Consider the following 57671-nt stretch of genomic DNA (forward strand, 5'->3'; position numbering starts at 1 on the left):
TCTTAACTGATCGGCATTACGCCTCGTGCGGTCTTTTTTGTATCTGGATTCTTACCTATATTTTCAAACACGCTAACCTTCTGAACCAACGTCACTTTCTATACATTACCCCGTGCGCATTCATATGCAACTTATGGCTATTCATTGAAATCACTTCTACACTTAAGTGGTTAATAAATAAGCCGCTAATTCATAGAGAATACCAATCACAGTAAGTAAATGATCAGAAATAGCGCAGGAAAAAGGTTCGAGAACAAGGCAGATTTTTTGGTAAGTAGTTATTCTACAATCAAAAATTCTAACGCAGTTATCGAGCGTTTTAACCAGCTAGGATGATTAGTTGTTTACTACGATTGGGGTAATAAAGTGGCAAGACTCAATACGTCAGAAGGCTACTATATGGATATACTCGCCCGTTCGCGCTATCTCATCATTGATGACAGCAGTGTGATTCAAAGTGCAACACGCGCACTGCTTATCAAGTTAGGCGTACCAAATAACAATGTAATTAGTGCTTCCAATGCACAAAATGCGATTGGGGCTTGCCGCACACATCGGTTCGATATCTTATTGATTGACCACGATTTAGGCTCAGGAAGTAATGGCTTACAACTGCTTGAGTTTTTGCAGCAAAAAGAATTGATCAAGCCACAAACGATTGTCTTTATCGTCACTGGTAATGACAGCCAAGATACCTTCTTTGGTTATGCTAACTTCGAGCCTGATGGTTACTTGATTAAACCAATACGTGCCGATGACATAATAAAAAGAGTTACGTCGGCACTCTCTCGACAACAATACTTTTCAACATTAGAGCAGGCCTATCTCAAGAACGGACTCAACGCGGTAAAGCCACTCTTTGGACAAGCCCCTGACTCGTCGACATTGAAAGATGCCATCATCTATATGGCGAACATTCTGATAAAAAACCAACACCTCGATGAAGCACAAGCCATGTTGAATGGACTGCTGCAGCTTCATGATTACCAGCCTGCAAAGATCAAGCTCGTTGAAATCCATATCGCCAAACAGCATTATCACGACGCCCTCAGTCAAATAGATGGCTTGATTGAAGACAACCCTCGCAATATCAAGCTACAACAGCTTAAGGTTAAGATCTGCTTAAATACCAGTGACTTCGAGTCAGCTAACACTCTCATTGAGCAAGTGCTCACCGTCAATGGCAGCAACATCGAACTGACCAACACCATGGTTTGGCTTCAATTGCTCGATAACAATGTCGAACAAGCGACTCTGTACCTCAAATCGCTAGCCCAACTAGTCCCGCATTCGATTTGGGACTCAGCAGGTAAGCGAGCACTTATCTTGTGGGTAGACAGTTTAACCCTCTCTCAAAAAGAGTTAGTAAACTGGAAGCCAGAAGCCGCTTGGCAAAGGCTCTCTCACTCCGAAAAATCGAATGCGCTTAGTAAACCACTATTGAAGCTTTGCCGTACCTTGCAGCTCATTCAACTTGATCAGCAAGAGGTTGCGAAAGAGCGTATTGAGAGCATTTCAATGAATGAGTTCTCAGACAATGATGTCGAAGCCTTCTTCTTGTTGGCATTGTGTTATCAAGCCTTGGGTCGACAAGACAAGATCGATCAAGTAAAGCGCCAAATTGAGATCCACCTAAAAGCAGACCACACCAGCCTCGCCCTTTTGCAGCGTATGGCATTACAGCGAGCAGACAATTTTGCATTACCCACACTAACCAAAAAGCCTTTGGCCGCCGTTAGTTGAGCACACCGTCAAACCCAAATGAATACGTAAACGACAGGATGTCTTTATGCAGAACAATGCTACAAAAACGAAAACGGGGTGTGTCGCCTTTCTATTGAGTTGCCTTACGGTATTCATGTGGCCACTGCAGAGCCTTGCTGAAAGCACACCTTTAGAAAACTCGTCGAATAACCAAGTTGTATTACGTGTCGGCCTGCCTTCTTACAACATGGTTCCTTATAGCTATCAACATCAAACTCCCTCTGGGAACAGAGTTTCAGAAGGGCTACTTATCAGCATGTTGGATGAGGTATCGGCAAACGCAGGCTTCAAATATCAGATTGAGCTGTACCCAACATTTAGCGGCGTACTCAGTGCATTTGAAAAGGGTGAATTAGATTTGTTGGTCGGCGTCTCTTCGACCAAAGAGCGCCAAGAATACATGACCTTTAGTGAACCCATGTTCTCGATTCGACGAGCGGTCATTACTCAAAATCTGAAAATAAACGACTTGAGTGAACTGGCAACCGCAAACTTAGCGCTAGAGAAAGGGTTTGCGCTCAATGACCTTCTTCCGAGCTTGCTTCCAGAGAGTCGAATTACCACCTTGGACAGCACACAAGCGGCCTTCACTGCGATTGAAGATAATCGTGTCGACGCTTACATTGGGGATGCGCTTGCCCTTTCTGCGCTGCTACGTGAACAGCCTAAAGACTCACTCACACTATCCGTCCTTCCTGATCTGCCAGCTGACCACTTGCACTTCGCCGTCAAAAAAGGAAAACATAAACTACTCAGCCGAATCAACTTTGCTTTAGAGGACATCAAGCAAGGTTCGCTGCAATCGATTTACAATCAATGGCTTGCCCCATCTCAACACTCGATGTTGCTGGACTACGGAGCACTGAACTTAACCCAAGACGAAAAGAACTGGCTCGATAGAAATCCTAGCATCCCAGTAGGAACACACGCCAATTGGTACCCTTACGATTTTACTAACGAGCAACAGCAACACTCAGGCTTATCTGCTGACGTCTTAAATCTAATAAGTAATGTGCTCGGCGTGTCATTTGAAAGTACCACTTACCTAACTCCAGAAGCAGCCGAGGTCGCGTTCAATAATGGTGAGACAATGGTGCTAACCAACATCACGCCAACCACAGATAAAGCGCGATACATGGACTTCACTCAAGCCTACAGTTTTGAACCATGGGTGTTATTGAGTCGCTCTGATCGCTTAGGCAACTTTGCGCCAAGTGGCAACGAAGCGATTGGTGTGATTGAAGATTCTGGAGGCACAACAGTTCTACCTTCTCTCTGCCTGACTTGCCAAGCCGTCCCTTACATCAATCACGTGAGCACTTTCCAAGCATTACAGAAAGACGAGATCAGTTTCGCGCTCGCTTCACTTCATCATGCTGCACCTTTATTGCATCAAGACTATGTTGGGCAATTTAAAATCACTGGCACCATTAATGAGCAAAACAGCGCTCCTTTAGCTCTCGCGGTCAACTTCCGCCATCCCATGCTACTGAGTATTATCAACAAAGCCATTAGCGCATTGCCTGCCAATGAACTTGAGCGCTTGGAAAATAAATGGCTGACCTATGAATACCAAGAAGGCTTGTCGCCACGTGAAGTGGCTAAATGGTCGGTGATCATCGGGCTTGGGATCTTTATAGTCATCTTCGTGATCGTATTCTGGAATCGCAAGATGGCAGCGGAAATCGAGCAGCGAAAAGTCGCAGAACAACGGGCCAAAGCAGCGGAAGCCCATTTACAAACCCTGGCCGACAACATTGATGGGGTTGTGCTTAAACATATTCAAACAAACCTCGGGCAGCCTTTGAATATCCAGTTTAGCTTCGTCAGTGCCGGTGTAACCGATATGTTCGGCTTATCTGTTGATAGCGTAAAAGAGCATCCTCAACGTCTTTTTGAGCTTATCTCGAAAGATGGCTTGCCACAGTTTAAAACCAGCATGCTCGATGCCATTGAATCCGGGCATTGGGAAAATGAACAGCAAGTGCAGTTAGAATCAGGTGAAGCGAAATGGGTGAAATTTAATAGCCAAGTATCGAGCGGCCAAGCCATTGAGTGGAACACGGTGATAACAGATATCACCCTGCTGAAAAAACAGCAACAGGCTTTAGACAATGCTCGCCAGAAAGCAGAAAGTGCCACCGCCGCTAAGTCTCAGTTCCTAGCAACTATCAGTCATGAGGTTCGCACCCCAATCAGTGGGATCTTAGGGCTATTAGAGTTAATGCAGGAACATCAGCTGAGTGAAGAGTTGCTGAACTTACACGGTGGATTGAATCAGTCTGCTCGTAACTTACTGCACATCGTTAATGACGTACTCGATTACTCCAAGATTGAAGCGGGAAAACTAGAACTTAACCCTACCGAGATTGAATTAGGCAAAGTATTAGCGCGCATCGTACAACCGCAATCCATTCATGCACAACAAAAAGGCTTGGCCTTCCACTATTGGCAAGACCCAAACCTCGCTCAGTGGTTGTTTGCAGACGACATACGACTCCACCAGATTCTGAATAACTTCCTCAATAATGCGATTAAGTTCACCGAGCATGGGACAATATCGTTACATGTTGATGTGATTGGACAGAACGAACATCAGCAGAAAATTAGCCTCACTGTCTCAGATACAGGTATTGGTATCCCGAAAGACAGACAACAAAGTTTATTCCAGCCTTTTGAACAAGCCGACAAAACCACCAGCCGCCGTTTTGGGGGCACAGGGCTTGGGCTGTCTATCGCTTTGAAGTTGATTGAACAGATGAATGGCACCATAGAGTTGTCGAGTGAAGAAGGAAAAGGCAGCCACTTTACGGTTACCGTTACCCTCCCAACTTGTACTCCTGAACAGGCAGTCAACAACGCTTTGGCTCTGCCACAAACTTTACTCTGCACTTCGGATGTTGAAAATACTATTGAACTAGGTGTGGGCAATCACTCTCACGAGGTGTATGTGGTTGGTTACGTTCTGCAACAAGAAGAGCTGTGCCGATATCTGAAACACTTCGGCCTTGAACCAAAGGTTCTGCATATTAATCAAAAGCACCTGCTCAAAGAGATGGTCGTCAAACATCAGCCAAAACACATCTTTGTTACGATGTCTGTATGGCAGCAACTGGCGATTACCGATGCATGGATTCAACAACATACAAGCTCAACACGCTTCACGGTGATCAACCAAAATCCAATGCTCTCGCCTGAGCCTTTAGGCAACTCTTGGTGCTTGTCGGTCAATCCGCTGCTACCCGATAACCTTGTGCATGTTCTAACGAAACCCGTCAGTCACGACAATCTAATCTCACCAGTGGATAGCGAAGCTAAAGCGCCTATCGCTGAAGAGACTCGCGAACAAGCTGAGAACAATGGTAGGCTGATTCTGGTCGCGGAAGATCACCCTATCAACCAGCAAGTCATCGCTAAGCAACTTGAAAATATTGGTGTCCATGCCGACATAGTTGATAACGGAGTTCTGGCTCTGAACGCCTTGAAAGATAAACGCTATGGGTTGCTTCTCACCGATTGCCACATGCCGGAAATGGATGGATACACGCTTGCTTCAAGCATTCGTCAGGTAGAACAACGCAGCGAAGAACTTGCTCAAGAAACTCGAAGGTTGCCTATCGTCGCATTAACAGCAAATGCCGTACAAGGTGAGGATGCTAACTGTTATGCTCACGGCATGGATGACTTCTTGGTCAAACCCGTTTCTATTAAACAGATGAGATTAACCATTGAGAAGTGGCTGCCCGCAATCGACGATTCCAACCCGGTTCGTGAAACTGATGTTTACGATGCAAAGGAATTAAAGGCACAGAATCAGGAAGTCAGTGCTTCATCAAACTCCTCACCTAAAGACGAAGAAGCCAATGAATTTTCGATGCTGTTCCAAGATATTGAACAGAGCTTTGCGGAAGTGGAGATCAGTAACCCATCAGAGCCTAGCCAAGAGGTTACTCCTGCTAGCCCTCAAGACTCATTCAATCTTACTAACAATCAAGTTATCGACTACGCCGCGCTCTACGACCTATTTGAAGATCACGATGTCGTAATGACCTTACTCGATGAGTTTGCCGCAAGCTTTATTGAAGATAATGAACGGATAAAAACATATTGGGCGAGCAAGGAATACAAGGAACTAAAAACCACAGCGCACCGACTTAAAGGCGCAGCGAAAATGGTCGCATGTGACAGGATTGCTTCTCCGCTCGCAATCATTGAGGCACGAGCAAACGACCTGGTAACCGAAGACACGGACTTAGAGCAAGTCGAATCAAAAATTGAAGCGTCAATCGAGGAAGTGAATTCCACATTTGAACGATTTACTGAGGAAATAAACCAACTACGTCAGACAAAAGAAAAGGCTTACTCTTATGAGTAAGCCTTAGAAGTCATTGCGCCAATACAGACAACTCTCGCTGAATTACGCAGCGGGAGCATTACTCACTAGAATTTCGCGAATAGACTTAAGCGTTGCTTCCGTTGAATGGTAATCCAATTCAACTTCACTAAAGATGCCGTTCACTTCAAGCATTAAAGTCGGATAAGAGAATACTCCCATCGCTTCTTTAAAGCCTAACTGGTCATCTAACTCACTTTCCAATAACTTGCTAGAAAGGTCATTTTCAAACTGTTGAACATTCATACCTAGCTCTTCAGCCAACTGCAGATGCGTTTCTTGGCTATGTGGCAACATCGCACGAAGATAATAAGCATGTTGAATCGCTTCAAGCATCGCTTCGTAGTGGTCTTGAAAACCAGCGGCAATCACAGCACGGCATGCAGGGTAAGTACTACGAACAGGTTGGCACTCAGTCCAAAATTCATGGTTAAACTCAGTCCCTAGTTTAGCTTCGATTTGCTTCCAAATCGCTTGCAGCTTGCCTTTCATCTCTTCTGACATTGGCTCATCAGAATCCGGGGCCAAACCACCCACTACATAGTTAAACTCAATGCTCGCAGGCAATTGTTGTTTCAATAACTCAAGTGTTGGCTTGTAACCCCAACACCAGCTGCACATTGGATCATGCACATAATGAAGTTTTACGTTCATTGTTCATTCCTTATCGAGTCAATGATTCGATCAATTCAAACAAAAAAGGAGCCTAATTAAGGCCCCTCATTTTAACTATTCAGCGCAAAGGCTAGAACTTATTCAGCGTCATCGCCAGCAACTTTAGCCGCTGCTTCTTTGATGATTGGCTGAAGTTCGCCTTTTTGGAACATCTCAAGAATGATGTCACAACCACCGATTAGCTCACCTTCAACCCAAAGTTGTGGGAAAGTTGGCCATTGTGCGTAAGCTGGAAGCTCTGCACGGATATCAGGGTTTTGTAGAATATCTACGTAAGCAAATTTCTCGCCACATGCCATTAGAGCTTGAGAGGCTTGAGAAGAGAAACCACAGCTAGGTAGCTTAGGAGAACCTTTCATGTACAGTAGAATAGTGTTTTCTTCAATTTGCTGTTTGATTTTATCGATAGTTTCCATTGCTTCCTCGTTAATGGATTACGGCTTTTATTGCCTTTATTCTACCCCAAACCAAAAGAATAAAAACCATATAAAAAAAGCGGTTAACAAGCTAAGCTAACAATTCACACAAAAGTGATGAAATAAGCTTTTAATAAAGTAAAAACTTGCTAAACTATATCGCAAGTCAGCAAATTGACCATGGTTGGCAGTATAACGAGCCATGAATAATAATATCACTGGAAGCAATCGAAAGAGTTAACTCTTTCATATCAATGGAGAATTGAGCAATGGCATTTGAACTACCGGCTCTTCCTTACGCGAAAGACGCGCTAGAACCACACATCTCAGCAGAAACGCTAGATTTCCACCACGGTAAGCACCACAACACTTACGTTGTTAAGCTAAACGGTCTTATCCCAGGTACTGAGTTTGAAGGCAAAACACTAGAAGAGATCGTTAAGACTTCTACTGGTGGTGTTTTCAATAACGCTGCTCAAATCTGGAACCACACGTTCTACTGGCACTGTCTTGCTCCTAAAGCAGGCGGCGAACCAACTGGCGCTGTTGCAGAAGCTATCAACGCTGCATTCGGTTCTTTCGAAGAATTCAAAGCGAAGTTCACTGATTCAGCAATCAACAACTTCGGTTCTTCTTGGACTTGGTTAGTTAAGAAAGCTGACGGTTCTCTAGACATCGTTAACACTTCTAACGCTGCTACTCCTCTAACAGAAGAAGGTGTTACTCCACTTCTAACTGTTGACCTATGGGAACACGCTTACTACATCGATTTCCGCAATGTTCGCCCTGACTACATGGCTGCATTCTGGAACCTAGTAAACTGGTCTTTCGTAGAAGAGAACCTAGCTAAGTAATTATTACTTACGCTGCGCTGTTTTTAGCGAGTTATCTATTGAAAGCTCATGCTTCGGCGTGAGCTTTTTTGTATCTGTCGTATTCCACAAAATCTCGACATTTCGTAATCAACTTGCCAATAGAGATTACTTCTCGACCTATTGATAGCGTTCTTCCCCCCGCTGTATAAATTCTCTATTTGCCTGTCATTAAACACTAAAGTTTGCCGACTCCATGCCGTTAAAGGTGTATCCAATGAGAGGCGACATGCAAATACATACTTTAGACAAAGCAGGAATCATCAACGAACTGAAGTTCGGCATCGGGATCAGCCAAGCGGTTGAGCAAGGTCGCCGTGCAGATTTCGCGTTGCTGTTATCTATGTTTTCTAATGATGTTCGTGATTGCACGCCGATTGACACCATTGAAATCACAGAGACCAATGAAGATCGCCTCCGTAAACAATTCGGCGTAGCAGAACCTCAACAACTGCGTTCAAACCAGTCGTCGTATGAAATTTCAGCTCAACAATCTAATCATTTTCATCAAGCCAGCCTTGCCAGCGCCAAGCTCAGCCATTACTTAAAGCCTGAAGCGCTTGCCTTCATGCCTGAAGATACGGGCGACTTACCCGAAGAGGTTTATCAAAATCTTTCTGGTCATGACCGACGCAAACTAGCAAGCAAGGATTCACCTGATTTGCCACATGCCACGCTCTACAATGATCTAACTACCGCGCAACGTCAGTATCAAATTCAAGCTCAAGTATAGCGGTCACCTAGCTTTCCCTTTTTCGCTGTCTATCCACCGCTCTTCTTGAATTAACTCGCGCACATTAAAGCATTCATGCGAGTGATATGAACCACTAGCCTTAGGCAAGCTAAAAACACTAGATGTCGGTTACCGCTTGAAGTTACTACAAAATGTGACGTGCCACTAAGTTCATAAAAACTTATTAATGGGTACAGCTTAGTTTGAACCAATTCACACCCATTGTATGAAATTTAACCCATCCTTGTTCGACATGGACGATTTGTTTAGGCACTGGGATGAAAATAAAAAGCTCAATCATATTGGTGACATCTGCTGGCTCGCGGCTGGGAGGGACGATTGCGAACCACTTTGTTAACCTTGGAGCCACAGTCATCCTTTGTGATAAGGACTCAGAAGCACTTCAGGCAACTTATTTACAATGTGCCCGATTTTCTGACTCTGTTTACCATTACCCGCTCAAAGGCAATGACAACCAAGCGATTATCAGCGTATATGATTTTATTCAATCGACCTTCAACACTACACCTGATGTGCTGGTCAACAATTGGATAAGCTCCCCAATGCCAAGCCTAATTGGTGATCAGCCTGTCAGCAGCTTTATTAATGATCTCTCATCGATGGCATCGACCCTTTTCGCATTTGGGCAAATTAGTGCCGAGAGGTTGCGAGAGGAAGACAAGGAAGGCGTGATTGTGAATGTGATATCTCATGATGACTTTCACGATATGTCCGGTTTAGAGAGCGCAAACTCTATGATCACTGGCTTTACCCATAGTTGGGCTAAAGAACTGACTCCATATGGTATTCGAGTCGGGGGTGTTGTCCCCGCTGTTCATAACTCTGATGGCAAACTCAACCGATGCCATTGGGCGCAGCTGCAAGATGAACTTACTAGAACAACCGAATACATTGTCTCGAACGACTACTTCAGTGGGCGAGTTGTGGCGGCAGAGGTTTAACCCGTTCCCGACTCCAAAATATATAGTGACGAACACAGCTCATATTGAGTACAAGAGCTATCGCCTTTCAATCTGTTTATAAACGAACCAAACATAAAAAAAGCCCCAGTCTCTCGACTGGGGCTTTCATCTTTTCCCGATAGATAAGTATCGTGCTAGCGAAAACTTATCTCAAAACTAATGCTTACTTATTATGCGTTAGCTTTTTCTTTTTTAGCTTTTGGCGCTTTCGCTTCAGCTGGCTTTTGGTCTGCTTTCTTAAGGATAACTGTAGTACCTTCGAAAGTTTCGCCTTCAACGTATGGTTGGCCGAAGTAAGAAGTTGTTAGCACTTCTTTTAGCTCAGTGATTAGAGGGTAACGTGGGTTAGCACCTGTACACTGGTCATCGAACGCTTCAACAGCTAGCTCGTCTAGTTTAGCGATGAAGTCAGACTCGTTAACACCCGCAGCTTGGATAGATAGTGGGATGTCTAGGTCTTTCTTAAGCTCTTCTAACCAAGTCAGTAGACGTTCAATCTTCTGAGCAGTACGGTCACCAGCTTGGCTTAGGCCTAGGTGGTCAGCAACTTCAGCGTAACGACGACGTGCTTGTGGACGGTCGTACTGAGAGAATGCAGTCTGCTTAGTTGGGTTATCGTTCGCGTTGTAACGTACAACGTTTGAGATAAGTAGTGCGTTAGCAAGACCGTGTGGTAGGTGGAACTCAGCACCAATTTTGTGAGCCATTGAGTGACACACACCTAGGAATGCGTTCGCAAATGCTACACCAGCGATAGTTGCTGCGTTGTGTACTTTCTCACGAGCGATTGGGTCAGCCGCACCATTTTTGTAGCTTGATGGTAGGTATTCTTTAAGCATCTTAAGAGCTTGAAGAGCTTGACCGTCTGAGTATTCGTTCGCTAGAACAGATACGTAAGCTTCAAGAGCGTGAGTTACTGCATCGTAACCACCGAACGCTGTTAGAGACTTAGGCATGTTCATTACTAGGTTCGCATCAACGATAGCCATGTTTGGCGTGATTTCGTAGTCAGCTAGTGGGTACTTAGCACCAGTCTTGTCGTCTGTAACAACAGCGAATGGAGTAACCTCTGAACCCGTACCTGAAGTAGTAGTAATACATACTAGCTCAGCTTTTTGACCCATTTTAGGGAACTTGTAGATACGTTTACGGATATCCATAAAGCGCATTGCTAGTTCTTCGAAGTGAGTTTCTGGGTGCTCGTACATAACCCACATGATCTTAGCAGCATCCATTGGAGAACCGCCACCTAGAGCTAGGATTACGTCAGGTTGGAAGCTCTTCATTGCTTCAGCACCTTTCTCAACAACAGATAGCGTTGGATCTGCTTCTACGTCGAAGAAAGTTTGAACTTCGATGCCTTGTGCTTTAAGCAGGCTAACTACGTCATCAGCGTAACCGTTGTTGAATAGGAAACGGTCAGTTACTAGGAATGCGCGTTTCTTACCTTCTAGGTCGCTCATTGCGATTGGAAGGCTACCACGACGGAAGTAGATAGACTTAGGTAGTTTGTGCCACAACATGTTTTCAGCTCGCTTCGCTACAGTTTTCTTGTTGATAAGGTGCTTAGGACCTACGTTCTCAGAGATAGAGTTACCACCCCATGAACCACAACCTAGAGTTAGAGAAGGTGCAACGTTGAAGTTGTACAGGTCACCGATACCACCGTGAGTAGTAGGGATGTTGATTAGGATACGAGCAGTCTTCATCTTGTCACCGAAGTAACGGATGCGGTCTGCGTTAGTATCTTGGTTAGTGTAAAGACCAGATGTGTGACCGATACCACCGATTTCAACCATAGTTACCGCTTGAGCAACAGCGTCTTCGAAGTCGTCTGCGCGGAATAGACCTAGAGTTGGAGATAGTTTCTCGTGAGCGAATTCGTCATCGTAAGAAACTTTACCAAGACCTTCACCTACAAGTACTTTTGTATCAGCAGGAACTTTAACACCAGCCATTTCAGCGATTGCTGGAGCAGGTTGACCTACGATTTTAGCGTTTAAGTTGCCGTCGATAAGAAGCACTTTACGTACTTTATCAGCGTCAGCTTTAGATAGAACGTGAGCTTTGTGAGAAGCGAAACGCTCTTTAACTTCGTCATATACTTCACCAACAACGATTGCTGCTTGCTCAGAAGCACATACAACGCCGTTATCGAATGTTTTAGACATTAGGATAGATGCTACAGCACGTTTGATGTCAGCTGTTTCATCGATAACTACAGGAACGTTACCAGCACCAACACCGATTGCAGGCTTACCAGAAGAGTATGCTGCTTTAACCATGCCTGGACCACCAGTAGCAAGGATAAGTGCGATACCGTCGTGCTTCATAAGCGCGTTAGAAAGCTCTACAGATGGTTGGTCGATCCAACCGATGATGTCTTTTGGAGCACCAGCTGCAACAGCTGCGTCTAGAACCAGTTTCGCTGCGTCGTTAGTTGAGTTCTTTGCACGTGGGTGTGGCGAGAAGATGATGCCGTTACGTGTCTTAAGAGAGATTAGAGATTTGAAGATTGCTGTAGAAGTTGGGTTCGTTGTTGGAACGATACCACAGATGATACCTACAGGCTCGGCGATAGTCATTGTGCCTAGGTTGTCATCTTCTTCTAAGATGCCACATGTTTTTTCGTCTTTGTATTTGTTGTAGATAAATTCAGATGCAAAGTGGTTTTTGATAACCTTATCTTCAACAATACCCATTCCAGATTCAGCAACTGCTTGTTGTGCTAGTGGAATACGAGCGTGGTTAGCAGCAAGAGAAGCTGCACGGAAGATTGCGTCTACTTTCTCTTGAGAGAATGTTGCAAACTCTTCTTGTGCTGCTTTAACGCGAGCTACTAGAGCATCAAGTTCCGCTAAGTTAGTTACAGGCATGGTGGATCTCCTAAAATAATAAATATTAAAAACTTTTTATTAATTTCGCTGCTTGCTTTTAACCTCAAACAACAACGTTCTTAGTAAATTGCTTTCAGGACTGAGTATATTATTTCACTGTATGAAAAAAATTGACCCAGATCAGTTACCCAAAAAGAATTAACCAAAAAGTAGTAAGGCAATCGCAAAAATGAACCTAAGATGCTGATTTAAATAGATTAAAATCACATTTTCCATCAGAACAAAAAACAAGCAAACAGACGGCTTTTTTCTACATTGCGTCATAAACTGTAAAAAAGTTTCATTTTTAGTCCGTTAAATTACATGTATACAGCTATATTCGTGCTACTGAGAGTATATCCATACCGTTGCAACGAGCTAGAAACTGTCATAATTTTTATTAAAAGCGTGCGTGAGATAACATTTAGTTCAAATTGCGTTACAGCACGAAACACGAGAAAACAATTTGTAACACTGACATTACACATCTCACACTCAATTAGTTTTTCTAAAAAATAGCCCCTTCTTCAAGTTAGTTTTTTTCATTCGCTCTCATTGAATTTGTCCCTTACATTACGCACTCTGACAAAGGTCAGATCAAACCCACTATCCTACTTAACGTTACTGGAGATCGCTCTCATGCAAGGTTTAGAACTCGCAATCTTTATGCAATTCTTCCTTGGGCTTGTTGCAGCCGTAAACCCAATCGGCATCATGCCTGTTTTTGTTTCTCTAACTGCTCATATGCCACCAGAAGAGCGAAACAGGACAGCCTTACAAGCCAACATTGCTGTTGCCGTTATCTTGATTGTGTCGCTTGTTGCGGGGCAAATGCTGCTTGATATGTTTAGCATCTCGTTAGATTCATTCCGCGTTGCAGGTGGCTTACTGTTATTAAGCATCGCATTTTCGATGATGAGCGGTAAGCTCGGTGAAGATAAGCAGAACAAACAAGAAAAATCGGAATACATCAGTAAAGAGCAGATCGGCGTTGTTCCGCTGGCTATGCCGCTAATGGCAGGTCCGGGAGCAATCAGCTCGACCATTGTTTACGGTTCTCGCTACCCTGCTGCTATTGATACGGTAGGCATCGGCATTAGCATTATTGCCTTCGCAACTTGCTCTTGGCTTTTGTTCCGTTCAGCGCCAGTTATCGTTCGTTTCCTTGGTCAAACCGGTATCAACGTTATTACACGTATCATGGGCTTGATTCTTGGCGCATTGGGCATCGAGTTCATCGCCAATGGCTTACGTAATTTGTTCCCAGGTTTGGCATGACGTTTAACGGCATTTCGGTTGCTCTATAAAGGGCAGCAATATTGAAATATAGATGAGGCGAGTAAAGCAATTGGGCTTTCACTCGCCTCGTTATTATGAAGCTAGTATAATGACTGTTAATGCATTTAACAGAAGATGAATCTCTCCTTATGTCACGTAAGCCACTTAAGCATCATTTGTACGTCATTATCTTTGGCACTCACACTCCAGCCGGACGCGCATTTGATATTTCACTGATCGTTGCAATCTTGGCTTCGCTGTTGGTGCTTATCTTAGAGTCGATCCCTAATGTGATGACCGAGTGGTCACAGCAGTTGCGTTACATTGAATACAGCTTTACTGCCCTCTTTACGCTTGAGTATCTGTTGAGGCTCTATTGCTCTCCAAAACCAAAATCTTATGCCACCAGCTTTTACGGTGTCGTTGACCTATTAGCGATTCTTCCAACCTACTTAGCGATCATCTTCCCTGGTGCTTCGTTTATGGGTGTGGTGAGGCTGCTTCGTGTGATGCGTATCTTCCGAATCCTAAAACTGGTTCGCTACCTGCAAGATTCCAATATTCTGTTGCGCTCACTGTTAATGGCAAGACGAAAGATACTTATCTTCTTCAGCACAGTTGGGATCTTAGTCGTTATCTTTGGTGCTCTGATCTTTGTTATTGAAGGCCCAGAAAATGGCTTCACCAGTATTCCTCACAGCATCTATTGGGCAATCGTAACTATCACGACAGTGGGGTATGGTGACATGGTGCCGCAGACCGCGCTTGGCAAAGCCATAGCATCACTGACCATGCTATTGGGTTACTCAATTTTGGCGGTGCCGACAGGAATTATTACTGCGGAACTCAGTAATGAAATGAACTCACACAAAGAGTTGGTTAAGTGTCCTAACTGCAACCGAGCGGGTCATGATTCTGACGCCATATATTGCAAACACTGTGCAAGCGAATTGGCAGATCCAGACAAGCGTGTCGTCACTGAAGAGAAATAAAAGCAGATGCGAGATTCGGGTAGCGAGATACGAAAAAGATTTAATAGCAGTTTCGTGATTTGAGTATGTGACACAAAAATACTAAAAGGGTGGCGTTTATCGTCACCTTTTTTGATGTTGGTTCACTGAGCCAAAACGAGATTCCCGACTACGCTCCTTCGTCGCTATCGGGAATGACGCAATTTAAGTTAGGAGAAAAACGTCATCCTCAAGAGTGAGGAACGAACGAGTTGGGGATCTCTTCCTTGTCCCATTCCAATGAGAAGATTTAAGTGAAGTCTCGAGTGAAATTAATCAACCTTCCGCGAACAAAAAAGCCGATGTATTAACACCGGCCTTTGTATCTCACGAAGCTAAGCATTCACAAAGAGTGGCGCCTGCTTTAACTTCTGAATAGAAAGAGCTTTCGATTACGCCTTCTCAGCTAAGATAATGCGTAAAGTACGACGTAGTGGTTCTGCAGCACCCCAAAGCAGTTGGTCACCAACAGTGAATGCGTTTAGGAAGTCGTTACCCATCGACATCTTACGCAGACGACCGACTGGTACAGACATAGTGCCTGTTACTTTCGCTGGTGTTAGCTCCTGTGCTGTGATGTCGCGGTCATTAGGAATCACTTTAACCCAATCATTGTGTGTCGCGATGATCTCTTCGATTTCGTCCATTGGAACGTCTTGCTTAAGCTTAATCGTTAGCGCTTGAGCGTGACAACGCATTGCACCGATACGTACACAAGTACCATCGATAGGGATTGGCTGACCATCTAGGCCAAGAATCTTGTTCGCTTCAACGCCCGCTTTCCATTCTTCTTTGCTTTGGCCGTTTTCACGCTTCACATCGATCCAAGGAATCAATGAGCCAGCAAGAGGAGCACCAAATTGGTCTGTTGGGAATGAAGATGAACGAATCGTATCCGCAACCTTCTTATCAATATCAAGAATCGAGCTTGAAGGATTTGCTAACTCAGAGCTTACGCTGTCGTTGATCACACCCATTTGTGAGATCAGCTCACGCATATTCTTAGCGCCAGCACCCGATGCCGCTTGGTAAGTCATCGCACTCATCCACTCGACCATGCCTTTTTCATATAGGCCGCCTAGTGCCATAAGCATCAAGCTCACAGTACAGTTACCGCCAACGAAAGTGTTGGTGCCGCTGTGAATGCCTTGCTGGATTTGAGCCAAGTTAACAGGATCAAGAGTGATGATTGAATCAGCATCCATACGTAAGGTAGAAGCCGCATCAATCCAGTAACCTTTCCAACCAGCTTGACGCAGCGCTGGGTATACTTTTGATGTGTAATCGCCACCTTGACAGGTAATCACAGCATCAAGCTGTTTTAGGCTATCAATATCAAAAGCGTCTTGAAGTAGACCCGCATCTTTGCCGCCTAGAACAGGGGCAGGAATACCAATCTGAGATGTGCTGTAATAAACAGGCTCAATCAAGTCGAAGTCTTTCTCTTCAACCATACGTTGCATCAGTACAGAACCAACCATACCACGCCAACCAACTAGACCTACTCTCATCGCTCACTCTCCATGTATAAATTAAAAATTGCTCTCCCCCATCTATAAGTTTTTCAGAAACAGAACTCAAGTGCTTTTTGTCAAAAAGTGTAACTTTTTCGTTTCTTTTAAGTGAACGTAATGAATCGTGCAGTTATCTCTGTATCGGCATTCCATCTCCACCTCATTGATTAAGCGCTCATTATCGACAAATTCAAACATTTACAACGCCAAAACCGATTGAGTCGACGCCCATCACAAACAGTAAATCCCTCTTTCAAACCAAGGTTAATCAGAGTTTTATTTTACAAAACGAAAACAACGTGCGACAGATTTCAACATGTAACAATCATGAATTTAACAATATTTCAGATTATGAAACCACAACTGATTGGTTTAATAGTCAAATATCACAACTTGGGCGTATTTTTTCGATATAATAAACTAATTACTGTAGTGTCCGTTCTGCACCACACACTATAACGAAGCACTATAAATGCTCGAAATCACAAGAGGCTTTTATGAAGCAGAGTAAAACTCGCCTACCGAACCTATTACAGGTATTCATCGCGTTAGGACTATTTCTATCCCTTGCTTTTTCCTTTACTGCAAAGCTTGACCTTCCAATTCAACTTGCCTTGTATATTGGCTGGTTCATTATCATGGTTCTTGGTATTCGTCTTGGACACCAATACAAAGACTTAGAAAAAGCAGCACTCAAAGGAATATCCAATGGCTTAGGCGCGGTTTTAATACTTTTAGCCGTTGGCGCTCTTGTTGGTACTTGGATCTCAGGCGGAATCGTACCTACTATCATTTACTATGGTCTGAAAGCTATCCACCCTTCTATCTTCCTTTTAGCGACCATGATTATCTGTTCTCTAACCGCATTGGCGACCGGTACTTCTTGGGGAGCTGCGGGTACAGCAGGTATCGCGATGATGGGTATCGGCCAAGGCCTAGGTGTTCCAGCACCGATTACTGCAGGTGCAGTGCTGTCAGGTTGTTACTTCGGTGACAAGATGTCTCCGCTTTCTGATTCAGTGATTCTGGCTTCTTCAATGTCTGGTGTTGAAGTAGTTGAACACATCAAGGGCATGCTTCCAGTTGCATTAATCAGCTACGTGATTACAGGCATCATGTTTACTGCGTTTGGTTTCCACTATGCGGGTAACGTGGACATGAGCCAAGTAGACTCTGTAATCAAAGCAATGGAAGTTCAGTTCTACATCACGCCTTACTCATTCGTTCCGGTACTGATCGTGCTTGGTCTGTTGGCTTTCCGTATGCCTTCATTCCCGGTAATCAGCTTTGGTTCTCTGCTGGGTATTATCTGGGCGGTCATGATCCAAGATATCGACTTCCTAACGGCATTCAATACGGCTTGGGCACCGTTCTCAATCTCATCTGGCGTAGAGTTTATTGATTCGATTCTTAACCGTGGCGGCATGTCTTCAATGCTGGGTTCAGTTGCGGTTATCGTATTTGGTCTAGGTTTCGGTGGCTTACTGGATAAAGTGGGCGTACTAGAGACAATCGCTAAGGTGTTTGAGCGCCGCGTAAACAGCGCAGGCTCACTAGCGACTAGCACAATTGGTACGGCCTTCATGGGTAACGTGTTCGGTTCTGCAATGTACGTATCGTTAATCCTTACGCCAAAAATCTGTGCGAAAAACTACGACCGTTTAGGCTACAAGCGTAAGAATCTATCTCGTAATGCTGAGTTTGGTGGCACGCTAACGTCGGGTATGGTTCCGTGGAGTGATAACGGTATCTACATGGCGAGCATTCTTGGTGTTGCGACGCTGTCTTACGCACCGTTCATGTGGTTAAGCTTCATCTGTATCATCGTGACTATCGTGACATCTTACATGGGTTGGTTCGTTGATAAGTGTGAACCAACAGCACCAGCGTTTGAAGCTGAAGAAGCAACAGAGTTAAGCAAGCAACAAGCTTAAGTTCAGGAGCTAACGCTTTCGAACGTAACTCAAAACGTTAATGGTTAAATGCAAAAAGAGCGCCCTAGAGCGCTCTTTTTTGATCTGCTGATTTACTTATCTATCTATTTATCTATTTATTGGCGGTTCGTTTACCCAACCAGTAACCGATACCTAACGGAGCAAAGAACACCACTAAGATAAACAGGATGAAGTAGATAATCACACCTTTTATTAACTCCATCAGTTTATCAATCGCAAGTACCACCACCTCTTGAGAGACGCGATCAAGGTCTTGTGTGAACAGTTCTCTCTCTGAAGTCACAATACCCGCAATCTCGATGCGCTCTTTGGCTATCATCTCAACCAGGGCTTCTCTCTCACGTGTCACCATCTTTTCCAGTGCCACACGTTCATCGCTCAACATCGCCAGTTTTTGGTCTGTTTTGTCACTAAGATCATTGAGCAATGGCTGCATTTCTGTCGACATAATAGAGGCTAGCGTTTGCATGTATTCTGGGTTGTTCTCAATAAAGTCTTGCATGCTTGCTGATGTTTGACGAAGGCTCTCTAGCGTCATCGATAGGTCTTCACCCGTTAGCGAGCTATTCAATGCAACCAACTCGGCTTTCCACGTCATCAGTTTCGGGGTCTGGTCAGCCATTAAGCTTAAGCGGTCTGATGCATCGCTCATTGCTTCTGGCATGGTGCCTAAGCTCTGGACGATTTGCGACTCGTCTTTACCAAGGTAACTTAGCCATTCACGGTAAGCAGGCGTGCTTCTGAATGTGAGGTCTTTAAATGGGTGGCTAGCGGCAAACTGAGCAACGAACGCTTTGCTTTTTTTGAAATCACTGGAGCTCAATACACCCTTTGCCAGTTTCTCTGCTTCTTGGTCAAGAAAACGAGCAGTCTCTATCGCATCATCCGTCGCGAACAGGTCCGCGCCATCGCCTTGGCTATAAAACTGATTCATTTGGGCAGTGAAAACCCACGAGTCAATTAACGCAGACATTGGGGAAGTTTGGTAAGCCGCTTGTTGTAATCCCTGCTCTGCATGGATCTTCCAAAGCAACACATAAGATTGATGTAAAGTGTCATCGGCAGGATAAGATTGCGCGATTAAATCAGCCGAGTCTTCTACTCGTGTAAAAAACATCTTGGCATATTCACGCGTCATGATCCGAGCATTTAACTCTTGTTGAGTGAGAGGCGTCGTTTGACTATCTAACTTAACTTCTAAGAGAGAACAACCACTTAGCACAATGCTAAGCACCAACACCATCCAACTTCGACTCGAAACTCGTAACATATAAACCTCTGACAAAGACTAAGGGCGCGGATTGTATGAGCGCTTCGTCAGAGTATTGTCAAAATTCCTGTAAAAGTTAACGCTGACTGTCTAAATATTCATGAGCAGAATCCACAGAGGCTTTTATTGCCTGCTCTAGTTCTTCTAAGTCGTGTTCGCTGATGGCTCTGGACTGCTTCATTGTCATTTCAATACTCGCGGCAATAATCGCCAACCGAGACGCTTTGATACTGCCAGCCACACCTTTTAAGCTATGTACAATGCGAGCGGCAGAGGTTTCATCTTTGGTCAGCAAAGATTTAAACTTCTCGTAGTCACCGGCATGATCTTGTACAAACACACCAAGCAACAGTTCGACAGATTCAGCATCACCATCGAGTGTTTCTAACATGTCTTCGATATCAATTGCAGGCTTTGAATCTGTCACACTAGCAATGTGCTTTTCTTCTACTGGCGTCGGTTCAAGGCCTTGCTCTACAGAGTGTTGCTGAACATGCCTTGAGACGCTAACACTCTGCGGAGGTTGAGGGTCGGAATACTGGTTCGTTGACGTGTTCTCGGGCACATAAGCGTCATTATCTGCTTGTTTCACGGCTGAGGAAACCACGTCGCTTGAAGAAGCCTTTTCTTTACTGGAATCAATTTCAGGCTCAGAACTGAGTTCGTGACCGGCTTCTGTAATCGTTTTTTTGGATCTAACGCCCCACAACACTATCCCGCTCATTGCCACTAAGCTTAGACCTAGCATCACCAACAATAAGTTGAACTGACGATCGTGGAACTCAGCTTCGAGTTTAATGATCTGTTCATTCACTGAGTTTTTCTTAATCTTATCGACCAAATAGTTAAGCTGAGCATAATCACTCAACAATGCTGACGCATCAGCCAGTAGTTGTTGGAGTGCATCTTGTTCTTCGGTTTCTAATGAATAAGATTTTTCTAGAATGGAATCAAAGGATCGATAAGTCGCTGACGAACTTTGATTGTCAGAGTACATTGCTTCAAATACCACAACTCCGAATTCATTTAGTAGTGGCTTTAGCTTAGGGGAAAGCTCTTTATCAGCACGCAACATCTTAATGTTATCAACAATGTCTTGAACTTGGCTTTCGATCGGAATGAACTCATCGAACTTTTCTAGGAACTGATCGGCTACGTACAACAGTTGGTTCACATCAGGACGAAACAAGGCGTGTTGGAAATCAGATTCAATCTGCAGTCGGATCGAATAAACCAACTGAGCGTCGAGTGCGAGATCATTGATACGAGAGACTCGAAGCGGTTCTGAGAAATAGAGCGATTGCCTCAATTCGTTGACTCGAATACCGAGCTCTTCGATTTGAGCAAGAGAATTGGTGTAGGAACGGCTTAGATTAAGAAGAGCCAATGAAGGAAGTAGCCACAGAGCCAAGAGCACAACCAAGAAGGTCGCTGGTTTTTTAAAGCGTTTGGGCTTTGCTACTGATTGTTCCATCTATATTCCTTGTGCGTGTTAACTTGAAGCCATGACACTTACTAAAAGATTGAGCACAAAATAAGCGACAACATCCTGCTGCCGCTTTTATCCGTTAACTTCGGACTATGACTTATTGCGAGTCAGTTGGTCACGTAAGTTCGGTGGAGTGCCTTTAATCGTAAGCGTGTCTGTCTCCGGATCGTAAAAGATACGTTCGCCTAGAAGCAGACTATCAAAACTAACATTCAAACCGCCACCAGCACCAACAAATTTTGTTAGTTTACGCATAGTTGCGCGATCGGCTGGGAAGCTGTCTTCTAGCTCGTAGCCTTGCTCACTAGTATAGTCAAAGAAGCTGGTACCATCTGTGCTTGCTGGCAATTCTCCAGAAAGTTCACGCACTTGTACTTCATCACCGGCTTTAAGCTGCTCGTTACAGTAATCCGCAACCTGCTTTTTGTAGCTGATCGCTTCTTCTTTTTCCAATTTAGAGTCAGAAACGAAGTCTTCTACCGCTTGCATCAGTACTTGGTTTTGTTGTTTTGCATCCAAACCGACTTCAGCTTGTAAGAAATCTAAGAAGAAATCCGCGACTTTACGGCCAACACGTCCTTTAATGTAAGTTAAGTAACGGTTTGACTCTTTGTCAGTCTCATAAGTAGAAAGGTCTAGGCGAGCCGCGATATCCATTTTTGAGATATCAAGGTAGTCAGTCGCACTAATATCAAGCCCTTCAGTTACCTTTAGGCTTTGGTTTGAAGGCAATAAACCAATGAAAAGGTAATCTGTTGCAAGTGACTGATATTCGGCCATTACCAAGATACCTTCGTCAGCGAATGGGTACTTTGATAGTTCGTCTTTTAGACGTTGCGCACTCTTTTGAGAAAAATCGTAAAAGTTTGTCTCACCAGCACGAAGTTGATGCAACCACTGCTGGAATTCGCTGTCAGATTTGAAAGAACCAAACCCTTTGCCTGCTTTTGAATTAAAAACACGGTGAAGTTCAGCAACTAGGCTTTCAGATGAAGCATCGTTTTCTAGAGATTCAGCACGATAGTTAACAATCAGCTCATCCTGATCGTTCTTACTCAGCTGGTGTAAAATTACGTTGGAAAGGTGAAGGCTCATAGTGAAAATATTACCGTTCAGGTTTCAGTTGTCGTGCATAGTAGGTTATCATAAGCCGCTTTTACTATCATTATTAGAGTCCTTATGCCGATTATATCTAAATACACAGATGATCAAGTTGAAAAAATCCTAGCTGAAGTAGGTGCTGTACTATCTAAGCACAAAGCTTCGCCAGAACTTTCACTGATGATCGCTGGAAATATCGCAACCAATGTCTTAAATCAGAATGTTGCTGCTTCACAACGCAAAGGAATTGCTGAAAAATTTGCCGAGGCTTTAATTTCTTCTCTTGAAGATAAAAAGTCTCACTAAATTTGATTGACGGATAAAAGAATTATAAATGGTAGACAGCGCAAACTCATATAGCGATCGTGTATCTCGACTGGTTGGTTGGGGTCACTGGTTTGCATTTTTCAACATCATTGCTGCGATGTTGATTGGTACTCGTTATATTACTCAATCTGCTTGGCCAGAAACCTTGCTAGGTCAATTTTATTTGGCTGCATCGTGGGTTGGTCATTTTGGCTTTTTAGTGTTCGCGCTCTATCTATTAGTGCTGTTCCCGCTCACTTTTATTCTTCCGTCGAGGAAGTTATTACGTTTGGTTGCGGTTTGTTTTGCGACCATAGGTTTAACTGTCCTACTGATTGATACCCAAACGTATCAAAATATAAACCTCCACCTGACACCTGTCGTGTGGGAGGTTTTATTCAGTGGAGAGGAATCTGCATTCACATCTGATTTGCAGCACCTCTTCATTGTTATGCCATTTATCTTCTTACTACAGCTTGGTCTGTCTGAGTGGGTTTGGCGTAAGCAGCGTAAACTGTCTCATAAACACATTGGCCGTCCGATTACTGCCGTCTTCTTCTTGTGTTTCATCAGCAGCCACTTGACCTACATGTGGGCTGATGCGTATTTCTATAACCCAATTACTAGCCAGAAAGCGAACTTCCCACTGTCTTACCCAATGACAGCGAAAAGCTTTATGGAAAAACATGGCCTATTAGATCGTGAAGAGTACCTTGAGCGTTTAGAAGCGAACAAAGAGAACGTAAACCTAGTTAGCTATCCGCTAGAAAAAATTCAATACAACCGCCGCAGTGATGATCTTAATATCCTGATGGTGAGTGTGAACAACCTTCGCGCTGACGCACTAAATGCGACAGCGATGCCAAACAGCTATGCTTACGCACAACAGTCGATCAACTTCACCAACCACTACAGTTCAAGTAACGATATGTTTGGTATTTTCGGCTTGTTCTACGGCCTGCCGAGCAGCTACGCAAGCAGCATCGAAGCTCAAGGGTCAAGCGCAGTACTGTTGGATGTATTAGATAATCACGATTATAAGTTTGCTGCTTTCAGCGGCGACAACTTTAGCGATACACTTTACTCGGATATTATCTTCCGAGGCCGTGATGTTATGCCACAGCAAGCAACTTATGATGACCAGAGTGCAATCAAAGCTTGGTCTGATTGGATTCAATCACCACAAGCTAAACGCCCTTGGTTTAACTTTATTGAACTGACTACACTGGATAACTTCGCCAGCTACGATTCAAGTTCAGAGTCGGACTCAACGTTAACAACAGCAGAACGTTTTGCTGCAGATTATCAAAAGTCAGCAACAGCGGCCGATGCTCAGTTAGCAACTATCTACGCTGAACTGGAACGCTTAGAGCTCGCCGACAACACAGTAGTTATCATTACCTCTAACCACGGTACTGAGTTTAACGAAACCAAAACCAACAGCTGGGGTGCAAACTCCAACTACAGTCGTTATCAGTTACAAGTACCGCTGTTTATCAGCTGGCCAGGTAAGTCTGCTTCTGAATACACGCACCGTTCTAGTCATCTAGACGTATCAGTAACACTGATGCAAGAGCTATTGGGCGTATCTTCGAACCCAACGGACTTCAGTAGTGGTCGCAGCCTGTTTAATGAGCGTAAGAGAAAGTGGATCCTAGCGGGCGACTCTCGTGAACTTGCTCTTGTTACTGACCAACAAACAACGGTATTAGATAAATTTGGCAACTACAAATTGTACGACCAGAATTACAAACGCTTGAAAAACGTAAGCCCTCGCTTACCTGTGTTGATGCAAGGCCTAACCGAGCTACAGCGTTTCTACACAAAAAATGACTAAATAATCAGCACACAGAAAAGGGAAGCCAAGCGCTTCCCTTTTTTATTGCCGTGAGTGATTAGAAAACAAGCAACAAAACAAAATTATGAAAATTAAGGGTTTACAAGATCCTCTGCCCCTTATATTATTCACGCCACTGGAGGGATGGCTGAGTGGTCGAAAGCACCGGTCTTGAAAACCGGCAACCGTTAATAGCGGTTCTAGGGTTCAAATCCCTATCCCTCCACCACATTAAAGAAAGCCGCTGAGAAATCAGCGGCTTTTTTGCATCTGAAGCTTTTTAAAATATAAAGCTCATCTAACAAAACTCTCTGCAGTCCCAGTTTCAAACTCATTCACTTGATACCTACTCTTAAATTCCGATCTCAGAGTTCTAAGCTAAAAGCTCCTAGTTAAGAGTCCCTAGCTGAAAGTTCTTATGCCTAAACCACTTCCCTCATAACTTTACCTGCAAGCCAAATAGATACTTTCTTTTTAATGGCACGGAAACACTTCGCGTATAACGAAAGTTAAGAATTCTTGGCTTATTGAATATAAGGTTTGGTCTGCTTCTTAATAAACCGAGCGAAAAACAACCATCCAGAACAAAAACACCAAAAAGCGTTCATAAAAAAAGCAGTCAGTTGATAAGGGTATTTACAAGCGAAAGCCACCCTTATATTATACGCGCCATTGGAGGGATGGCTGAGTGGTCGAAAGCACCGGTCTTGAAAACCGGCAACCGTTAATAGCGGTTCTAGGGTTCAAATCCCTATCCCTCCACCACATTAAAGAAAGCCGCTGAGAAATCAGCGGCTTTTTTGTATCTGGAGAAAACCTAGTTCAACAGGTCAACTATTCACGGCTAGTGCCGCTTTCAATAACTGCATGTGAATAGGAACCAGATCTTGATGCTGTGTTCGATAGCCACCACCAACAACACACGCCATCGGAATGGAGTCTGATTTCGCTAATTCAATAATGAAGCAGTCGCGTTCAAATATGCCTTGAGTAGACACATTCAAATAGCCCAGTTCATCGTCTTGATGGATGTCGATACCCGCATCATAGATGATGAGATCAGGTTGATGATGGGCAATCGCCAGCTTAGTGACTTGTTCGAAACACCTTAGAAACTCTTCATCTTCAGTTTCACGGCTTAATGGCACATCTAAATCCGATAATGGTTTTCGTGCAGGGAAATTTTTGTCACAGTGGAAAGACAGAGTAATAATCTCATCGCTATCTTGGCAAAGCGTCGCAGTGCCATCGCCATGATGAACATCACTATCGACAATCAACACTTTATCTATGTGCTCAAAGGTCAACGCGTGCTTTGCTGCCAGCACAAGATCATTCAACAGACAAAAGCCACTGCCAAAGTCATGATGCGCGTGATGGTAGCCACCACTCAAATGAATCGCTAAACCACTCTCTATCGCCATTTCTGCGGCCAAGCAAGTTCCTCCGCTGGAATAGAGCGTTCTTTCAATAAGTTGCTCACTCCACGGAAAGCCGATACGCCTCATCTTTGCCGCAGGCAGGTTTCCAGAAACAAGCAAATCGACATACTCGCTATCGTGTACCTGTTTTACTTGCTCAACCGAAACGGGCGTTGGTTGGAACACTTCAAACCTGCTCTTCCACAAGGGGTCGCTATCCATTAGCGCCTCAACAGCACTGTGTAACAACTGATATTTGTTAATCGGATAACGGTGACCTTCAGGTAAAGGCAGTTGCGAATAGATTGGGTGGTAAATTAAAGGAATCATAATCAAGTTAATTGCGTATCTTTCTCAAAATCATAACAGCCTCAGACTTGGCGACAACCTTAATTAATGATAACAATTATCATTACCTTAAATCCATTTTAGAGGCAACAATGAAAAACGTAATACTCATCCTTGGGGTGATCTGCGGCTCGATGGCTGCAGTAATGATTTTTGTAGGAATGCTAATGGCCAGTTGGTGGACCGTTGATTTTCTCGTGTTAAGCCATCAAACTTAACTAATTGAACTGAAAAGGAATCACCATGAGCGTTATTTTTATTACTGGAGCGAACCGCGGCATTGGCTTAAGTTTGACTCAACAATACTTGAAAGGTAATCACAAGGTGTACGCAACTTACCGTGACGCCTCTTCAGCAAAAGAACTGCTCTCACTCGCAGACCACAACAGCAACTTAACCTGCATTCAGTTAGAAATAACCGATTACCAAACGGTGAGCCAACTTCCCTCTCAGATTCCGTCGATAGATATCTTGATTAACAATGCTGGCTACTATGGGCCAAAAGGTTACGGACTGGGTAACACCGATGTCGAAGAGTGGCGACGTGTTTTTGAAGTCAATACGATTGCGCCATTGAAGCTTGTCGAAATGCTATTACCTGTTCTAGAAAACAGTGACGTGAAAAAGGTCGCTTGCTTGTCTTCTCGAGTAGGCAGCATGACAGAGAACACCTCTGGCGGTGGCTACATCTATCGTTCCTCTAAAGCGGCTCTTAACTCCGTTGTGAAGAGTTTAAGCAACGACCTAACCGATGGTGGCTTTACTGTGTTAGCGCTGCACCCAGGTTGGGTACAGACTGAAATGGGTGGGCCCAATGCTCTAATCGACACAGACACTTCAGCATCTGGTCTTATCAAAGTCATCGAATCTGCCAATACCGAAGTAAGTGGTCACTTCTTCAATTTCGATGGCACCGAGATAGACTGGTAGGCTCCCCATGAATCATCGCCTTCTTGCAAATTTACTGCGACGTTCGCCACTGGTTTTGTTAACCGTGGTGCTCGGTGGGTGTTTTGGGGAAGGCCCTGGAGACTTATTTGACGACTATCAAACTAAAATAGCCAGGGTACAAGACGCTGATGAGATCAAAGAGAACTGGGAGTTTGAGGCGTTACCAAGAAAGCGAGAGCTGTTACTGGATATACCTTCGCTCTCTATCGGACTCATCGACAGCTACCAGCTTCGTCAGTGTGGGTTATTTAATCTAATTGCCGAGAGAAATTCAGTACTCGGAAAAGTCGCGGACGAGTTCCGAAATTATGATTATCAGGTCGCTCTACTGGAAGGTGTTGGGCAATGTTTAGCTAATCACAAGCTAGACCCAGAGATCGTAGAATTACTAAAAGAAATTGAGCAACAGAAACTCGCACAGTTTCCGCTACATCAATGGAATCTCATCTATACCAGTGATGCCATGCAGTCGCAAATGCGGGGGAGTCAGTGGTTACGTGCTGATATTAGCGATCAAGTGAGACAGACAAACGACGCCCTAGAACATATCAATCAAGCGTTAAACACATCGCTCGTTTCGGGCAAAACCATTGAGGTTCAAGAAGTATTGGAGAAGAGTTCTACGCTTGGAGATTTGTACTACTCGCTCGCTCGTGCTTCGGCAGAATTGGATACCATTACTAAGCAACTCACCACCTTTGATGCCAATATCATCTGTGGTAAGCAACGAGACACCACTAAATTTCGTTATCTCAACAACGTCTTCGAACAACAGTATATTGGCAAGGTTCAGCCTTACATGGCTCAGCTGGATGGCTACTATCAGCAGTTAGCATCGCAGCTTGTTATGTTTGATGCTCAGCCAGAACTTCACAGCTATTATTTTCCCATCAAAGATACGCACCAAGCCTTTCGCGCATCAACTCGCCGCCATGTGGACTATTGGCAGCAACTGTTTAAACGTTGTGGGCGTAAAGTCGGACGTTAATCCTAACCTCAATAAGTCTTAGCTTTTAGTGCCCTTTTTAGCGGAAGAGCCTTTCTTAGCATACGTACCTTTGTTGGCATAAGACTTCTTCGTACCACCGCCTTTACGACGTTTAAATGCAGGTCTCTCGACTTTAGGGAGGTGGCGAAGTGATTCAGGCACTTCTCCCGTTTTTACCTTGCCCATCAGGCCATCTATCTTGCTTTCCAGTGCCTGCATAAAAGGTTGGTATGCTTGATTTCGTTCTGCCATACCTTGCAGCTGGTGCTCCCAGTGCGCTGTCATGTCTGGGAAGGTCGAATCCTCAGGTAGAGCATGAATCAAACCTCTACCTGCTGGGCTACTATGAATGCTTTTACCTTGGCGCGTTAGCAGCTGCCTTTTAAATAGCGTATCGAGAATGCCCGCACGAGTCGCCTCTGTTCCAAGACCATCAGTCTCTTTCAAAATAGCTTTCAGGTCCTTGTTCGCGACAAAACGGGCGATACCTGTCATCGCTTGGAGCAATGTCGCTTCTGTGAAGTGTTTTGGTGGCTCAGTTTTTTTATCACCAATCACGCCTTCACGACACGTCAACACAGTCCCTTTATCCAATGGAGGAACCGTATCCGTGCCATCACCTTTCTCTTCGGTGTCCGTTTTGCCCATCAACACTTTCCAACCTGGGTTGATAAGCTGACGTCCTTTCGCAATGAACACGCCACCAGCGATATCAAAGACTAGCTTAGCATCCGCAAAAACCGCAGGTGGGTAGAACTGCATTAGATACTGACGAGCGATTTGCTGATAGATTTTCATCTCATTGGCAGATAAACCATTCACCGATGACTTCTTCGGTGTTGGGATTATTGCGTGGTGAGCATCCACCTTACTGTCGTTCCATGCTTTTGATTTCAGTGAGAGATCTGTGCCCTGCGCGCCACTTTGTAGCTCTTTCGCATTATTAGCGATAGCATCAACGATCGATTCTCGCTGCGAGTAGTGCTCTTTAGGTAGATAGCGGCTATCAGAACGCGGGTAAGTGATGAGTTTGTGTTTCTCGTACAAAGACTGACAAGTGTCTAACACCTGCTGAGCACTCATACCAAAACGCTTAGACGCATCAATCTGCAAAGCTGACAGCGAGTAAGGCAGTGGCGCAGCTTGTTTACTTTGCTTTTGCTCTGATTCCGTCACCGTCGCGGGTTGATTCGCAATTCGCTGAGCAACGTTCTCAACCAGCTTTCGATTGAGCACGCGTCCTTCTTCATCTTGCCACGGCTTACATGCTTCACTCGGTTTCCAACGAGCACGAATATCAAAACTCTGACCGTTGTTTTGGTAAGGAATCAAGGCATGCAAAGTGAAGTAATCTTTTGGAATGAAGTTTTCGATCTCTTCATCACGCCTTACGACCAAACCAAGTACAGGTGTTTGTACTCGCCCTACCGACAACACGCCTTGGTAGCCAGCCTTTTGACCAAGCAAGGTATAAGCTCGGGTCATGTTCATGCCATACAGCCAATCGGCTCTAGAGCGTGCCAATGCAGAAATAGACAGTGGAATAAAGTCACGGTTACTGCGCATTTGGGAAAGTGCACGTTTTACGGCAGGTAAGTTCAAGTCGCTGATCAATAACCTGTCCATCGACTCTTTCTTAGCCTTGGATATTTTGCAGTAATCAATCACTTCATCAACCAGCAGCTGCCCTTCTCTATCCGGGTCTCCGGCGTGAACAATTTGAGTGGCGTCCTTCAGTAGCTTTCGGATCACCGTAAGCTGTTTGCTGGATGTCTTACGAGGTCTTAGCTGCCACTGCTCTGGCACGATAGGAAGATCGGCCAAGTTCCATTTCTTGTAGCGGTCGTCATAAGCATCCGGCTCAACCTGCTCCAATAAGTGTCCAATACACCAAGTCACCACATCCCCATTGCCACATTTGATAAACCCTTGGTCTTTCTTCTGTGGATTAGGCAGTGCAGCGGCGATCGCGCGGCCGAGGCTTGGTTTTTCAGCAATAATAAGGCGAGACATGTTTTTCCAGATGCTACAAACAATTAGGGCCACATTATCTAATGTGGCCCTAATAAATCAAGAAAAACTGGTTGTTTATACAGTTAGCATTCCACTATTCAAGCTTCAGCTTTCTTTATAAGAACTCAACGAACTTTGAGAAGTCGCGTTCTGGCACTTTCATTGGCGTACAGCCCGGAGTACCAAGGTATAGGAAGCCAACAATTTCGTCGTCGCCTTCTAGGCCGAAAGCTTGGTGAACCTCAGGGTGGAACATCCACTTACCTGAGCGCCAAAAACCTTGGAAACCTTGAGCAACGGCAGCCATTTGCATGGCTTGTGCAGCACAACCCGCAGATAGGTGTTGTTCGAACGCGGGCACTTTTTCGTGCTCAGTTACCTTTGCGATGATAGTGATCACCATTGGTGCTCGAAACGGCGCTTTTTTAACTTTCTCAATGACCGCTTCTTCGCTCTCGTCAGCTTGTGCCGCACGAACCAATATGTCTGAAAGCTTTTGTAGACCAGAACCTTGCGCGATAACAAAGCGCCAAGGTGTTAGTGCACCGTGGTCTGGAGCGCGCAGCCCTGCTTTAATGATGTTTTCTAACGCCACACCTTCAGGTGCTGGATCAGAGAGTTTTGCGATTGAGCGTCTGTTGAGCAATAGATCCAAAGCATCCATTTGAAGTCCTTACTAATTTTTATTGTTTGTATAGTTGAACTTTAGCACAGAATACAAACGATAATAAATCTCAACCACTGTCAATTTGGGCTAGATTAAAAACAATAAAGGCCCCTAAATCTATGACTTAGGAGCCTTGTTCAAAATCTAGCTCAGCAAATTAAGTAACAATATCTACCGGTAAGATTACAGTTTGATGGCTGATTCTATAACTTAATAGCCAGTTCAACACCTTGACGGATAGCACGTACTGCATCCAGCTCACCGGCATAATCGGCACCGCCTATCACGTGCAGTTTGCCACCAAACTCTTGCCACATATCTTCAAATGGACGAACTGACACCTGACCTGCACACACGATAACGGAATCGGCATCGAGGACCTGTTCTTTTTTGCCAATACTGATATGCAGACCTTGGTCATCAATTTTATTGTAGCTCACGCCGCCCAGTAGATTCACGCCGCGCTTTTCTAGCGTACGTTTATGAATCCAGCCTGTAGTTTTGCCCGGACCTTTACCAACGCGCCCCGCTTTACGCTGCATCACCCAAACCGTTTTGTCGCTGAATGAATCCGGGTAAGGATACAAACCACCTGGGTGTTCCATGTTCTTATCGATACCCCACTCATGCAGCCAATCGTCTAGGCTGTGTGAAGTCGGCTCTGTCAGCATGGTTGCCACATCGACACCGATACCACCAGCACCAACAATCGCGACCTTTTCGCCTACTGGTGTCTTTTCGCGAATCAAGGTTTGGTAATCGACCACGTTTTCTTGGTCAATGCCCTCAATATCGAGCTTTCTTGGCTCTACGCCAGCAGCCATCACTACTTCATCGTACTTCAACAACATCTCAAACGTTGCTTCGGTATCCAGTTTCAGATTCACGCCGGATGCATCGATTTGGTTAGCAAAATAACGAATCGTTTCTCTGAACTCTTCTTTGCCCGGTATCTGCATTGCTAATCTAAACTGGCCGCCGATACGGTCATTTTTCTCAATCAAGTCAACCTTGTGTCCACGCTGCGCTAAAGTCGTTGCACAGGCTAAACCGGCTGGGCCTGCGCCGACAACCGCAATGGACTTAGTCGCTTGCGCTGGCTGAACAACAATTTCAGTCTCGTAACAAGCTCGTGGGTTAACCAAACAGCTCGCTCGCTTACCCTTAAACACGTTATCAAGACAAGCTTGGTTACAGCCGATACAGGTATTGATGAACTGCGCTTGGTCTTGAGCGGCTTTATTAACAAAGTCCGGATCTGCCAAGAATGGGCGCGCCATTGAAACCATGTCGGCCTGCCCTGAACTGAGGATACGTTCGGCCTCTTCTGGCGTGTTGATTCGGTTACATGTCACCACTGGGATCGACACGTATGGTTTCACTTTCTCGGTTACCCAAGAGAATGCACCGCGTGGTACTTGCGTCGCGATAGTCGGAACACGAGCTTCATGCCAACCAATACCAGTATTGATGATAGTCACGCCCGCTTCTTCTAGCTTTTGAGCCAAAAGAACAACATCTTCAAAGGTGCTACCTTGCTCAACCAAATCCAGCATCGACAGTCGGAAAATAATAATGAAATCTTTACCCACCGCTTCGCGAATCGATTTGACGATCTCTAGCGGGAAACGCATACGCTTCTCGTAAGAACCGCCCCACTCGTCGTAACGCATGTTGGTACGCTTACAAATGAATTGGTTAATCAAGTAACCTTCCGAGCCCATGATCTCAATGCCGTCATAACCAGCAACCTGAGCGAGCTCTGCACTATTGGCAAAGGCACCGATGGTCTTTTTGATCTGACGAGGGCTCATCTCACTGGGTGCGAACTTAGCGATTGGCGCTTTAATGCCAGAAGCACTTTGCGCGAATGGGTGCATCGCATAACGACCGGCATGCAATAGTTGAAGCGCAATTTTACCGCCGTGCTTGTGGACGGCTTCGGTAACAACTTGGTGCGCTTTGGCGTGCTTTACTTTACTGAATTCAGCACTAAATGGGGTTAATCTGCCACGTAAATTAGGAGAGAAACCACCGGTAACAATAAGACCAACGCCTCCTTTTGCTCGCTCTTCATAAAACGCGGCAAGTTTGTGTAGGCCTTCTTTATTTTCTTCTAAACCTGTGTGCATTGATCCCATCAATACACGGTTACGTAACTGAGTAAATCCAAGATCGAGTGGTTCAAGTAAATGTGGGTACATGGCAGACATCACTTCTATTATTTTATCCTTGTGGTCTGACCACAGTATAGTTCAATCACCAAAAGTTCAAACAACCGTTTACATTTTTGTAACACCGATCATAATGCTGAAGGTATTAATCGTTCAGAACCCCTTAATTTGACTACACTTAATGAGAATATATATCGATTAACAATTCTTGGTGTAGTTTGAGCTTGGGAATTGTCGTAGGATACTAAGCAGTTCATATGATTGAGATTAATGGTACTACGGCTTGTTAAAGCGACGTGATCTCACTGCGGAGACAGAATGAAAAAAATATTCAAATTTATAGGTATGATCTTTAAAGGGATTTGGAAGCTCATTACGTTTGTACGTCTTGCGCTGGTTAACCTAGTCTTTTTACTCAGTATCGCCATCATCTACTTTGTGTACTTCCATTCAGATACGGCTCAACCGACGGTTCCACAGGATTCAGCTCTGGTGCTTAACCTGTCTGGTCCTATTGTAGAACAAAGTCGCTATATCAATCCGATGGATTCGGTCACGGGTTCGCTGCTTGGCAAAGACCTTCCAAAAGAGAACATCCTGTTTGATATCGTTGAAACGATTCGCTACGCAAAAGACGATGACAAGGTTACAGGTATCGTTTTAGCACTCAAAGAGTTGCCAGAAACCAACCTAACCAAGCTGCGCTACATCGCTAAAGCGTTGAATGAGTTCAAAGCGGCAGGCAAACCTATTTATGCGGTGGGTGACTTTTACAACCAAAGCCAATACTACCTAGCAAGCTACGCAACTAAAGTCTTCCTATCACCAGATGGCGGGGTTCTTCTTAAAGGTTACAGCGCTTATTCGCTTTACTACAAAACCTTATTAGAGAAGCTAGACGTAAACACACACGTGTTCCGTGTGGGTACTTACAAGTCAGCTATCGAGCCATTCATTCGTGACGACATGTCAGATGCAGCGAAAGAGTCCGCTTCTCGTTGGTTAAGCCAACTATGGGGTGCGTACGTTGATGACGTCAGTAACAACCGTCAGATCGACGCTAAAACACTGAACCCAAGCATGGGCACCTTCTTGAAAGAACTTGAGTCTGTCGATGGTGACATTGCAAAACTGGCTGAGAAACTTGGCTTAGTGGATGAGTTAGCGACACGCCAACAAGTTCGCCTAGAGCTTGCAGATGTTTTCGGCAGTGACGGTCAAGACAGCTACAACGCGTTTGGTTACTACGAATACCGTGCAACCATGCTTCCCGACATGACCAGTGAATCACACGACGTTGCCGTGATTGTTGCCAGCGGCGCAATTATGGATGGCAAGCAGCCACGTGGCACAGTTGGCGGAGATACCACTGCAGCCCTACTTCGCCAAGCACGTAACGACGATAAAGTGAAAGCCGTTGTACTTCGTGTAGATAGCCCAGGTGGCAGTGCCTTTGCTTCAGAAGTTATTCGTAATGAAATAGAAGCGATCAAGCAAGCGGGTAAGCCAGTTGTTGTGTCGATGTCGAGTCTTGCTGCTTCAGGTGGTTACTGGATCTCGATGGGCGCAGATAAGATCCTAGCTCAGCCAACCACACTAACGGGTTCGATTGGTATCTTCAGTGTTATCACTACCTTCGAAAAAGGGCTGAATGATATTGGTGTTTACACGGATGGCGTTGGTACGTCACCTTTCTCAGGTCTTGGTATTACAACTGGACTTAGCGATGGCGCGAAAGACGCGTTCCAAATGGGCATTGAAAACGGATACCGTCGATTCATCAGCCTAGTTGGAGAAAATCGCGGCATGGAAGTCGATGCGGTCGACAAGATTGCTCAAGGTCGAGTTTGGACAGGTCAAGATGCGATTCAGAAAGGCTTAGTCGATGAGATTGGTGATTTCGATGATGCGGTTGCAGCGGCGGCTTCACTTGCAGAGCTTGAAAGTTACAACATCTACTGGGTAGAAGAACCACTTTCGGCGACTGAGCAATTTATTCAAGAATTTATGAACCAAATTCAGATGTCGATAGGCCTTGATATTCAGTCAATGATTCCAAGCAGTTTACAGCCCATTACTCAACAGTTAGCTCAAGATAGCCAGCTGTTAGGCAACTTTAACGACCCACAAGGCCGATACGCTTTCTGCTTAAACTGCCAAGTTCAATAAGATAAGCTCAACGCTTTATTATCAAGAGGCACCTCTGTGTGAGGCGCCTCTTTTTATTGCATGATAATTCGCTATAATCGCCCCCCTGTTCCCTATATCACACTAAGTATTAATCGCCATGGAAAGAAAACACATCTATATCGCGTACACCGGCGGCACAATTGGCATGCAGAAGTCTATTGACCACGGCTATGTTCCTGTCGCAGGTTTCATGGATAAGCAGCTAGCTGGCATGCCTGAATTCCATCGCCCAGAGATGCCTGAGTACACCATTCACGAATACTCTCCATTAATGGACTCTTCAGATATGACGCCACTTGATTGGCAGACCATCGCTGATGACATTCGCGCGAACTACGATAAGTACGATGGTTTCGTTATCCTGCATGGTACAGACACTATGGCATACACCGCCTCTGCACTGTCTTTCATGCTTGAAAACCTCGGCAAACCTGTGATTGTTACGGGCTCTCAGATCCCCCTAGCAGAGCTTCGTTCAGACGGACAAGCAAACCTGCTGAATGCACTGCACATTGCAGCAAACTACCCTATCAACGAAGTGACACTGTTCTTCAACAACAAGTTGATGCGTGGTAACCGCAGCACAAAATCACACGCAGATGGCTTCAATGCGTTTACTTCTCCAAACCTGAATCCTTTGCTAGAAGCGGGTATCAATATCCAACTTAGCAATAACGTAAAGGTAAACGAACAACCTGAAGGCGCTTTCAAGGTTCATAACATTACTCCGCAACCTATTGGCGTAATCACAATGTACCCTGGCATCTCACACGAAGTGATTCGCAACACGTTATTGCAGCCTGTGAACGCAATGATTCTGCTTACTTTTGGTGTTGGTAATGCACCACAAAACCCAGAACTGCTTCAACACCTTAAAGACGCATCAGAGCGTGGTGTTATCGTGGTGAACCTTACTCAGTGTTTAGCGGGTAAAGTGAATATGGGGGGTTACGCGACAGGTTGTGCACTGGCAGAAGCTGGCGTTGTCAGCGGTTATGATATGACACCGGAAGCGGCACTGGCGAAGTTACATTATCTACTAAGCCAAAACCTAGGCTACGAAGAAGTGAAGGCTCAAATGCAACAAGTGTTGCGTGGCGAGATGAGTTTATAACCAGTTCACAGATTCATGTTAAACCCAGTTATTCGATGATAGCAACGGCGGCTTAACGTGAACTAAATCGTTTTATTGCTTATAAATAAACGAGTTAAACTAAAAGGTGTGGCACATTGCCACCCCTTTGTTGTAATTTAAGCTTAATGATTCGGGTTAACCCTAACAATGTCTTCTTGATCTGACTTAAACTGTTTCTTTAGTTCAGACTTAGATTTAAAGCTAATTTCACCACCAGCTGCAATTGTCATATGTTGAGCTTCAGAGTTATGTTTAGATTGATATAACATAACCGCTTGCATACACGAGTCACGCTGTTCTTTTGAGAGCGCCGTACCTTCTGGCCATTTACCCGTTTCAACTGCGTAGGTTAAACGTTCGTAGACCTCGGGAGTCATTGCGCTAAGAAGTTGTTCTGCATCCATGGTAAAGCCTTAGTTTTAACAATTTTCACCAGAAAATAACCCGTAACAAAATTGAGTCAAGAACCTGACCGATAATAAGTGCATTTGATCACAAGTGAAGGAATATGAAAATTATGAAATGGTTGGCGATTAGCCTATTGCCTTTCACTCTGGTTGGGTGTCTTGAAGGGAACAAAAATACCGATCAACTGTGCCAAAGCAACCCGGGCCTTCAGTGTGAACAATTGAATATGAACGATGGGCAATGTCGCGTAGCACGTACCGATCTTATCTGGCATCGATTTGAAGTTCAGAAGCAACCCACCGAAATAAACAAAATTAAAGAATTCGAATTAGTCACGGCCTACAAAAAGTGCCTAGAACTCGCGGCGCAGATCGAAACAATCGATCAATCTAAGCTGCAAGAGCGTCGCTTTACCTCTTTAATGCACAGTATCGAAGAGTCTGAGCGCATTGTTGATGAGCTATCGAAAGCCGATACACCAGAAACGCTTTACTTCTTGTGGTCGCAAACTGGGGACACCAACGCCAGACGCAGTTTCCTACAGCTAGAAGGAAAAGAAGCATTAAATACAGCAGAGATGCAATATGCCTTGGCAACCTTCTACACCACCCGCGATCATGCAAAGACACTTAAGTTACTCAATAATGCGCTAACGCTTTCTAATGGCTCAGTAGCCAACACTGAAATCTTCAAGTCGATGGCAAGTATCAACCATAGCCTTGGCCATATGGAAAAAGCGTACGTTTGGGCGATGGTTGCCAAAGACTTTGACGTGCCGATTGCTTCTGAAGCAGAGCTAACTGTGCTGTACCGTTTCGACAAGGCAACCTATAAGAAGCTAAATAAAGACGCAGACAACATCGTCGAAGCTATTGAGGATGGAGTTTACAGCCCTTCAATCGTCCCGAGTTACTGAGCGCACCATTTAGTGTGTTCTAACCTAAGCTTCCGATTCATTCACCCGCTTTCAAAAAAAACAGCTACCTTTCTGGTAGCTGTTTTTATTTGTACTAGAGTTAATTCTGAAATCTTGGGTCATTCAGCATTCCTAAATCGGCAAATGCGACCTGTAAGGATTAGACAATAGTTACAAGTTATTTCGTACTTTCGTCATTTTTGTTGAAAATTAACGACACCGAATTAACACAGAATCGTTCACCTGTGGTCTTCGGACCATCAGGAAAAACGTGACCTAAATGGCTATCACAGGCGTTACAACGGATCTCTACACGCTTCATTCCGTGACTTAGATCTTCTATATAGCGTACTGCTTCATCATTCACTGGGGCATCAAAACTTGGCCAACCACACCCAGAGTCGTATTTGTTATCCGACAGAAACAAAGGGCTTTCACAGCATGTGCAGCTATAGACACCAGTCTTATGGTTGTGCAGTAGCTTACCGCTATATGGGGCTTCAGTACCACGTTCACGACACACTGCAAATTCGTCGTCTGTTAGGCGCTCACGCCAGTATTCATCAGGCTTTATCATATTTCCTCCCTTTTGAATCACGTTAATATTTCTCCACATTCTCAGTTATTATATTTACTTTTTTCTATAAAGGCTTGCATATCAGTCGTTTTGTAGCACATACTTTCTCACCAGGAAACATTGTACATATACACTCATAAGTGAATCATCATTTAGGGGTATTTTACCCAACTGGAAGGGTACAGAGCCACTTGCAATGGTCAATTTTCAACCACTTACACCCAATTGTTAAGAAAAGCGTCGCTTTTTTTTGACATTAAACAAGTTAAGTCGGATTATCTATTGCAGATGTATACTGGATTCTGTAATTTTACTACCAGTTATCTTTAATCAGAAATTAAGTTGTGGAGCAACTACAATGACTATCAAAGTAGGTATTAACGGTTTTGGCCGTATCGGCCGTTTCGTATTCCGCGCAGCTCAAGAGCGTGCAGACATCGAAGTAGTAGGTATTAACGATCTAATCGACGTAGAGTACATGGCATACATGCTTAAGTACGACTCAACTCACGGCCGTTTCAACGGTACTGTTGAAGTTGAAGGCGGTAACCTAATCGTTAACGGTAAAACTGTACGTGTTACAGCTGAGCGTAACCCAGAAGATCTTAAGTGGGATGCTATCGACGTAGACGTAGTTGCTGAAGCAACTGGTCTTTTCCTAACTGACGAGACTGCACGTAAGCACATCACTGCTGGCGCTAAGAAAGTAGTTCTTACTGGTCCTTCTAAAGATGCAACTCCAATGTTCGTAATGGGCGTTAACCAAGCATCTTACGCTGGTCAAGACATCGTTTCTAACGCTTCTTGTACTACTAACTGTCTTGCACCTATCGCTAAAGTACTTAACGATAAGTGGGGCATTGAGTCTGGTCTTATGACTACAGTTCACGCTACTACAGCAACTCAAAAAACTGTAGATGGCCCTTCTGCTAAAGACTGGCGCGGTGGCCGTGGTGCTTCTCAAAACATCATCCCATCTTCAACTGGTGCTGCTAAAGCTGTAGGCGTTGTTCTTCCAGAACTAAACGGCCTTCTAACTGGTATGGCTTTCCGTGTACCAACTGCTAACGTATCTGTAGTTGACCTAACAGTTAACCTAAAAGAAGCTGCATCTTACGAAGAAATTTGTGCTGCAATGAAAGAAGCTTCTGAAGGCGAAATGGCTGGCGTTCTTGGTTACACTGAAGACCAAGTAGTATCACAAGATTTCATCGGTGAAGTTCAAACTTCAGTATTCGATGCTAAAGCTGGTGTTGCTCTAACTGACAAATTCGTTAAAGTTGTATCTTGGTACGACAACGAAATCGGTTACTCAAACAAAGTTCTAGACCTAATCGCTCACATCTCTAAGTAATTTCTTTTTAGAAATAGCTTTAGATAAGCATTAGCGAAGACTGTTTTGAGCAGACTTTGAAAAAGGCGACCTTAGTGTCGCCTTTTTAATACCTGCTATCTTTTAAACCGCGTCTATCTAAGCTCATAAAGATAGCCCAAATGCAAAATTCAATTCTAATACTGGCTCTGCTTGTTACTTATGAAAACACAAGCATCACTCTAGTCAGCATTTGAATTCAATTTCCTTAGAAGGATCATGTAATGGATTTATCTACTCTACCTGCACTGGCGGTACTTTCTGACAACGTCACTATCGTTGAACACGAAGGTGTAAAACTGGTTCGCGTTATCCACGATAAAGCAAACGCAGCGATTTCACTGTTTGGCGGCCATGTGGTGTCATTCCAACCGCAAGGTCAAGAAGACCTGATTTGGATGAGCCAACAAGCTAAATTCGATGGTAAAACGGCTCTGCGTGGTGGTATTCCAGTATGTTGGCCTTGGTTTGGTCGCATTGCAGCACCTGCACATGGTTTTGCTCGTTCAAGTGAATGGCAATTGGTTGAGCACCGTGAAAGCGAAGCTGGCGTGATTGTTAGCTTAGGTCTGAAGCCAAGCGAAGAGACGCTAGCAGTATGGCCTCATCAGTTCGATGCACGTTTGAATGTTGAGATCGGTGAGCAACTAAAAGTAACCCTGGACGTGAAGAACACAGATTCACAACCATGGACTTTCTCTGGTGCGCTGCACACTTACCTAAACGTTGCAGACATTCATAACACCACCACCACAGGTATGGGCGCTAAGTACATCGACAGCCTGCAAGGTGGCAAGATCTGCCAAGGCGGTGATGAACTGGTACTAACCGACACGATTGACCGTGTTTACACGCAACCAGAAGCGCAAATTTTTGTTGCTGACAAGAAGCTAGATCGCACGCTAACAGTTGAAAACCACGGTCATAACTCTGCAGTACTGTGGAACCCGTGGGCAGAAGGCGCCGCTAGTATGGGCGACATGCAAGACGACGGTTACCTAACCATGCTATGTGTTGAATCAACACTGCACGCACCAAGCCTAGAAGCAGGAAAAACATTACAGCCTGGCGAAAGCCACCAGCTGATTACGGTGATTTCAGCTCAGTAAGCGACTCAAAAAACTCTTCAAAGGCCGGTTTATCCGGCCTTTTTTACAGCTATTTTTTACAACACTACGATGACGATTAGTTAGCTTTACTGCTGTGAATAGTGAACTAAAGTTTCTCTATAGAGTGACAACAGAGCATTGTTGTCCACTTGAACGCCGACCTTTTGTGCAGGGAATGAACTCCACTCATCATTCATATATTTACGTTGATCAACTTTCTGAATTGTCATCCCTTCAGCGGGGCCATCAGTCACTACTCTGACTGAGCCACTACGACAGGTAAATAGAGATGGTTGGATAACATAAGCAATGGCTGAAGGATCGTGAACATGACAACCCTCCATTCCTACTTTTTCAGAATAGAACTTTAAGTAGTAACGGCTAACATCCCAGATAAACTGCCCTACCTCTCCAGCATCATCTCGTAAATCATCAAGGTATTGACCAGTAAAGAAGCTCTCCTCAGTGACATCTAATCCGATAATCACGACAGGCCATGATGCCGTAAACACCTTATCCGCAGCGTGAGGATCATCATGGATATTCGCTTCAGCAAATGGCGTCACGTTACCTCGATGGTCATTTTCACCGAACGCGCCCCCCATAATGACCACTTCTTTTACTAAGTCGACAATTTCAGGGTCCGCTTCCAGAGCGAGCGCGAGGTTAGTAAGAGGGCCAACCGCCACAAGAGTGATCTCTCCCGGTTCAGCTCGAACACTATCGATAATGAACTGGTAAGCCGGCTTATCAAGCGCTGTAACATCTAATGAACTTGGCGCTTTCACATCCCCAAATCCAGCCTCGCCATGCACCACAACCGTGGCTCCAACAGGATCTCTTATTAACGGCTTATCCGTTCCCTTAGCCACAAGCGCCTTCATTCCAAACTTCTGCTTCAGATAAAGGGCATTTTGAGTCCCGTTGTCTATCGTCGCATTACCATAAACAGTAGTGATGCCCACTAACTCAATATCAGGATGTGCTTCCGCAAATAGGATGGCCATTGCATCATCGATGCCCGGATCTGTATCTAGAATGATTTTCTTTGTCATATCAGCTTCTAATTAAACAGTAGGAAAGCGTAGACGATACCCAGAAAAAACGCAGATAAACGTGACCTAAACCTAAGCTCTGATTTTTATTGTAATAAGCCATAAGCTCACTATTCTAGAAGCGGATATTCTCGCCTTTTTATTTAGCCTGATGCAGACCTTTTTGATAGAATCTTCGCCCAACTCTATGCCTCTGAGATCGTCATGACTTACCAATGCCCTTTGTGTCACCAACCTTTATCTCAAAACGATCGTACGTTTAAGTGTGAAAAGAACCATCAGTTCGACCTAGCGAAAGAAGGCTATGTCAATTTGATGCCTGCGCACCACAAACGCTCAAAAGATCCAGGTGACAACAAAGAGATGATGCAGGCACGTCGTCGCTTCCTTGAAGGTAACCACTATGACCCAATGCGCCAAGCGGTGGTGACGTTGTGTTCTCGCTACCTACCAGAAGAGGCGCCTAGCCTATTGGATATTGGTTGTGGCGAAGGGTATTACACCAACGAAATTGCTGTGAATCTTCAAGAAAAGAATGGTGCTACTTTTGGCCTAGACATTTCTAAAATTGCTATCAAATACGCCGCTAAGCGCTACCCTGCTGTCGACTTCTCAGTTGCATCAAGCCATCGTCTTCCCTTTGCGGAAAATAGCTTAGACGGCATTCTACGCATTTACGCACCTTGCAAGGCTGAAGAGTTACAACGCACCATCAAAGATAATGGTGTGGTGATCACCGTAACACCCGCTAGCCGACACCTTTATCAGCTGCGTGATGCGATTTATGATGGCGTTCGTTTGCACGATGAAGATCCAGAGATGATCGAAGGTTTTATGCTTGAGCATAAAGAGCAACTAAACTATATGATGGAACTATCGGGGTCAGATGCATTCGACCTGCTACAGATGACGCCGTTTGCTTGGAAGGCGAGTGAAGAGTTTAAACAACAACTCACCGAAGCCGAGCAATTCAACTGTGAAGCTGACTTTATGCTGCGGGTGTATCGCAAACAAAATTAATTGATATTGATTATCGTTTGCATTGAATTCTTATCTTGCCTCCTTTAGTATGCGTGTTCTTCAAGGAGGCATTTCATGCAACGTATTATTCTTATCGGATTAGCGACTCTTCTCACGGCTTGTGCTAGTCAACCAGCAAAAGACACTTCTCAAAAAGTGACTCAAAAGGAATCTGTTTCCACATTCTATGACTACCAGTTCGCTTCTCCACAAGGCGAAATACTTCCTCTCGATGCATTACCTAAACAGCTAATTGACGCTGATGTAATTCTTATTGGCGAATGGCACACTCATTCTGCTATTCACCGCTTCCAAACCGATTTTTTAAAAGCGCGCTTTAACGCGACATCAAACATTGCTCTTTCAATGGAACAGTTTACTCGAGAGCACCAAGCCACACTCGACCAATACTTAAACGGTGAAATTGGCGAACAAATTCTCCTGTCTCAAGCGGCAGCGTGGCCAAACTACGAAAGTGATTACCGTGCGCTCGTTGAGTTCGCCAAAACCAACGACATCGATGTTATTGCAGCAAACGCACCAAAGCCTTTCGTTCAGTGTATTGGCCGTAAAGGGTTACCTTACTTAGATCAGTTATCGACCGAGCAACGCCAATGGATTGCCGCCGAAGTCGATACGGGTGATAGCCCTTACAAAGAAAAGTTTATGGCTTCCATGCATCACGGTACACCAGAACAAACGGAAAAGCAGTTTGCCGCTCAGGTCACATGGGACGAGACCATGGCCGAATCGATTGTGGATTACCTAGCATCAAACCCAGAGAAACAAGTGATTCATGTAGCCGGTAAATTCCACACAGAAGGTGGTTTAGGGACGGCGGCATCAATTCTACGTCGTAACCCTGATTTGAAAATCGCCATCATCAGCCCAGTTGAAGAGATCTCATCGGATAGCAGCGATTATCAGCTTGAAGTGCTTTCGCCACCGGCTCGCTTTGTTAAGAAAGAGAACCGAATGAAGGCATACAAGCACCTATCAAAACGCAGCGCTAGCCTAGAATGCGACTAAACCACTCTTCTAAGCTGAAGAGTCGGTGGGCTAATCCTAGATAATTAGCCCATCGTCACAACTTGATCACGTTCCCATCATTCATCCCAACTCTATCTAAAATCAAACATTCTTATCGGCACAAGATTTGCTTAGTAAATAGACGATTTAACCAAGCAGATGAAAATGTAATGTGCGAATAAAAAAACATCACTACCGATGATTAATTGCACAAGTTTTTCACACCTCTGCCGATACTATATTTAAGGATAGGTAAGGAGAGCGATATGACGCCAGTAGGAACGAGTAATACTCAGCTGTATTCACCTTCGCAAATGAATGCACAAGCTAAAAGCACTGAAGCTGAAAAGCCTGCACCGCTTAAGGTTGAACAAAATACCGTCAAGCTTTCTGATGAAGGCAAAGCCCTATTATCTGCCCTTAAAGAAATCGATAAAGAAGCCAAGAAAGTCGAAGCTGAAAACGCGACCGTAACCGATAAAGTAGAGTCATTTGCTCATGGCGCTTTAGGTATGGATCATCCAGATAAGATTGAAGAAGAGGACGATGGTTCTTATTCAGCTGGGCAATACTTATCCGCAGCGGCAACCGTGGGTGGCATTCTACTTGCCTTAATCTAACTTCCCCCTCTGTTACTGCACCTTCCTCTCTGCATTAAAGCGATTTGTCGTCACGACAACAGACCAGATTTGGTCTAAAAAACGAGTTCATTCCATAATTCCGCTCTCATTTTAATGGAATAATACTCGTGAAAAACACTTTTGAGCTTATTGATAAGCCTACCTTCTTTGGTGCGATTGCACTCCTACTCACGATAGTTTTCCCGCTCATTTTGTTCCCAGCTCAGGGCGCAGACTGGATTGCGGTTGCGAAAACATTCATGACGGATCAACTAGGATTTCTATATCTTGCGCTAGGCCTCGCTGCCTGTGCATTTATGGTTTACGTTGTGTTCAGTGATATGGGACAAATTAAACTAGGCGAAGCTGATGAAGAGCCTGAATTCAAAACAGCATCATGGGCTGCAATGCTATTTTGTGGCGGTATCGGTGCAAGTATCTTGTACTGGGGCTGTATTGAGTGGGCTTACTACTACCAATCACCGCCTTTCCAACTAGAACCTGGCAGTGAAGAAGCAGTTCGTTGGGCGGCAACTTACGGTCTGTTTCACTGGGGACCAATCGCTTGGTCTATCTACCTGATCCCTGCGATTCCTATCGCTTACTTCTTCTATGTACGTAAACAGCCAGTTCTAAAGATCTCTAGTGCGTTAATGCCTGTTCTTGGTGAACACCGCAGTAAAGGCGTACCTGGAAAAATCGTCGATATCCTTTTCATTTTCGGTCTATTAGGCGGCGCTGCAACAACGCTAGGTTTAGCCGCTCCTCTTATCACTGAAGGTCTGAATCACCTATTTGGTCTACCTAAAAATAACCTAACGCAAGTGATGGTGCTTTTAGTGTGTACTGCGATTTTTGCTTACTCATCTTATGCTGGATTGGAAAAAGGCATCAAGATCCTAAGTAACATCAACTTCTGGGGTGCGATGGGCCTACTGGCTTTCGTTCTGATTGCAGGTCCAACAATCTTCATGTTAGAAACGGGGTTAGACTCAATTGGTCGTCTACTGTCTAACTTCTTCGTGATGGCAACGTGGGCTGAACCATTTGGTGGCTACGGTACATTCGAAAACACTCACTTCCCACAAGACTGGACGATTTTCTACTGGGCATGGTGGCTAGTATTTGCACCGAGTATGGGTCTGTTTGTTGCGCGTATCTCTCGCGGCAGAACCATCAAACAAATGGTGTCAGGTTCTATCTTCTTCGGTTCTCTAGGTTGTTTCTTATTCTTCATGATTCTAGGTAACTACGGCTTATCACTTCAGCTTTCTGGTGAGCTAGATGTGGTTGCCATCCTGAATGCAGAAGGCGCAACCAAAGCTATCTTCTCGATGCTTGCACAACTGCCAATGAGCACGCTAGTTATCGCAGTATTCACTTTGCTTTGTATCATCTTTACAGCAACGACGTTTGACTCTATCTCATACATTCTTGCGTCTGTGGTTCAAAACAACGTGACTGAAGAACCAATGCGTTGGAACCGTATGTTCTGGGCATTTACTCTGTCGTTTTTGCCAACGATCCTGATGTTCCTAGGCGGTCTAAGTACACTACAAACGGCGGCGATTGTTGGTGGCCTACCGCTGCTTGCTATCTCTGTCATGTTGATGATTTCAGCCGTTCGTGCGACTAACCTCGACCTACGTCATCAAGATGCGTACATCGAGCCAACGATCAACATCGAAGAACTACCAGACATGGACCCTTGGTCTGCTGAAGGTATGGCACTGGCTCAATTTGAGAAAGAAAAAGATGCTGCGCAAGAAGCCGCAGAACTTGAGCGTGTTGCTTACACAGAACTTGCCGCAGTGAAGAAAGAAATTCGCGCTTATGTGTTAGAACAAGGTTCACAAATGGAAAATCACGAGTTACCAGAGAACCTACAACAAGCACTTGAGCAGGCCGAGAGTAATCTTAGTGCCGCACAAGCGAAAAAGATCGAGTTATCTGAGCAAGCTCAGAATGCTCGTATCACGTTCAACCAGGTGGTTGCAGACTTACCGCTTGCTTGACATTAGCCATGACACAGTCCATTGATTTGGACCCTCCTAAATACGACAAAGGCTCACAGAAATGTGAGCCTTTTTTTATGCTTTTCTAAAAACTTGAGTTAATGCTCAATTTCATATTGATGAAATAAATATGAAACGAATTTGACACAAATCGGTGTTCTAATCATCCCGCTTATATAAAAAGGGATAACTAATGAAGCACTTTATGAAACCAATTGTTACCGCAGTGGTAACCTCTACACTCTCATTCAACGTACTTTCAGCAGAAATCAAAAATGTCATTCTGATGATTGGCGATGGTATGGGACCTCAGCAAGTTGGTTTATTGGAAACCTACGCAAACCAAGCGCCAAACTCCATCTATAAAGGGAAAAAAACGGCCCTTTATCAACTTGCTCAAGAAGGGGTTATTGGTTCATCCCTAACACATCCGGAAGACGCAATCGTAGTGGATTCAGCTTGCTCTGCGACCATGCTTGCAACGGGTATTTACAGCGGTTCAGAAGTAATCGGTATCGATTCCCAAGGTAACCATGTTGAGACAGTACTTGAGAAAGCGAAAAAAGCAGGCAAAGCGACTGGCTTAGTTTCCGACACGCGCTTAACTCACGCGACTCCAGCTTCTTTTGCCGCTCACCAACCTCACCGATCTTTAGAGAATCAAATCGCATCCGATATGCTAGCAACGGGCGCCGATGTGATGCTATCTGGAGGACTACGTCATTGGATTCCTAAATCGACCAACGACAAAGGTGAAACTTATAAGCAACTTGAGCAACTGACTCAAGGTGACATTTACCTAAAATCAAAGCGTAAAGACGACCGTAACCTTCTTACCGAAGCAGAGAAAGACGGCTACCAATTAGCGTTTAACCGCAACATGCTAGACGACGCTAAAGGCGAAAAGTTACTTGGTCTGTTTGCCTACTCAGGCATGGACGATGGCATCGCTTATAGCAATAAGAAAAAGAGTGGCGAACGAACTCAGCCAAGCTTGAAAGAGATGACACAAAAAGCGCTCAACATCCTATCCAAAGATGAAGATGGCTTTTTCCTAATGGTCGAAGGTGGCCAAATAGACTGGGCAGGCCACAGTAACGATGCAGGTACGATGCTGCATGAATTACTAAAGTTCGATGAAGCGATCCAAACTGTGTATGAATGGGCGAAAGATCGTGAAGACACGCTCGTGATTGTGACCGCAGACCACGAAACAGGATCTTTTGGCTTCAGCTACTCTTCTAACGACCTACCAAAACCACAGAAACGCTCTGGTGAAGCCTTCGCCGACCGCGACTATGCACCTAACTTTAACTTTGGCGCATTCAATATTCTTGATGGTTTATATAATCAGAAGCAAAGCTACTACGACATGATCAGTGAATTTCAGAAGCTGGATAAAGCGCAGCAAACACCTGAAAAGCTCGCTGAAATCGTTAACAAAAGTAGTGAGTTCCCTATCACAGCGGAACAAGCGAAAAACGTGTTAGCGAGTAAGCCGAATCCATACCGATTGGCTCAACACAAATATTTATCAGCAGAAGAAGTGCCTGCTATCAACGATTTCGATGCTTTCTTCCCATATAACGACCGTGGCAACTTGCTTGCTCGCGAACAAGCAACAGGCCAAAACATCGTTTGGGGTACAGGTACACATACTCACACACCAGTGAACGTGTTTGCTTGGGGCCCAGCAGAGAAGATATTGCCAGTTTCAAAAATCATGCACCACTCAGAACTGGGTGAGTACATTAAACAACAAGTAAACTAGCCTGAATCTCTTTTGCTCGTTTCACTTAGCGCCCTTCGGGGCGTTTTTTGTTTTAATTTTTTAAGTCTTTAAACCTTTAAACTAAGTAAGTTTAAATTTAGGCGACGCCAAATAGCAAAACAGCCGCTCAAGAGCGGCTGTTTTAAAATAATTAGCGATTCGGGTGATTCAGGATGTGGTCTTCCCAATCGACAACATCAATTTCGTATACCACTTTATTACGAACGCTTTCACCTGCTGCATGCATCTCCGTTTTTGATCCGGTGATCAATGGATGCCACTCAGGGATCGGCTTAGATTCTGATAGAAGGCGGTAAGCACAAGTGTCTGGTAGCCAGTGAAACTCATCGATCTTGTCACGAGTCAGCTTTAAACACTCTTCACCTGAAGTGAAGCGGTTCGGGTAATCTTTACACGAACATGTTTTGTCGTTTAACCAGCTACACGCCACATTGGTGTAGTAAACTTCATCGCTATCTTCATCCATTAATTTATGTAGGCAACACTTACCACAACCGTCACACAGTGATTCCCACTCGTTCTCGGTCATCTGCTCTAGTGTCTTTTCTTGCCAAAATGGATTCGTCATAGGATTACTTCTTACTCTTTTACTGGGGTGCGTGTTATACCGCTAGCCCATAAAAAGTTCAAGGATAATAATTGTTCATTCTTTGATTCAATCAACAGCTGTCACTCTCATCATTTTTTGCTACTATCGCGCACCCTGTTATTTAGTGAGTTTAATTTGATGGAATGTCGCCTAGGTTGTGGAGCATGTTGTATCGCTCCAAGTATTACATCTGCAATTCCTGGAATGCCTAATGGTAAGCCTGCTGGCGTACGCTGCATCCAATTAAATGAGCAAGATCTGTGTAAGTTATTTGGTCAACCTTCACGCCCTAAGGTGTGTCACCAATTTAAAGCTTGCCCTGTCATCTGTGGTAAAACAGATCAAGAAGCGCTTGATAACCTGATTGAACTCGAAGCAATAACCTAACAATACTTTTCTTTTTATATATGCCCAAGATTTCACAACTTTGATAGATCTAAACTATCTTATTGATACTGGTAAAGATTAATAAGGATAGTTATGAATAGGTATATCGCAGAAATGTTCGGTACGTTTTGGTTGGTATTAGGGGGTTGTGGTAGTGCCGTGTTGGCCGCTGCTTTTCCAGATGTAGGTATCGGCTTACTCGGGGTCTCCCTCGCCTTCGGTTTAACCGTTCTCACCATGGCTTTCGCTATTGGCCATATATCCGGTTGCCACCTCAACCCTGCTGTTACTATCGGGCTGTGGAGTGGTGGTCGCTTTGATGCTAAAGATGTTGCACCCTACATTATTGCCCAAGTAATTGGCGGTATTATTGCGGGTGGCGTTTTATTCGTTATTGCTTCAGGCCAAGCTGGTTTTGATGCTGTCTCGTCAGGCTTTGCTTCAAATGGTTATGGTGAGCACTCACCGGGCGGCTACTCGCTCACAGCAGCTCTCGTTTGTGAAGTAGTCATGACCATGGTGTTTCTTTTCGTGATTATGGGTGCAACGGACTCGAAAGCACCTGCTGGATTTGCACCGATCGCAATAGGTCTCTGTTTAACCTTGATCCACCTTATCAGCATCCCTGTAACCAATACCTCCGTGAACCCTGCTCGAAGTACTGGTGTGGCGGTGTTTGTAGGTGATTGGGCTATTTCGCAATTATGGTTATTCTGGGTGGCACCGATTATTGGTGCTGTGATTGGCGCGATGATCTACAAAGCGGTAAGAGGTTCTGATTAGGCTCTCTGATTCACAAAAAACACATTCAATCAACACAAAGCCGCTAAATTAGCGGCTTTGTGTTTTATGTCGTTTAGTTACTTATCAAGCTCTATCTGTATCTTCCTATCACACCTGTCACCATTAGCTTAATAACTTTTGGTTAACAAGACTATTCCATCGAATCATTAGCCGCAGGTATCTGGGCTACGCATAATGCACCTCATTCCCTATACCGATGGACATAACAATGAAAAAAACATTACTTGTACTAGCAATCTCTTCTTTAACGGCAACAACAGTTTTCGCTAGTGAATCAGCACCAACCCCAGAATTAATGCCAGAACCAATTAAGACCGAGTTTTTTGTAGGTGGTGGTTTAGGCTACCACTCTGCTAAAGCTCAAATTTCAGGGCCTGGCTTTAAAGAAAGTGAAACAGCCAAAGGCACTGCTTTTCACATTCGTGGCGGTGCTTATATTCAAGAAAATCACCGAATTACTGGTACAGTTAACTTCACCGGTGACAATGAACTGGTCAACTATAACTGGGGACAAGGAGATGTTACGACTCTTGACTTAAACCAAACTGAATTCTTAGTTTCATACGACTATGTTCATGCTCTGAACAATGATTTCTCAGTTTTCGGTGGTGCATCAACAGGTTTTGTTAAAAATAAGCTAACCATTAAAGATACAGAGCTTGGAAAGGAAAGTGGAAGTGAAACCGATTTTGTTTTAGGTCTTCAAGCAGGTGTTCAATACAAGATCATGAAAAACGTTTCTGCCGATTTCCAATATCGCCATATGTTTGAATCATATTCTGAGTCAGTAGAAGATGTGAAACTATCGGTTCCAAATAACAGCGAATTTACCGTGTCTGTCGACTACCGATTCTAACTGGGTTAGTCATATTCAGTTGAAGTGAATATAGGGAAGATATTCAGACTGCCTTAATAAAGAAAAAGCCGCTTAGTGATGATTCACCAAGCGGCTTTTTTAGATCTTATGACGACCGAGTAAGGAGTGCGAAAGCGTGGTGCCATCCACCAGCTCTAGCTCACCACCAACGGGAACACCATGAGCGATACGGCTTGCGTTCACTTCATGGGCATTACATAGCTCAGCAATGTAGTGCGCTGTCGCTTCCCCTTCAACTGTTGGGTTAGTCGCTAGGATTACTTCAGAGATATCACCACGGCGTAAGCGGTAGTCCAGAACATCGAGACCGATATCACTTGGACCAATACCATCAAGTGGTGAAAGGTGACCCATAAGCACAAAGTAACGACCAGAATATTGGCCTGTTGCTTCGATAGCTGCAATGTCTGCTGGGCTCTCTACTACACAGATTTGACCATTTTCCTGACGTTTAGGATTGGTACAAATGTGGCAGGTATCTTCTTCAGTAAAAGTACGGCACTCATTACAGTGACCAATTTCGGTCATTGCTTGGCTAAGAGCTTCAGCCAACTGTAGGCCGCCTTTTCTATCGCGCTGTAACAAATGAAAGGCCATACGCTGCGCCGACTTGGGGCCAACCCCAGGTAGACAACGTAAGGCCTCCATCAAATGCTCCAGCATATGACTGGTACGCATATTTAACCGTTCTAATTTTCAAGTAACGATTTACTCAAGATAAACCGCAGCTTGAATAAACCTTTAGAAATAGTTTCTTAGAAAGGCATCTTCATACCTGGTGGAAGTTGCATTCCGCCAGTTACGCTAGCCATTTTCTCTTTTTGAGTTTCTTCAACGCGACGAGCCGCATCGTTGAAAGCAGCAGCGATAAGATCTTCAAGCATCTCTTTATCGTCTTCCATTAGGCTTTCATCGATATCAACACGGCGAACGCTGTGGCTACCAGTGATCGTTACTTTTACAAGGCCAGCACCTGACTCACCTGTAACTTCCATATTTGCGATTTCTTCTTGAAGCTTTTGCATGCGCTCTTGCATTTGCTGGGCTTGCTTCATCATGTTGCCCATACCGCCTTTACCAAACATGTTAATACTCTCTGGTCTAATTGGTTTATTAAAATTAATTAAGCTATACGTGCTTAAATGGGGGTTAAGCCAGTGCGATTCAACCCCTCGATGTTCAGTTCTCAGATTTGCTTATCTGGGATGATATGCAAGTCACTAAACGAGAAAATGTTCTAGATAGGACGAACGCTGTCTCTGTCGAGTTCTGCAGCAAAACGTCTTTCGATAAACTGTACGTTGGCATCGTTTTCCAAACTGGTAAACGCGTCTTTCAACTTGCCTTGGTACAACCTTTCTCGTAATTCTAGTGGTGTTTCTCCACCATCACCGATTTCAACACTCAAATGACACTCTTCTCCGAGCACTGTATTGAGAGACTGCAATAGCTCACTCTGTGCACGGTCCGTATTCAAGTGAGCTTGGCTCGCCCTTAACGTTAAAGTGATTGATGTGTCGTTTTTAGCAAACACTGAGTTCAATGCTAACTGTTCAACAAGCTTGGCTGTCTCTAGCTTTTGAATCGTAGCGGACCATTCATCTTGAGCAATCGACTCTTGAAGCAATTTATCGACCATTTCTGGTGTCTTAATATGCTCTAACGCACGCTTGATCTGAGTAGGTGTAAGCTCTTTGCTCACCTCTTTCACTACAGGTTTAGACGGTTTCCAGCGATAAGGTTCATTATCGTTGGTCACATTTTCTGTCGAAGAGGCTGACAAAGAAGCTGGCGACACCCGCTCAGAACCACCGTGTTGCTGAGCAACTCGATCAAGAACTGAAGTTTTAGCTGGTGTCGCTTTAGCCTTTTTTGGCGCCGAGCCTTTGTTTTCTGTTGTCGAACTGCCTCTACGTTGAGAACGTAATTGGTGGCGTAAACCACTCACAGGCGAAGTTGCACGCGCTGGCTGCTCTTGCGGAGCAGAAGGTGCAGCGCTTGGCTGTTGAACCGGACTCTGGTTTTGATAATTCGTTTGTTGCTGCTGAGGCTGCTCTGCACCGTAACTTGGACGCTCATCATAAGCAGGAGGCGCGTCATACTGGCTATGCGGGTAATCCTGCTCTGGATAACCTTGGTTGCCTGAGTGATCAGCGTAACCTTGCGAATCTGAATACTGTGCTTGATTCTGCTGCGGAGCCTGTTGTACGGGTTGCTGCTGCATAGGCTGCTGTTGAGGCGCCTGTTGTTGCATCTGAGGCTGTCTCGGAGCTGCCATTGGCGCAGATTGGCTAACAGGCTGAGCAACGCTCTGAGCTTGAGCTGCTGGCGCTGGACTTGTTGACTGAGTCGAGATTACCGTAGCAACCGCTTGTTCAGCCGGTCTAAATGCCAACATGCGTAAAACCACCATCTCAATACCAACGCGAGCGGTTGGCGATAATGGTAAGTCTTCACGACCCTTCAACACGATCTGGTAGTAGAGTTGAATGTCTTGTGGACTTAGCGCTTTACTCAACAGTTCTAGCTTCTCAGCATCCGGCTGTGCTTTATCTAAGGTTGACGGCAGAGCTTGGAACATCGCCAAACGATGCAGTTGAGTCGCAAGCTGATTCAACAAACCATCCCACTCTACGCCATTCTCAGCAAGACTTTGGATACACGCCATCGCTTGTTGTGGCTGCTTACTGCTGATCGCTTCAAGCAAGTGGATAGCTTGGTCGGTATCTAGCGTGCCAAGCATGTGAGCCACGGTGTCTGTCACGACATTGCCGTTACCTAATGCGATAGCTTGGTCCGTAAGGCTTAGCGCATCACGCATACTGCCGTCAGCAGCATGAGCAATCATCCCAAGCGCACGAGACTCAGACGTCACACTCTCTTGTTCAAGAATGTGGTCAAGCTGCTCGTGAATATTATCAACGCTGATCGGCTTAAGATGGAACTGCAGACAACGCGACAAGATAGTCACAGGAAGCTTTTGTGGATCGGTCGTTGCGAGCAAGAATTTCACATACTCAGGCGGCTCTTCTAACGTCTTTAGAAGCGCGTTGAAACTATGCCTAGAAAGCATGTGTACTTCATCGATAAGGTAAACTTTGAAGCGACCACGCGCCGGCTTGTACTGAACATTGTCCAGAAGCTCGCGGGTATCTTCTACCTTTGTACGTGATGCCGCATCGATCTCTAGCAAGTCAACAAAACGACCTTCATCGATCTCTTTACAGGTTGCACATTCACCACAAGGTGTAGAGGTAATGCCTGTTTCACAGTTTAGACCCTTAGCAAATAAACGGCCGATAGTCGTTTTACCGACACCTCGAGTCCCGCTGAACAAGTATGCATGATGCAACCTGTTTTGGCTAAGTGCATTCTCTAATGCTGTTAAAACATGGGCTTGACCAACCACTTCTTTAAATTTGGTTGGTCGCCATTTTCGCGCTAACGCAAGATAGCTCATGAATAATTCCGAAAAGGATTAGTGACCGTCGAATTCGCAGATGCTAAACACTTCTAGACCTAAGCCTTGTAAGCGCTTGTCACCACCGATTTCTGGAAGGTTAATAACAAATGCAGCGTGTTCTACCACACCACCTAGCTGACGAATCAACTTTGTTGTTGCTTCAATCGTACCGCCCGTTGCTAGCAAATCATCAACCATCAACACTTTATCGCCTTCAACGATAGCGTCAGTGTGGATTTCTAGCGTATCAGTGCCGTACTCAAGCTCATAAGATTGTGCCACAGTTTCACGAGGCAGCTTGCCCGGTTTACGAACAGGGATAAAACCAACACCTAGCTCAAGTGCCAAAGGCGCACCAAATAGGAAACCACGAGCTTCAGTACCAACGATCTTAGTAAAGCCCATGTCCTTGTATGTTTCCGCTAGCAGATCGATAGTCGCTTTGTAAGCTGCTGGATCTTCCATCAAGCTTGTTACGTCACGGAACAAAATACCCGCTTTAGGGTAATCAGGAATGCTTTTGATGCTTGCTTTGATCAGAGAGATTTTTTCTGTGTTCATAATCTTATGCACTTCATTAGGCCGCTTTCCAAACTCTCGTTAACGAATTAAACATCAACGTTCGAAATTAAGGAAAGGTACGATTGGTATTCATTGCAACGAGAGTCATAACTCTGGTTGCTGAAATAATAAACGCCCGCTATACAAGCAGGCACACTGGCTTAATGGTAGTGATTTTCTTTGCTGTCAGCAACCAACTCATGAGTTGGAAGTCGCATAAACCATGTGAGAAGAATAACAAGTACGCAAATTAGGAAAGCCTTGACCCAAATGATAGGGGCAAAGTAGATCGATAACGCAAAACTCAACAAGATAAAGAATACGCCACGCGTTTTAACTTGTTTAGTCACAGCACCGTGCTGATACCAATTGTTCAGTAACGGGCCGAGCGTTTTATGCTCATGCATCCATTTGTGAACTTTAGGGTTACTTCGCATGAAGCATGCGCTAGCAAGAAGGAGGAAAGGTGTTGTGGGCAGAACGGGTAAAACTATCCCTAAAACTGCAAGAAATATACAAAGGCCACCAGCAATATTGAGGCTTAAAACTCGAACGCTAATTGTGGCCTCCTTGAGTTAGCTATCGCCAATTGGCGACGATAACGTCACTAGAATGTTGCGTAACCATTGAATACACGGATCAACGTAAGTGTTGCTGGTAGCAATGGAATCATTAAAAATGCGGCTAAAAATCCTAAAAAGTAGAATACATTAAACGGGTCTTGAAAGTCTTTGTTATCTGCCATGATTACTTCTTGTTTTTGTTAGTAAAGGTAAGTGTCTGGCGAACCAAACCCGCTTTGCTAAATCGACATTTAACAAAAAAGGCATAGCAACACCATTTGCGCAACTATACCTTAATCAATTATTCACAAAAACCGAGGAAATATAGGGTTAATCAGTAGACCCTTGATGTATGTCTAAGCTAAAACTCGCCGAACCAAGCAGGCTCAACGAAAGTTGGCAGCCCTGTTCAATCGGCAGATCCCGTGTAATGAAGTTCTTCTTACAATTCTCACCTAAGCGTTCGCCCGCGGCAATATGTTGATTCAATTCACCATTAGACCATTGTCCATCTAAACCCGCAGGCAAAATAGAGATAGTACCCTCGGCAAGATTGGCGACACCAAACAAAGCGTTAACGGGCGTTGCGCATTTCGAGCACTCAATCCCCTTCTCTAAAATCTCGGCAATATCTTTGAGATCAACATTAAAATCTTTTCGATTTCTTATGTAATCGTGGAATAAGGCTCTCACCAGAAGTGTTGACGCTGAACTGCCATTATCGGCAGAAGACGAATCAACGAGGTAAAAAGCAAATTGCCCATTCATCATCCAAGCATAATCAAAGACGAGTGGCATCATCTCTGTTGATTGCAGTAGTCGGTAACTGCAACGCCATGAACCTTGTCGTGTGTCTTTCTCTGGTAGCAACGCATGCAATAAGTCTCTTGCCGCACTAGGGTTCTCTTGCAGGTAATTCAGGTGCCAATGTAGCTCTTGGTCTTCAGGGATCTCTCCCCCGTCATCAACGCAGAACCATTGGCTTGAAAAATCTCGTTGGTCTGAAATGTTATCGAACGAATCTGTCAATGTATTCGCAATCGCACTTCCTAAGTGACCGTGATCCTCTAACGGTTTCGCTAAAAAATCTTTAATACCAAATCGCAATGCTTTCGCTACATCAGACATGTCATCTGTGCCGGACACAACGATCATAGGCAGCGACGGGTACTCTAAACTGAGCTCTTCCACAAGCTCGATGCCATCAAGTATCGGCATTGATAAGTCACACACAATTAAATCTGGCGCTGAGTCTCTAAGCTTTTGCAGAGCGTCCAGCCCATTTTCAGCCTCAACCACTTTATAACCAACCTTGTCTAGGTATGCGCTGGTTATCCGGCGAAAAATAGGATCATCATCAACCAACATCACGCATTTTTGGTTAATTACTTCCTGAGCCGAGGTCATTACTGGCTGACTGTGAGTTTTGTACATAATCTATAACCTCACAAAACTAAGTCGAATTATTATTGTTATCTGTTCTAAGAACTAATATAAAACTTAGTAATAAAATGCTAAATACACAAATTTGCACTCTTTGCTGGTAATTCGTGACGAGGGTTGGAATACTTGTAAATAGTGCAACGAGTTGACGTAACGCAAACATTGATCTCACTGTTACGTATAAATTAGATGAGATTGTAAACAAATGTGTCTGGATTTATGAAATTAGATGATTTAAACCTCTTTCGACTCGTCGTTGAAAATGGGAGCTACACCGCAACATCGCGCAAGACTATGATTCCGGTTGCGACCATCACACGACGCATCCAAGCCTTAGAAGACTCTTTGAACCTTAGGCTTCTCAATAGACACGCGCGTAAACTTTCTTTAACAGAGGCTGGCGAACGTTTCTACAATGAATGCTCTCCGTTATTGCAGCGTCTCTCTTCTACTGCTGAAGAGTTAACTGACGTGTGCAAAGGAGCTTCCGGTAAGATTCGTATTACGGCACCTTCCAACCTGACCAAGCGCATGATGATGCCAATGTTCAGCGATTTCATGACTCAATACCCTGATATCAATATTGAGCTGATGATGAACAACCAAGCGGATCAGCTGGACCCAACTGAGTGGGACGTGATTTTCCGTGTCGGCCCACAACGTGATTCAAGCCTAATCGCTCGAAAAATCAGTGAAGTAAAAGATATTCTTA

Annotated in this window: 48 protein-coding genes and 2 tRNA genes (1 of these 50 running past the window's edge); 28 read left to right on the forward strand and 22 right to left on the reverse strand. The window is 44.5% G+C overall.

All coding sequences use genetic code 11. The features are described from left to right. Positions 1-399: 399 nt before the first annotated feature. Both BCV39_RS06220 and BCV39_RS06225 read left to right on the forward strand, forming a co-directional pair. The gene (locus BCV39_RS06220) at positions 400-1743 is read left to right on the forward strand and encodes a response regulator (protein WP_240699570.1); all 1344 of its coding nucleotides are present in this window, start codon (positions 400-402) and stop codon (positions 1741-1743) included. A 46-nt stretch (positions 1744-1789) separates the two neighbouring features. Then, the gene (locus tag BCV39_RS06225; protein WP_102433625.1) at positions 1790-6139 is read left to right on the forward strand and encodes a transporter substrate-binding domain-containing protein; all 4350 of its coding nucleotides are present in this window, start codon (positions 1790-1792) and stop codon (positions 6137-6139) included. Between the two features lie 42 nt (positions 6140-6181). Here the strand turns inward: BCV39_RS06225 and BCV39_RS06230 are convergent, their stop codons facing one another. Further along, positions 6182-6811, reverse strand: a complete 630-nt coding sequence (locus BCV39_RS06230) for a DsbA family protein (RefSeq protein WP_057622342.1) — start codon at positions 6809-6811, stop codon at positions 6182-6184. Between the two features lie 98 nt (positions 6812-6909). Beyond that, on the reverse strand, positions 6910-7248 hold the full coding sequence (locus BCV39_RS06235; RefSeq protein WP_004741702.1) for a Grx4 family monothiol glutaredoxin: 339 nt from the start codon (positions 7246-7248) through the stop codon (positions 6910-6912). A gap of 269 nt (positions 7249-7517) precedes the next feature. On the opposite strand from BCV39_RS06235, the gene sodB reads away from it, so the two are divergent. The 3 genes from sodB (at position 7518) to BCV39_RS06250 (ending at position 9815) form a co-directional block, all read left to right on the forward strand. Further along, positions 7518-8102 (forward strand): superoxide dismutase [Fe], encoded by a 585-nt coding sequence (gene sodB / locus BCV39_RS06240; protein WP_004734050.1) that lies wholly within the window; start codon positions 7518-7520, stop codon positions 8100-8102. Positions 8103-8349: 247 nt separating this feature from the next. Then, entirely contained in the window at positions 8350-8853 is a 504-nt protein-coding gene (locus BCV39_RS06245; protein WP_261378607.1) for a VC2046/SO_2500 family protein, read from the forward strand. A gap of 278 nt (positions 8854-9131) precedes the next feature. Next, the gene (locus tag BCV39_RS06250) at positions 9132-9815 is read left to right on the forward strand and encodes an SDR family oxidoreductase (RefSeq protein WP_048659756.1); all 684 of its coding nucleotides are present in this window, start codon (positions 9132-9134) and stop codon (positions 9813-9815) included. Positions 9816-10006: 191 nt separating this feature from the next. Here the strand turns inward: BCV39_RS06250 and adhE are convergent, their stop codons facing one another. Then, positions 10007-12712 (reverse strand): bifunctional acetaldehyde-CoA/alcohol dehydrogenase, encoded by a 2706-nt coding sequence (gene adhE / locus BCV39_RS06255; RefSeq protein ID WP_048659757.1) that lies wholly within the window; start codon positions 12710-12712, stop codon positions 10007-10009. A 639-nt stretch (positions 12713-13351) separates the two neighbouring features. On the opposite strand from adhE, the gene BCV39_RS06260 reads away from it, so the two are divergent. After that, positions 13352-13990 carry a YchE family NAAT transporter gene (locus tag BCV39_RS06260; protein WP_004734056.1) on the forward strand — a complete coding sequence of 213 codons (639 nt, stop codon included), beginning with the start codon at positions 13352-13354 and terminating at the stop codon, positions 13988-13990. A 149-nt stretch (positions 13991-14139) separates the two neighbouring features. Further along, entirely contained in the window at positions 14140-14982 is an 843-nt protein-coding gene (locus BCV39_RS06265; RefSeq protein WP_102433627.1) for an ion transporter, read from the forward strand. Between the two features lie 410 nt (positions 14983-15392). On the opposite strand, the gene asd is transcribed toward BCV39_RS06265, so the two are convergent. Next, the gene (gene asd, locus BCV39_RS06275) at positions 15393-16511 is read right to left on the reverse strand and encodes an aspartate-semialdehyde dehydrogenase (protein ID WP_017629874.1); all 1119 of its coding nucleotides are present in this window, start codon (positions 16509-16511) and stop codon (positions 15393-15395) included. A gap of 500 nt (positions 16512-17011) precedes the next feature. Here asd and nhaC point away from each other — a divergent pair, with 500 nt between their 5' ends. Beyond that, entirely contained in the window at positions 17012-18448 is a 1437-nt protein-coding gene (gene nhaC / locus BCV39_RS06280; protein ID WP_017063453.1) for a Na+/H+ antiporter NhaC, read from the forward strand. 112 nt (positions 18449-18560) lie between these two features. Here the strand turns inward: nhaC and BCV39_RS06285 are convergent, their stop codons facing one another. From BCV39_RS06285 to yejK, 3 genes are all read right to left on the reverse strand, one after another. Continuing rightward, complete coding sequence (locus BCV39_RS06285; protein WP_102433624.1) at positions 18561-19739, reverse strand: chemotaxis protein; 1179 nt, start codon at positions 19737-19739, stop codon at positions 18561-18563. A 76-nt stretch (positions 19740-19815) separates the two neighbouring features. Then, positions 19816-21213: an Hpt domain-containing protein gene (locus tag BCV39_RS06290; protein ID WP_102433623.1), complete on the reverse strand. Its 1398-nt coding sequence runs from the start codon at positions 21211-21213 to the stop codon at positions 19816-19818. A 105-nt stretch (positions 21214-21318) separates the two neighbouring features. After that, positions 21319-22323, reverse strand: coding sequence for a nucleoid-associated protein YejK (gene yejK, locus BCV39_RS06295; protein ID WP_017061190.1), 1005 nt, complete (start codon positions 22321-22323; stop codon positions 21319-21321). An 84-nt stretch (positions 22324-22407) separates the two neighbouring features. Here yejK and BCV39_RS06300 point away from each other — a divergent pair, with 84 nt between their 5' ends. The 4 genes from BCV39_RS06300 (at position 22408) to BCV39_RS06315 (ending at position 25237) form a co-directional block, all read left to right on the forward strand. Continuing rightward, complete coding sequence (locus BCV39_RS06300) at positions 22408-22635, forward strand: YejL family protein (protein ID WP_017068253.1); 228 nt, start codon at positions 22408-22410, stop codon at positions 22633-22635. A gap of 28 nt (positions 22636-22663) precedes the next feature. Further along, positions 22664-24472 (forward strand): DUF3413 domain-containing protein, encoded by a 1809-nt coding sequence (locus tag BCV39_RS06305; RefSeq protein WP_102433622.1) that lies wholly within the window; start codon positions 22664-22666, stop codon positions 24470-24472. A 138-nt stretch (positions 24473-24610) separates the two neighbouring features. Further along, positions 24611-24701 (forward strand) — tRNA-Ser (locus BCV39_RS06310). 445 nt (positions 24702-25146) lie between these two features. Beyond that, positions 25147-25237, forward strand: a tRNA-Ser gene (locus BCV39_RS06315). Between the two features lie 65 nt (positions 25238-25302). Here BCV39_RS06315 and BCV39_RS06320 read toward each other — a convergent pair. Further along, positions 25303-26223: a histone deacetylase gene (locus BCV39_RS06320; protein WP_102433615.1), complete on the reverse strand. Its 921-nt coding sequence runs from the start codon at positions 26221-26223 to the stop codon at positions 25303-25305. A 261-nt stretch (positions 26224-26484) separates the two neighbouring features. Here BCV39_RS06320 and BCV39_RS06330 point away from each other — a divergent pair, with 261 nt between their 5' ends. Beyond that, positions 26485-27171: an SDR family oxidoreductase gene (locus tag BCV39_RS06330; protein WP_102433614.1), complete on the forward strand. Its 687-nt coding sequence runs from the start codon at positions 26485-26487 to the stop codon at positions 27169-27171. A gap of 7 nt (positions 27172-27178) precedes the next feature. After that, positions 27179-28180, forward strand: coding sequence for a DUF3080 domain-containing protein (locus tag BCV39_RS06335; protein ID WP_102433613.1), 1002 nt, complete (start codon positions 27179-27181; stop codon positions 28178-28180). Positions 28181-28198: 18 nt separating this feature from the next. On the opposite strand, the gene BCV39_RS06340 is transcribed toward BCV39_RS06335, so the two are convergent. The 3 genes from BCV39_RS06340 to BCV39_RS06350 form a co-directional block, all read right to left on the reverse strand. After that, positions 28199-30193 (reverse strand): DNA topoisomerase III, encoded by a 1995-nt coding sequence (locus BCV39_RS06340; protein WP_102433612.1) that lies wholly within the window; start codon positions 30191-30193, stop codon positions 28199-28201. A 115-nt stretch (positions 30194-30308) separates the two neighbouring features. Further along, the gene (locus tag BCV39_RS06345; protein ID WP_009848708.1) at positions 30309-30857 is read right to left on the reverse strand and encodes an NAD(P)H nitroreductase; all 549 of its coding nucleotides are present in this window, start codon (positions 30855-30857) and stop codon (positions 30309-30311) included. A 206-nt stretch (positions 30858-31063) separates the two neighbouring features. Then, complete coding sequence (locus BCV39_RS06350) at positions 31064-33073, reverse strand: NADPH-dependent 2,4-dienoyl-CoA reductase (RefSeq protein ID WP_165886704.1); 2010 nt, start codon at positions 33071-33073, stop codon at positions 31064-31066. A 279-nt stretch (positions 33074-33352) separates the two neighbouring features. On the opposite strand from BCV39_RS06350, the gene sppA reads away from it, so the two are divergent. Together sppA and ansA are read left to right on the forward strand one after the other, a co-directional pair. Continuing rightward, on the forward strand, positions 33353-35203 hold the full coding sequence (gene sppA, locus BCV39_RS06355) for a signal peptide peptidase SppA (RefSeq protein WP_102433611.1): 1851 nt from the start codon (positions 33353-33355) through the stop codon (positions 35201-35203). A 118-nt stretch (positions 35204-35321) separates the two neighbouring features. Further along, positions 35322-36338 (forward strand): asparaginase, encoded by a 1017-nt coding sequence (gene ansA, locus BCV39_RS06360; RefSeq protein WP_019823767.1) that lies wholly within the window; start codon positions 35322-35324, stop codon positions 36336-36338. 143 nt (positions 36339-36481) lie between these two features. Here ansA and BCV39_RS06365 read toward each other — a convergent pair whose 3' ends face one another. Further along, positions 36482-36763, reverse strand: coding sequence for a DUF1315 family protein (locus BCV39_RS06365; RefSeq protein WP_010437067.1), 282 nt, complete (start codon positions 36761-36763; stop codon positions 36482-36484). A gap of 113 nt (positions 36764-36876) precedes the next feature. Between BCV39_RS06365 and BCV39_RS06370 the strand changes: the two genes are divergently transcribed. Further along, positions 36877-37683: a DUF2989 domain-containing protein gene (locus BCV39_RS06370; protein WP_102433610.1), complete on the forward strand. Its 807-nt coding sequence runs from the start codon at positions 36877-36879 to the stop codon at positions 37681-37683. Positions 37684-37861: 178 nt separating this feature from the next. On the opposite strand, the gene msrB is transcribed toward BCV39_RS06370, so the two are convergent. Beyond that, complete coding sequence (gene msrB, locus BCV39_RS06375; protein ID WP_080967323.1) at positions 37862-38299, reverse strand: peptide-methionine (R)-S-oxide reductase MsrB; 438 nt, start codon at positions 38297-38299, stop codon at positions 37862-37864. A 319-nt stretch (positions 38300-38618) separates the two neighbouring features. Between msrB and gap the strand changes: the two genes are divergently transcribed. Next, the gene (gap, locus tag BCV39_RS06380; RefSeq protein ID WP_017059382.1) at positions 38619-39614 is read left to right on the forward strand and encodes a type I glyceraldehyde-3-phosphate dehydrogenase; all 996 of its coding nucleotides are present in this window, start codon (positions 38619-38621) and stop codon (positions 39612-39614) included. A gap of 242 nt (positions 39615-39856) precedes the next feature. Beyond that, positions 39857-40741 (forward strand): D-hexose-6-phosphate mutarotase, encoded by an 885-nt coding sequence (locus tag BCV39_RS06385; RefSeq protein ID WP_102433609.1) that lies wholly within the window; start codon positions 39857-39859, stop codon positions 40739-40741. Between the two features lie 86 nt (positions 40742-40827). On the opposite strand, the gene BCV39_RS06390 is transcribed toward BCV39_RS06385, so the two are convergent. Beyond that, the gene (locus BCV39_RS06390; protein WP_017063437.1) at positions 40828-41796 is read right to left on the reverse strand and encodes a nucleoside hydrolase; all 969 of its coding nucleotides are present in this window, start codon (positions 41794-41796) and stop codon (positions 40828-40830) included. A 204-nt stretch (positions 41797-42000) separates the two neighbouring features. Here BCV39_RS06390 and rlmA point away from each other — a divergent pair, with 204 nt between their 5' ends. The 5 genes from rlmA to BCV39_RS06415 all read left to right on the forward strand — a co-directional run bounded on the left by rlmA (position 42001) and on the right by BCV39_RS06415 (position 48251). Then, complete coding sequence (rlmA, locus tag BCV39_RS06395) at positions 42001-42816, forward strand: 23S rRNA (guanine(745)-N(1))-methyltransferase (protein WP_102433608.1); 816 nt, start codon at positions 42001-42003, stop codon at positions 42814-42816. Positions 42817-42891: 75 nt separating this feature from the next. Further along, complete coding sequence (locus BCV39_RS06400) at positions 42892-43845, forward strand: ChaN family lipoprotein (RefSeq protein WP_102433607.1); 954 nt, start codon at positions 42892-42894, stop codon at positions 43843-43845. 266 nt (positions 43846-44111) lie between these two features. Continuing rightward, positions 44112-44465: a hypothetical protein gene (locus BCV39_RS06405; RefSeq protein ID WP_048611520.1), complete on the forward strand. Its 354-nt coding sequence runs from the start codon at positions 44112-44114 to the stop codon at positions 44463-44465. Positions 44466-44593: 128 nt separating this feature from the next. Continuing rightward, the gene (locus BCV39_RS06410) at positions 44594-46480 is read left to right on the forward strand and encodes a BCCT family transporter (RefSeq protein ID WP_102433606.1); all 1887 of its coding nucleotides are present in this window, start codon (positions 44594-44596) and stop codon (positions 46478-46480) included. 193 nt (positions 46481-46673) lie between these two features. Beyond that, complete coding sequence (locus tag BCV39_RS06415; RefSeq protein WP_102433605.1) at positions 46674-48251, forward strand: alkaline phosphatase; 1578 nt, start codon at positions 46674-46676, stop codon at positions 48249-48251. Positions 48252-48402: 151 nt separating this feature from the next. On the opposite strand, the gene BCV39_RS06420 is transcribed toward BCV39_RS06415, so the two are convergent. Beyond that, the gene (locus BCV39_RS06420) at positions 48403-48840 is read right to left on the reverse strand and encodes a YcgN family cysteine cluster protein (RefSeq protein ID WP_017059388.1); all 438 of its coding nucleotides are present in this window, start codon (positions 48838-48840) and stop codon (positions 48403-48405) included. 159 nt (positions 48841-48999) lie between these two features. Between BCV39_RS06420 and BCV39_RS06425 the strand changes: the two genes are divergently transcribed. The 3 genes from BCV39_RS06425 (at position 49000) to BCV39_RS06435 (ending at position 50908) form a co-directional block, all read left to right on the forward strand. Continuing rightward, positions 49000-49248 carry a YkgJ family cysteine cluster protein gene (locus tag BCV39_RS06425; RefSeq protein ID WP_017059389.1) on the forward strand — a complete coding sequence of 83 codons (249 nt, stop codon included), beginning with the start codon at positions 49000-49002 and terminating at the stop codon, positions 49246-49248. 93 nt (positions 49249-49341) lie between these two features. After that, the gene (aqpZ, locus tag BCV39_RS06430; RefSeq protein WP_102433604.1) at positions 49342-50031 is read left to right on the forward strand and encodes an aquaporin Z; all 690 of its coding nucleotides are present in this window, start codon (positions 49342-49344) and stop codon (positions 50029-50031) included. A gap of 229 nt (positions 50032-50260) precedes the next feature. After that, a complete protein-coding gene (locus tag BCV39_RS06435; protein WP_102433603.1) occupies positions 50261-50908 on the forward strand; it encodes a porin family protein in 648 nt (215 codons plus the stop codon). A gap of 99 nt (positions 50909-51007) precedes the next feature. Here BCV39_RS06435 and recR read toward each other — a convergent pair whose 3' ends face one another. The 7 genes from recR to BCV39_RS06465 all read right to left on the reverse strand — a co-directional run bounded on the left by recR (position 51008) and on the right by BCV39_RS06465 (position 56950). Then, on the reverse strand, positions 51008-51607 hold the full coding sequence (gene recR, locus BCV39_RS06440; protein ID WP_019823189.1) for a recombination mediator RecR: 600 nt from the start codon (positions 51605-51607) through the stop codon (positions 51008-51010). Between the two features lie 77 nt (positions 51608-51684). Beyond that, positions 51685-52014 (reverse strand): YbaB/EbfC family nucleoid-associated protein, encoded by a 330-nt coding sequence (locus BCV39_RS06445; protein WP_017062338.1) that lies wholly within the window; start codon positions 52012-52014, stop codon positions 51685-51687. A gap of 152 nt (positions 52015-52166) precedes the next feature. Continuing rightward, positions 52167-54389: a DNA polymerase III subunit gamma/tau gene (gene dnaX, locus BCV39_RS06450; RefSeq protein WP_102433602.1), complete on the reverse strand. Its 2223-nt coding sequence runs from the start codon at positions 54387-54389 to the stop codon at positions 52167-52169. Positions 54390-54407: 18 nt separating this feature from the next. Next, positions 54408-54953 carry an adenine phosphoribosyltransferase gene (gene apt / locus BCV39_RS06455; RefSeq protein ID WP_019823185.1) on the reverse strand — a complete coding sequence of 182 codons (546 nt, stop codon included), beginning with the start codon at positions 54951-54953 and terminating at the stop codon, positions 54408-54410. Positions 54954-55114: 161 nt separating this feature from the next. Next, complete coding sequence (locus BCV39_RS06460) at positions 55115-55486, reverse strand: YbaN family protein (RefSeq protein ID WP_029225617.1); 372 nt, start codon at positions 55484-55486, stop codon at positions 55115-55117. Positions 55487-55560: 74 nt separating this feature from the next. Then, on the reverse strand, positions 55561-55698 hold the full coding sequence (locus BCV39_RS23130; protein WP_017067606.1) for a hypothetical protein: 138 nt from the start codon (positions 55696-55698) through the stop codon (positions 55561-55563). Positions 55699-55846: 148 nt separating this feature from the next. Further along, entirely contained in the window at positions 55847-56950 is a 1104-nt protein-coding gene (locus tag BCV39_RS06465; protein ID WP_048660821.1) for a response regulator, read from the reverse strand. A 228-nt stretch (positions 56951-57178) separates the two neighbouring features. On the opposite strand from BCV39_RS06465, the gene BCV39_RS06470 reads away from it, so the two are divergent. Then, on the forward strand, positions 57179-57671 hold the 5' portion of the coding sequence (locus BCV39_RS06470) for a LysR family transcriptional regulator (protein WP_048660822.1). It continues 383 nt past the right edge of the window; 493 of the gene's 876 nt are visible here — the first part of the coding sequence; its start codon is at positions 57179-57181; the stop codon falls past the right edge of the window.

It is taken from the genome of Vibrio sp. 10N.286.55.E10 (genome assembly GCF_002872555.1).
In the GTDB taxonomy this organism is placed as follows: domain Bacteria; phylum Pseudomonadota; class Gammaproteobacteria; order Enterobacterales; family Vibrionaceae; genus Vibrio; species Vibrio crassostreae.

Bases quoted from the DNA above. Each gene is read 5' to 3' on its own strand.
- BCV39_RS06405 (WP_048611520.1), top strand. From the start codon at position 44,112: ATGACGCCAGTAGGAACGAGTAATACTCAGCTGTATTCACCTTCGCAA.
- BCV39_RS06260 (WP_004734056.1), top strand. From the start codon at position 13,352: ATGCAAGGTTTAGAACTCGCAATCTTTATGCAATTCTTCCTTGGGCTT.
- BCV39_RS06300 (WP_017068253.1), top strand. From the start codon at position 22,408: ATGCCGATTATATCTAAATACACAGATGATCAAGTTGAAAAAATCCTA.
- sppA (WP_102433611.1), top strand. From the start codon at position 33,353: ATGAAAAAAATATTCAAATTTATAGGTATGATCTTTAAAGGGATTTGG.
- BCV39_RS06265 (WP_102433627.1), top strand. From the start codon at position 14,140: ATGTCACGTAAGCCACTTAAGCATCATTTGTACGTCATTATCTTTGGC.
- BCV39_RS06425 (WP_017059389.1), top strand. From the start codon at position 49,000: ATGGAATGTCGCCTAGGTTGTGGAGCATGTTGTATCGCTCCAAGTATT.
- BCV39_RS06390 (WP_017063437.1), bottom strand. From the start codon at position 41,796: ATGACAAAGAAAATCATTCTAGATACAGATCCGGGCATCGATGATGCA.
- BCV39_RS06340 (WP_102433612.1), bottom strand. From the start codon at position 30,193: ATGTCTCGCCTTATTATTGCTGAAAAACCAAGCCTCGGCCGCGCGATC.
- dnaX (WP_102433602.1), bottom strand. From the start codon at position 54,389: ATGAGCTATCTTGCGTTAGCGCGAAAATGGCGACCAACCAAATTTAAA.
- BCV39_RS06305 (WP_102433622.1), top strand. From the start codon at position 22,664: ATGGTAGACAGCGCAAACTCATATAGCGATCGTGTATCTCGACTGGTT.
- BCV39_RS06385 (WP_102433609.1), top strand. From the start codon at position 39,857: ATGGATTTATCTACTCTACCTGCACTGGCGGTACTTTCTGACAACGTC.
- gap (WP_017059382.1), top strand. From the start codon at position 38,619: ATGACTATCAAAGTAGGTATTAACGGTTTTGGCCGTATCGGCCGTTTC.
- msrB (WP_080967323.1), bottom strand. From the start codon at position 38,299: ATGTGGAGAAATATTAACGTGATTCAAAAGGGAGGAAATATGATAAAG.
- BCV39_RS06250 (WP_048659756.1), top strand. From the start codon at position 9,132: ATGAAAATAAAAAGCTCAATCATATTGGTGACATCTGCTGGCTCGCGG.
- BCV39_RS06225 (WP_102433625.1), top strand. From the start codon at position 1,790: ATGCAGAACAATGCTACAAAAACGAAAACGGGGTGTGTCGCCTTTCTA.
- asd (WP_017629874.1), bottom strand. From the start codon at position 16,511: ATGAGAGTAGGTCTAGTTGGTTGGCGTGGTATGGTTGGTTCTGTACTG.
- sodB (WP_004734050.1), top strand. From the start codon at position 7,518: ATGGCATTTGAACTACCGGCTCTTCCTTACGCGAAAGACGCGCTAGAA.
- BCV39_RS06290 (WP_102433623.1), bottom strand. From the start codon at position 21,213: ATGGAACAATCAGTAGCAAAGCCCAAACGCTTTAAAAAACCAGCGACC.
- BCV39_RS06345 (WP_009848708.1), bottom strand. From the start codon at position 30,857: ATGGATGCTTTGGATCTATTGCTCAACAGACGCTCAATCGCAAAACTC.
- BCV39_RS06420 (WP_017059388.1), bottom strand. From the start codon at position 48,840: ATGACGAATCCATTTTGGCAAGAAAAGACACTAGAGCAGATGACCGAG.
- BCV39_RS06235 (WP_004741702.1), bottom strand. From the start codon at position 7,248: ATGGAAACTATCGATAAAATCAAACAGCAAATTGAAGAAAACACTATT.
- BCV39_RS06245 (WP_261378607.1), top strand. From the start codon at position 8,350: ATGCAAATACATACTTTAGACAAAGCAGGAATCATCAACGAACTGAAG.
- BCV39_RS06350 (WP_165886704.1), bottom strand. From the start codon at position 33,073: ATGTCTGCCATGTACCCACATTTACTTGAACCACTCGATCTTGGATTT.
- rlmA (WP_102433608.1), top strand. From the start codon at position 42,001: ATGACTTACCAATGCCCTTTGTGTCACCAACCTTTATCTCAAAACGAT.
- BCV39_RS06400 (WP_102433607.1), top strand. From the start codon at position 42,892: ATGCAACGTATTATTCTTATCGGATTAGCGACTCTTCTCACGGCTTGT.
- BCV39_RS06445 (WP_017062338.1), bottom strand. From the start codon at position 52,014: ATGTTTGGTAAAGGCGGTATGGGCAACATGATGAAGCAAGCCCAGCAA.
- BCV39_RS06285 (WP_102433624.1), bottom strand. From the start codon at position 19,739: ATGTTACGAGTTTCGAGTCGAAGTTGGATGGTGTTGGTGCTTAGCATT.
- ansA (WP_019823767.1), top strand. From the start codon at position 35,322: ATGGAAAGAAAACACATCTATATCGCGTACACCGGCGGCACAATTGGC.
- nhaC (WP_017063453.1), top strand. From the start codon at position 17,012: ATGAAGCAGAGTAAAACTCGCCTACCGAACCTATTACAGGTATTCATC.
- BCV39_RS06365 (WP_010437067.1), bottom strand. From the start codon at position 36,763: ATGGATGCAGAACAACTTCTTAGCGCAATGACTCCCGAGGTCTACGAA.
- BCV39_RS06335 (WP_102433613.1), top strand. From the start codon at position 27,179: ATGAATCATCGCCTTCTTGCAAATTTACTGCGACGTTCGCCACTGGTT.
- BCV39_RS06465 (WP_048660821.1), bottom strand. From the start codon at position 56,950: ATGTACAAAACTCACAGTCAGCCAGTAATGACCTCGGCTCAGGAAGTA.
- BCV39_RS06320 (WP_102433615.1), bottom strand. From the start codon at position 26,223: ATGATTCCTTTAATTTACCACCCAATCTATTCGCAACTGCCTTTACCT.
- BCV39_RS23130 (WP_017067606.1), bottom strand. From the start codon at position 55,698: ATGGCAGATAACAAAGACTTTCAAGACCCGTTTAATGTATTCTACTTT.
- BCV39_RS06220 (WP_240699570.1), top strand. From the start codon at position 400: ATGGATATACTCGCCCGTTCGCGCTATCTCATCATTGATGACAGCAGT.
- adhE (WP_048659757.1), bottom strand. From the start codon at position 12,712: ATGCCTGTAACTAACTTAGCGGAACTTGATGCTCTAGTAGCTCGCGTT.
- recR (WP_019823189.1), bottom strand. From the start codon at position 51,607: ATGCGTACCAGTCATATGCTGGAGCATTTGATGGAGGCCTTACGTTGT.
- yejK (WP_017061190.1), bottom strand. From the start codon at position 22,323: ATGAGCCTTCACCTTTCCAACGTAATTTTACACCAGCTGAGTAAGAAC.
- aqpZ (WP_102433604.1), top strand. From the start codon at position 49,342: ATGAATAGGTATATCGCAGAAATGTTCGGTACGTTTTGGTTGGTATTA.
- apt (WP_019823185.1), bottom strand. From the start codon at position 54,953: ATGAACACAGAAAAAATCTCTCTGATCAAAGCAAGCATCAAAAGCATT.
- BCV39_RS06230 (WP_057622342.1), bottom strand. From the start codon at position 6,811: ATGAACGTAAAACTTCATTATGTGCATGATCCAATGTGCAGCTGGTGT.
- BCV39_RS06435 (WP_102433603.1), top strand. From the start codon at position 50,261: ATGAAAAAAACATTACTTGTACTAGCAATCTCTTCTTTAACGGCAACA.
- BCV39_RS06330 (WP_102433614.1), top strand. From the start codon at position 26,485: ATGAGCGTTATTTTTATTACTGGAGCGAACCGCGGCATTGGCTTAAGT.
- BCV39_RS06370 (WP_102433610.1), top strand. From the start codon at position 36,877: ATGAAATGGTTGGCGATTAGCCTATTGCCTTTCACTCTGGTTGGGTGT.
- BCV39_RS06415 (WP_102433605.1), top strand. From the start codon at position 46,674: ATGAAGCACTTTATGAAACCAATTGTTACCGCAGTGGTAACCTCTACA.